The organism is Mesorhizobium sp. M0615 (assembly GCF_040320805.1).
Lineage (GTDB): Bacteria > Pseudomonadota > Alphaproteobacteria > Rhizobiales > Rhizobiaceae > Mesorhizobium.
The window spans coordinates 111702-167093 of the sequence record NZ_JAMYQI010000008.1 but is presented as its reverse complement, the minus strand read 5'-3'; the positions used below and the strand labels follow the sequence as shown (position 1 = coordinate 167093).

At 64.0% G+C, this 55392-nt stretch carries 56 protein-coding genes and 1 tRNA gene (1 of these 57 cut by a window edge); 31 read left to right on the top strand and 26 right to left on the bottom strand.

All coding sequences use genetic code 11. The features are described from left to right. A protein-coding gene (locus tag NKI46_RS16015) for an aspartate kinase (protein ID WP_023685777.1) crosses the window boundary here: on the bottom strand, positions 1-1217 show its 5' portion. 37 nt of this gene lie to the left of the window's left edge; only the first 1217 of its 1254 coding nucleotides appear in the window; its start codon is at positions 1215-1217; the stop codon falls past the left edge of the window. Positions 1218-1462: 245 nt separating this feature from the next. Here NKI46_RS16015 and NKI46_RS16010 point away from each other — a divergent pair, with 245 nt between their 5' ends. The 4 genes from NKI46_RS16010 to NKI46_RS15995 all read left to right on the top strand — a co-directional run bounded on the left by NKI46_RS16010 (position 1463) and on the right by NKI46_RS15995 (position 4790). After that, on the top strand, positions 1463-3304 hold the full coding sequence (locus tag NKI46_RS16010) for a CHASE3 domain-containing protein (RefSeq protein ID WP_352746902.1): 1842 nt from the start codon (positions 1463-1465) through the stop codon (positions 3302-3304). Beyond that, the gene (locus NKI46_RS16005; RefSeq protein WP_352443928.1) at positions 3301-3600 is read left to right on the top strand and encodes an antibiotic biosynthesis monooxygenase family protein; all 300 of its coding nucleotides are present in this window, start codon (positions 3301-3303) and stop codon (positions 3598-3600) included. Before NKI46_RS16010 ends, NKI46_RS16005 begins: the two co-directional genes overlap by 4 nt. 84 nt (positions 3601-3684) lie before the next feature. Next, positions 3685-4434, top strand: a complete 750-nt coding sequence (gene ubiG, locus NKI46_RS16000) for a bifunctional 2-polyprenyl-6-hydroxyphenol methylase/3-demethylubiquinol 3-O-methyltransferase UbiG (RefSeq protein WP_352746899.1) — start codon at positions 3685-3687, stop codon at positions 4432-4434. A 23-nt stretch (positions 4435-4457) separates the two neighbouring features. Next, positions 4458-4790, top strand: a complete 333-nt coding sequence (locus NKI46_RS15995; protein ID WP_023685781.1) for an MmcQ/YjbR family DNA-binding protein — start codon at positions 4458-4460, stop codon at positions 4788-4790. Positions 4791-4877: 87 nt separating this feature from the next. On the opposite strand, the gene NKI46_RS15990 is transcribed toward NKI46_RS15995, so the two are convergent. Next, entirely contained in the window at positions 4878-5768 is an 891-nt protein-coding gene (locus NKI46_RS15990; protein WP_352746896.1) for a DMT family transporter, read from the bottom strand. A 101-nt stretch (positions 5769-5869) separates the two neighbouring features. Here NKI46_RS15990 and NKI46_RS15985 point away from each other — a divergent pair, with 101 nt between their 5' ends. Next, complete coding sequence (locus NKI46_RS15985) at positions 5870-6355, top strand: MarR family winged helix-turn-helix transcriptional regulator (RefSeq protein ID WP_023701431.1); 486 nt, start codon at positions 5870-5872, stop codon at positions 6353-6355. 4 nt (positions 6356-6359) lie between these two features. Here the strand turns inward: NKI46_RS15985 and NKI46_RS15980 are convergent, their stop codons facing one another. From NKI46_RS15980 to NKI46_RS15965, 4 genes are all read right to left on the bottom strand, one after another. After that, a complete protein-coding gene (locus tag NKI46_RS15980; RefSeq protein WP_023672980.1) occupies positions 6360-6785 on the bottom strand; it encodes a DUF1178 family protein in 426 nt (141 codons plus the stop codon). Next, on the bottom strand, positions 6782-7648 hold the full coding sequence (locus NKI46_RS15975) for a carbon-nitrogen hydrolase family protein (RefSeq protein ID WP_023672981.1): 867 nt from the start codon (positions 7646-7648) through the stop codon (positions 6782-6784). The genes NKI46_RS15980 and NKI46_RS15975 overlap by 4 nt, the downstream gene beginning before the upstream one ends. An 86-nt stretch (positions 7649-7734) precedes the next feature. Further along, positions 7735-8016, bottom strand: coding sequence for a glutaredoxin 3 (gene grxC / locus NKI46_RS15970; protein WP_023672982.1), 282 nt, complete (start codon positions 8014-8016; stop codon positions 7735-7737). A gap of 22 nt (positions 8017-8038) precedes the next feature. Next, positions 8039-8824 (bottom strand): ComF family protein, encoded by a 786-nt coding sequence (locus tag NKI46_RS15965; RefSeq protein ID WP_196814971.1) that lies wholly within the window; start codon positions 8822-8824, stop codon positions 8039-8041. A 72-nt stretch (positions 8825-8896) separates the two neighbouring features. Between NKI46_RS15965 and NKI46_RS15960 the strand changes: the two genes are divergently transcribed. Continuing rightward, positions 8897-9769, top strand: coding sequence for a methyltransferase domain-containing protein (locus NKI46_RS15960; RefSeq protein WP_023733657.1), 873 nt, complete (start codon positions 8897-8899; stop codon positions 9767-9769). Positions 9770-9781: 12 nt separating this feature from the next. On the opposite strand, the gene NKI46_RS15955 is transcribed toward NKI46_RS15960, so the two are convergent. The 5 genes from NKI46_RS15955 to argJ form a co-directional block, all read right to left on the bottom strand. Further along, positions 9782-9964: a Flp family type IVb pilin gene (locus NKI46_RS15955; RefSeq protein WP_023672984.1), complete on the bottom strand. Its 183-nt coding sequence runs from the start codon at positions 9962-9964 to the stop codon at positions 9782-9784. A gap of 127 nt (positions 9965-10091) precedes the next feature. Then, positions 10092-10400 (bottom strand): hypothetical protein, encoded by a 309-nt coding sequence (locus tag NKI46_RS15950; RefSeq protein WP_023694000.1) that lies wholly within the window; start codon positions 10398-10400, stop codon positions 10092-10094. 97 nt (positions 10401-10497) lie between these two features. Then, positions 10498-10914, bottom strand: coding sequence for an 8-oxo-dGTP diphosphatase MutT (mutT, locus tag NKI46_RS15945; protein ID WP_023685791.1), 417 nt, complete (start codon positions 10912-10914; stop codon positions 10498-10500). Further along, positions 10911-11660 carry a GNAT family N-acetyltransferase gene (locus NKI46_RS15940; protein ID WP_023713717.1) on the bottom strand — a complete coding sequence of 250 codons (750 nt, stop codon included), beginning with the start codon at positions 11658-11660 and terminating at the stop codon, positions 10911-10913. Before NKI46_RS15940 ends, mutT begins: the two co-directional genes overlap by 4 nt. 29 nt (positions 11661-11689) lie before the next feature. Further along, positions 11690-12931: a bifunctional glutamate N-acetyltransferase/amino-acid acetyltransferase ArgJ gene (argJ, locus tag NKI46_RS15935; protein ID WP_023733658.1), complete on the bottom strand. Its 1242-nt coding sequence runs from the start codon at positions 12929-12931 to the stop codon at positions 11690-11692. A 169-nt stretch (positions 12932-13100) separates the two neighbouring features. Here argJ and NKI46_RS15930 point away from each other — a divergent pair, with 169 nt between their 5' ends. Next, a complete protein-coding gene (locus NKI46_RS15930) occupies positions 13101-14330 on the top strand; it encodes a caspase family protein (RefSeq protein WP_352746892.1) in 1230 nt (409 codons plus the stop codon). 139 nt (positions 14331-14469) lie between these two features. Further along, positions 14470-15057 (top strand): TetR/AcrR family transcriptional regulator, encoded by a 588-nt coding sequence (locus tag NKI46_RS15925; protein WP_023704295.1) that lies wholly within the window; start codon positions 14470-14472, stop codon positions 15055-15057. A 46-nt stretch (positions 15058-15103) separates the two neighbouring features. On the opposite strand, the gene NKI46_RS15920 is transcribed toward NKI46_RS15925, so the two are convergent. Beyond that, on the bottom strand, positions 15104-16024 hold the full coding sequence (locus NKI46_RS15920) for a peptidylprolyl isomerase (RefSeq protein ID WP_023686683.1): 921 nt from the start codon (positions 16022-16024) through the stop codon (positions 15104-15106). A 244-nt stretch (positions 16025-16268) separates the two neighbouring features. Here NKI46_RS15920 and secA point away from each other — a divergent pair, with 244 nt between their 5' ends. Beyond that, on the top strand, positions 16269-19001 hold the full coding sequence (gene secA, locus NKI46_RS15915) for a preprotein translocase subunit SecA (protein ID WP_023672992.1): 2733 nt from the start codon (positions 16269-16271) through the stop codon (positions 18999-19001). Positions 19002-19223: 222 nt separating this feature from the next. Here the strand turns inward: secA and NKI46_RS15910 are convergent, their stop codons facing one another. Then, positions 19224-21812 (bottom strand): helix-turn-helix transcriptional regulator, encoded by a 2589-nt coding sequence (locus NKI46_RS15910; protein ID WP_031253473.1) that lies wholly within the window; start codon positions 21810-21812, stop codon positions 19224-19226. A 244-nt stretch (positions 21813-22056) separates the two neighbouring features. On the opposite strand from NKI46_RS15910, the gene NKI46_RS15905 reads away from it, so the two are divergent. The 7 genes from NKI46_RS15905 to NKI46_RS15875 all read left to right on the top strand — a co-directional run bounded on the left by NKI46_RS15905 (position 22057) and on the right by NKI46_RS15875 (position 28161). After that, a complete protein-coding gene (locus NKI46_RS15905) occupies positions 22057-22329 on the top strand; it encodes a DUF4242 domain-containing protein (RefSeq protein ID WP_023673765.1) in 273 nt (90 codons plus the stop codon). Next, entirely contained in the window at positions 22307-22612 is a 306-nt protein-coding gene (locus NKI46_RS15900; protein ID WP_081725564.1) for a hypothetical protein, read from the top strand. The genes NKI46_RS15905 and NKI46_RS15900 overlap by 23 nt, the downstream gene beginning before the upstream one ends. 158 nt (positions 22613-22770) lie before the next feature. Next, complete coding sequence (locus NKI46_RS15895; RefSeq protein WP_023737466.1) at positions 22771-23271, top strand: hypothetical protein; 501 nt, start codon at positions 22771-22773, stop codon at positions 23269-23271. 264 nt (positions 23272-23535) lie between these two features. Further along, positions 23536-24939 (top strand): lipopolysaccharide biosynthesis protein, encoded by a 1404-nt coding sequence (locus tag NKI46_RS15890; RefSeq protein ID WP_352746889.1) that lies wholly within the window; start codon positions 23536-23538, stop codon positions 24937-24939. Then, positions 24939-26219 (top strand): GNAT family N-acetyltransferase, encoded by a 1281-nt coding sequence (locus NKI46_RS15885; RefSeq protein ID WP_352746886.1) that lies wholly within the window; start codon positions 24939-24941, stop codon positions 26217-26219. Before NKI46_RS15890 ends, NKI46_RS15885 begins: the two co-directional genes overlap by 1 nt. Before the next feature lie 75 nt (positions 26220-26294). Further along, positions 26295-27446: a YncE family protein gene (locus NKI46_RS15880; protein WP_352746883.1), complete on the top strand. Its 1152-nt coding sequence runs from the start codon at positions 26295-26297 to the stop codon at positions 27444-27446. 139 nt (positions 27447-27585) lie between these two features. Next, entirely contained in the window at positions 27586-28161 is a 576-nt protein-coding gene (locus NKI46_RS15875) for a cation efflux transmembrane domain-containing protein (protein ID WP_023673757.1), read from the top strand. A gap of 188 nt (positions 28162-28349) precedes the next feature. Here NKI46_RS15875 and NKI46_RS15870 read toward each other — a convergent pair. Further along, positions 28350-28434, bottom strand: a tRNA-Leu gene (locus tag NKI46_RS15870). Between the two features lie 206 nt (positions 28435-28640). Between NKI46_RS15870 and NKI46_RS15865 the strand changes: the two genes are divergently transcribed. Both NKI46_RS15865 and NKI46_RS15860 read left to right on the top strand, forming a co-directional pair. Then, positions 28641-29225 (top strand): YqaA family protein, encoded by a 585-nt coding sequence (locus NKI46_RS15865; protein WP_023685316.1) that lies wholly within the window; start codon positions 28641-28643, stop codon positions 29223-29225. 62 nt (positions 29226-29287) lie between these two features. Continuing rightward, a complete protein-coding gene (locus NKI46_RS15860) occupies positions 29288-29806 on the top strand; it encodes a disulfide bond formation protein B (protein ID WP_352746881.1) in 519 nt (172 codons plus the stop codon). Positions 29807-30071: 265 nt separating this feature from the next. Here the strand turns inward: NKI46_RS15860 and NKI46_RS15855 are convergent, their stop codons facing one another. Continuing rightward, the gene (locus tag NKI46_RS15855) at positions 30072-30629 is read right to left on the bottom strand and encodes an HNH endonuclease (protein WP_008874122.1); all 558 of its coding nucleotides are present in this window, start codon (positions 30627-30629) and stop codon (positions 30072-30074) included. Between the two features lie 128 nt (positions 30630-30757). Continuing rightward, positions 30758-31399 carry a DNA-3-methyladenine glycosylase family protein gene (locus NKI46_RS15850; protein ID WP_023685318.1) on the bottom strand — a complete coding sequence of 214 codons (642 nt, stop codon included), beginning with the start codon at positions 31397-31399 and terminating at the stop codon, positions 30758-30760. 74 nt (positions 31400-31473) lie between these two features. On the opposite strand from NKI46_RS15850, the gene gluQRS reads away from it, so the two are divergent. Further along, on the top strand, positions 31474-32349 hold the full coding sequence (gene gluQRS, locus NKI46_RS15845) for a tRNA glutamyl-Q(34) synthetase GluQRS (protein ID WP_352533932.1): 876 nt from the start codon (positions 31474-31476) through the stop codon (positions 32347-32349). On the opposite strand, the gene NKI46_RS15840 is transcribed toward gluQRS, so the two are convergent. Continuing rightward, positions 32350-32637: a hypothetical protein gene (locus tag NKI46_RS15840; RefSeq protein WP_023671677.1), complete on the bottom strand. Its 288-nt coding sequence runs from the start codon at positions 32635-32637 to the stop codon at positions 32350-32352. Positions 32638-32855: 218 nt separating this feature from the next. Between NKI46_RS15840 and NKI46_RS15835 the strand changes: the two genes are divergently transcribed. Further along, entirely contained in the window at positions 32856-33731 is an 876-nt protein-coding gene (locus tag NKI46_RS15835) for a DMT family transporter (protein ID WP_031195766.1), read from the top strand. On the opposite strand, the gene NKI46_RS15830 is transcribed toward NKI46_RS15835, so the two are convergent. Next, complete coding sequence (locus NKI46_RS15830; RefSeq protein WP_023671675.1) at positions 33728-34579, bottom strand: YihY/virulence factor BrkB family protein; 852 nt, start codon at positions 34577-34579, stop codon at positions 33728-33730. The genes NKI46_RS15835 and NKI46_RS15830 overlap by 4 nt on opposite strands. A gap of 60 nt (positions 34580-34639) precedes the next feature. Between NKI46_RS15830 and NKI46_RS15825 the strand changes: the two genes are divergently transcribed. From NKI46_RS15825 to NKI46_RS15795, 7 genes are all read left to right on the top strand, one after another. Continuing rightward, the gene (locus NKI46_RS15825) at positions 34640-35506 is read left to right on the top strand and encodes an SDR family oxidoreductase (protein WP_081732471.1); all 867 of its coding nucleotides are present in this window, start codon (positions 34640-34642) and stop codon (positions 35504-35506) included. Between the two features lie 24 nt (positions 35507-35530). Continuing rightward, the gene (locus tag NKI46_RS15820) at positions 35531-35722 is read left to right on the top strand and encodes a twin transmembrane helix small protein (protein WP_023671673.1); all 192 of its coding nucleotides are present in this window, start codon (positions 35531-35533) and stop codon (positions 35720-35722) included. A gap of 19 nt (positions 35723-35741) precedes the next feature. After that, positions 35742-36323, top strand: a complete 582-nt coding sequence (locus NKI46_RS15815; protein ID WP_352746878.1) for a cob(I)yrinic acid a,c-diamide adenosyltransferase — start codon at positions 35742-35744, stop codon at positions 36321-36323. A gap of 31 nt (positions 36324-36354) precedes the next feature. Beyond that, a complete protein-coding gene (locus NKI46_RS15810; RefSeq protein ID WP_023694012.1) occupies positions 36355-37155 on the top strand; it encodes a rhomboid family intramembrane serine protease in 801 nt (266 codons plus the stop codon). Between the two features lie 215 nt (positions 37156-37370). Continuing rightward, positions 37371-38120, top strand: a complete 750-nt coding sequence (locus NKI46_RS15805) for an electron transfer flavoprotein subunit beta/FixA family protein (protein ID WP_023694013.1) — start codon at positions 37371-37373, stop codon at positions 38118-38120. A 20-nt stretch (positions 38121-38140) separates the two neighbouring features. Further along, positions 38141-39070: an electron transfer flavoprotein subunit alpha/FixB family protein gene (locus tag NKI46_RS15800; protein ID WP_023685323.1), complete on the top strand. Its 930-nt coding sequence runs from the start codon at positions 38141-38143 to the stop codon at positions 39068-39070. A 120-nt stretch (positions 39071-39190) separates the two neighbouring features. After that, positions 39191-40069, top strand: coding sequence for a 3-hydroxybutyryl-CoA dehydrogenase (locus NKI46_RS15795; protein WP_023671668.1), 879 nt, complete (start codon positions 39191-39193; stop codon positions 40067-40069). 27 nt (positions 40070-40096) lie between these two features. Here NKI46_RS15795 and NKI46_RS15790 read toward each other — a convergent pair whose 3' ends face one another. The 3 genes from NKI46_RS15790 to NKI46_RS15780 all read right to left on the bottom strand — a co-directional run bounded on the left by NKI46_RS15790 (position 40097) and on the right by NKI46_RS15780 (position 43425). Further along, positions 40097-42031, bottom strand: a complete 1935-nt coding sequence (locus tag NKI46_RS15790; protein WP_050587141.1) for a PAS domain S-box protein — start codon at positions 42029-42031, stop codon at positions 40097-40099. 202 nt (positions 42032-42233) lie between these two features. Continuing rightward, entirely contained in the window at positions 42234-42872 is a 639-nt protein-coding gene (locus NKI46_RS15785) for an NrsF family protein (RefSeq protein WP_023671666.1), read from the bottom strand. Between the two features lies 1 nt (position 42873). Further along, on the bottom strand, positions 42874-43425 hold the full coding sequence (locus tag NKI46_RS15780) for a sigma-70 family RNA polymerase sigma factor (RefSeq protein ID WP_023671665.1): 552 nt from the start codon (positions 43423-43425) through the stop codon (positions 42874-42876). A 204-nt stretch (positions 43426-43629) separates the two neighbouring features. Between NKI46_RS15780 and NKI46_RS15775 the strand changes: the two genes are divergently transcribed. The 3 genes from NKI46_RS15775 to NKI46_RS15765 all read left to right on the top strand — a co-directional run bounded on the left by NKI46_RS15775 (position 43630) and on the right by NKI46_RS15765 (position 47442). Beyond that, positions 43630-44637 (top strand): iron ABC transporter substrate-binding protein, encoded by a 1008-nt coding sequence (locus tag NKI46_RS15775; RefSeq protein ID WP_023737455.1) that lies wholly within the window; start codon positions 43630-43632, stop codon positions 44635-44637. Positions 44638-44791: 154 nt separating this feature from the next. Then, positions 44792-46363 carry an ABC transporter permease gene (locus NKI46_RS15770; RefSeq protein WP_023737454.1) on the top strand — a complete coding sequence of 524 codons (1572 nt, stop codon included), beginning with the start codon at positions 44792-44794 and terminating at the stop codon, positions 46361-46363. After that, entirely contained in the window at positions 46360-47442 is a 1083-nt protein-coding gene (locus NKI46_RS15765) for an ABC transporter ATP-binding protein (RefSeq protein WP_023686694.1), read from the top strand. The genes NKI46_RS15770 and NKI46_RS15765 overlap by 4 nt, the downstream gene beginning before the upstream one ends. A gap of 35 nt (positions 47443-47477) precedes the next feature. Here the strand turns inward: NKI46_RS15765 and NKI46_RS15760 are convergent, their stop codons facing one another. From NKI46_RS15760 to ugpB, 4 genes are all read right to left on the bottom strand, one after another. Next, positions 47478-48539 (bottom strand): sn-glycerol-3-phosphate import ATP-binding protein UgpC, encoded by a 1062-nt coding sequence (locus NKI46_RS15760; RefSeq protein WP_023698703.1) that lies wholly within the window; start codon positions 48537-48539, stop codon positions 47478-47480. Between the two features lie 7 nt (positions 48540-48546). Next, positions 48547-49395 (bottom strand): sn-glycerol-3-phosphate ABC transporter permease UgpE, encoded by an 849-nt coding sequence (ugpE, locus tag NKI46_RS15755; protein WP_023698704.1) that lies wholly within the window; start codon positions 49393-49395, stop codon positions 48547-48549. A gap of 9 nt (positions 49396-49404) precedes the next feature. Beyond that, positions 49405-50289 (bottom strand): sn-glycerol-3-phosphate ABC transporter permease UgpA, encoded by an 885-nt coding sequence (gene ugpA, locus NKI46_RS15750; RefSeq protein WP_023685330.1) that lies wholly within the window; start codon positions 50287-50289, stop codon positions 49405-49407. 71 nt (positions 50290-50360) lie between these two features. Then, on the bottom strand, positions 50361-51671 hold the full coding sequence (gene ugpB / locus NKI46_RS15745) for a sn-glycerol-3-phosphate ABC transporter substrate-binding protein UgpB (RefSeq protein WP_023750544.1): 1311 nt from the start codon (positions 51669-51671) through the stop codon (positions 50361-50363). Between the two features lie 477 nt (positions 51672-52148). Between ugpB and NKI46_RS15740 the strand changes: the two genes are divergently transcribed. Continuing rightward, positions 52149-54596, top strand: a complete 2448-nt coding sequence (locus NKI46_RS15740) for a bifunctional diguanylate cyclase/phosphodiesterase (protein WP_352746873.1) — start codon at positions 52149-52151, stop codon at positions 54594-54596. A gap of 99 nt (positions 54597-54695) precedes the next feature. On the opposite strand, the gene tlpA is transcribed toward NKI46_RS15740, so the two are convergent. Beyond that, positions 54696-55388 (bottom strand): thiol:disulfide interchange protein TlpA, encoded by a 693-nt coding sequence (tlpA, locus tag NKI46_RS15735; RefSeq protein ID WP_023804537.1) that lies wholly within the window; start codon positions 55386-55388, stop codon positions 54696-54698. Positions 55389-55392: the final 4 nt, after the last annotated feature.

The window sequence follows — 55392 nt, the reverse complement described above, 5'->3', positions numbered from 1 at the left end:
CGAACCGCGAGTTCCGTGTAGGGACCGTCGATCAGTATCGAAATCTTGATCTCGGAGGTGGTGATGGCGCGGATGTTGATCGCCTTGTCGGCCAGCGCCTTGAAAGCGGTGGCGGCCACACCGGCATGGCTGCGCATGCCGATGCCGATGACCGAAACCTTCGACATGCCGGCTTCCGACTGCACCACGTCATAGCCGATCGAAGCCTTCAGACGCTCCAGCACGGCCAGCGCCTTGTCCACGTCGCCGGAGGGCACGGTGAAGGTCATGTCGGTGAACTTGCCGTCCTCTGAGATGTTCTGGACGATCATGTCGACATTGATGTTGGCCTCGGCCAGCGGGCCGAAAATGCCGGCGGCAACGCCCGGGCGGTCGCCGACGCGGCGCAGAGAAATCTGCGCTTCGTCCTTGGCGTAGGCAATTCCGGTGACGACCTGCTGTTCCACGATCTCTTCCTCGTCGCAAATGAGCGTTCCCGGAGGATTGAGCAAATCCCCCATTCCGGGCGCATCGGGATCGTCGAAGGACGACCGCACGAACGTACGCACCCTGTGCACCATGGCAAGCTCGACCGAGCGCACCTGCAAGACCTTGGCGCCGAGCGAGGCCATTTCGAGCATTTCCTCGAACGAAATCTTGTTGAGCCGCCGCGCCTTCGGCTCGATGCGCGGATCGGTGGTGTAGACGCCGTCGACATCGGTGTAGATGTCGCAGCGGTCGGCCTTGACCGCCGCGGCAATGGCCACCGCGCTTGTGTCGGAGCCGCCGCGGCCGAGCGTGGCGATGCGGTTGTCCGGGCCGATGCCCTGGAAGCCGGCGACGACAGCCACCTGGCCCTCGCCGAAGCGCTTGATCAGGAACGCGCCGTCAATGTCGAGGATGCGCGCCGCGCCATGCGCGTTGTCGGTCTTGATCGGGATCTGCCAGCCCTGCCAGGAGCGGGCATGGACGCCCATATTCTGCAGTGTGATCGCCAGCAGGCCGGCAGTCACCTGCTCGCCCGAGGCGACCACGGCGTCATACTCGCGCGCGTCGTGCATGGGCGAGGCTTCGCGCGTCCAGCCAACCAGTTCATTGGTCTTGCCCGCCATCGCCGAAACCACGACAGCGACCTCATGGCCGGCGTCGACCTCGCGTTTGACGTGACGCGCCACATTGCGGATGCGGGCGATGTCGGCGACGGAGGTTCCGCCGAATTTCATCACGATGCGCGCCATGGAAGCGAAATGCCTTTGACTGAAGCCGGCCCAGGACCGAAAGGGGAAGTAAGCGCTCGACAGAAGCCGGCCGCTGAATGCGCGCCTCCTTAGCCAAATGATCACGGTTTCGCAAGGCTGGCGGCGGATGCCGGCTTCAGGATCGAGGCATATTGCGTTCGGCCCCGCCGCCGCTTACCAAATGCTGCCCGCGGGAAACTCCTTTTGGTCCGGCATATCGAATGATTGTTCGCCTTCGACGCGCCATGCGGTGGCAATCGCTGCCGCTGTTCATCGGCTTCGCCGTGCTGGCGTTGATCGTCGGCACACGCGCCGTGCTGGTCGAGACCCAGAGAGCCAATCGTGAGGCCGCGCGCGAGGCGGTCGAGTATCAGGAATTGCTTTCCGGTTTGCTTGCGATGGCTCAGGAGGCCGAGACCAGCCAGCGCGGCTATCTCCTGACCGGCGAGAAATCCTACCTCCAGCCTTATCGGCAGGCGGTCGACGCCATTCCGGGCCAGCTTGCCCGCATCGACGGCATGACCGCCCCGGACGACGAACTCGTACAGCAGATCAACCACGTCAAGGACGCGCTTTCACAAAACCAGGCCGAATTGGCTGAGACGATTGCACTCTACGATCGCGGCGATGCGGCAAAAGCTCTGGAACTGGTCCGCAGCGGCCAGGGCAAGGCCGCCATGGACCAGATCCGGGCCAGCATGGACACGATCCGGCGCATTGGCGGCGCAGCCATCGCGGCGCGCGACGCCCACACCGACCGGGTCGAAAACTGGCTGCGCATCGGCTCGATAGCGGCGCTGCTGGCGATCTTCCTGCTTGGCGCCTACACGGTTCGCCTTTCGCGCCGCCGGTTCCGCGCAGTGGCGATCGCCCAGGAAGAGCTGATGCGCAAGAACATCGAGCTCGGCAACGAAATCCAGACGCGTGAAAAGGCCGAATCGCAGATCCGCCAGATGCAGAAGATGGAGGCTGTGGGCCAGCTGACCGGCGGTATCGCCCACGATTTCAACAACATGCTGGCGGTGATCATCAGCGCCATGAACCTTGCCCAGCGCAAGCTGGCGCGGGGCGAGCACGACATCATAAAATTCATCGAAGCGGCGACCGATGCGGCGACCCGGGCCGCAAACTTGACGTCACGGCTGCTTGCCTTCTCGCGCCAGCAGCCGCTCGCGCCTCAGGTTGTAGACGCCAATCGTCTGGTCACCGGCATGTCGGACCTGCTTCGGCGGGCGCTCGGCGAAACCATCCGCATAGAAACCGTGCTGGCTGGCGGCCTGTGGAAGACCCATGCCGATCCGAGCCAGCTCGAAAATGCCATTCTCAACCTGGCGGTCAATGCGCGCGACGCCATGGGCGAGGACGGCAAGATGACCATCGAGACCGCCAACAGCCACCTCGACGAGGGCTACGCCGCCACCCATGCCGAGGTCAAAGCCGGCCAGTATGTGATGATCGCGGTCAGCGACACCGGCCCCGGCATGCCGGCGGACGTCATGGAGCGGGCTTTCGAGCCATTTTTCACCACCAAGCCGGTCGACAAGGGCACCGGCCTCGGGCTGAGCCAAGTGTTCGGCTTCGTCAAACAGTCCGGCGGACACGTCAAGATCTACTCGGAACCCGGCCAAGGCACCACGATCAGGATCTACCTGCCGCGCTTCTTCGGCCCGGAAGAGGCCGCCATATCTTCGGAACGAGCCGGAAATCCTGCCGTGCCGGTCACCGAAACCATCCTTGTCGTGGAGGACGATCCACGCGTGCGGGCTTCCACCACGGATGCCATGCGCGAACTCGGCTACACCGTCATTCATGCCGCAAGCGGCCAGGAAGCGCTGGAAAAGCTGAGCGACAACCCTGGTGTGGCGCTCATGTTCACCGATATCGTCATGCCGGTGATGAATGGCCGCAAGCTCGCCGAGGAGGCGCTGGCGCGCATGCCGAAGCTGAAGGTGATCTTCACCACCGGCTTCACCAGGAACGCCGTCGTCCACAATGGCGTGCTCGATCATGACGTGCATTTCCTGGCCAAGCCCTTCACCATCGAGCAGCTGGCGGCGAAATTGCGCGACGTGCTGGACGCAAGATGACCGAGGCCCTGGAAATCGTCACCTTTCGCCTCAAACCTGGAGCGGAAGCGGGCTTTGCCGCCGCCAACAACCTGGTCGCCGACTGGCTGGCGCGGCAACCTGGTTTCGTAAACCGCTGCCTGGCGCGGCGGGACGATGGCGGATGGGTCGATGTGGTGCGCTGGCGAAGTCGCGAGCAGGCTCTCGCCGCCGCAGGCCGGATCATGGCCGAGATCGGCGATTGCGAAGCGATGCGGGCCATCGATCCCGCAAGTGTTGCGATGGAACATGCGGCGATTGTGATCTCGAGGCCATAGGTCGACTAGCCAGCAGTCGCAAAAACCGGCCTTGACTTTCTTGCCCCGGCACCCGACTTCCTAGCGTCCGAGGAGACCCGCCCCATGCCAGAGGCCCGACGATCGACAATCGATGCCGGAGAAGTGGAACGCTTTTCCGCGCTTGCCGCGGAATGGTGGAACCCGAACGGCAAATTCCGTCCGCTGCACAAATTCAACCCGGTCCGGCTTGCCTATATCCGGGACCAGGTGGCGGCGCGCTTCGGCCGCGATCCGCGCGCGGCGCGGCCGTTCGAAGGCCTGCGTTTCCTCGATATCGGCTGCGGCGGTGGGTTGTTGTGCGAGCCGATGGCAAGGCTTGGCGCCGAAGTGGTCGGCGCCGACGCCTCGGCAACCAACATCGAGGTGGCGAAGCTGCACGCGGCCGAAGGCGGCGTGACGGTGGATTATCGCGCTACGACCGCTGAGGATTTGGCCGATTCCGGCGAGAAATTCGACGTCGTCCTCAACATGGAAGTCGTCGAGCATGTTGCCGATGTGGACCTGTTCATCGGCAAGTGCGGCGAGATGGTCAAGCCCGGCGGCATCATGTTCGTGGCCACGATCAACCGCACGCTGAAGGCACTGGGCCTGGCCATCATCGGCGCCGAATATGTGCTGCGCTGGCTGCCGCGCGGCACCCACCAGTTCGGCAAGCTTGTGCGGCCCGAAGAGCTTGAAAAGGCGCTCGGCAGCGCCGCCATGACCATCATCGACCGTACCGGCGTGACCTACAATCCTATCGCCGACCGCTGGGCACGCTCCAAGGACATGGACGTCAACTATATGGTGCTGGCGGAAAAACGATCGGTCTGAACGAAGGGGCGGCCGTGGACACTATGAGGGCCCGAGAGCTGGCGCTCGATCTTCCCGAAACGGTCGAGCAATCGCATTTCGGCAAGGCTGACTTCCGCGTCCGCAACCGTATCTTCGTCTCTCTGCCCGAAGCCGACCGTGCTGTCGTCAAGCTCGACCGCGACCAGCAAGAGATGATGGCCGCGGCTGAGCCATCGGTTTTCAGGCCCGTGACAGGCGGCTGGGGCCAAAAGGGATGGACGTCGATCATGCTCGAAGCCTGCGACGAACAGACATTCCGCAGCGCAGTTCGGACGGCCTGGCGAAACGTCGCCCCCCCGGCGCTACGGAAGCGCCTCGACGCGAGCCAAATTTAAGCTTGAGCAGTTCGAGCAAAGTGTGAAGCGGTTTTCCCGGGAAAAGCGCATAGCGCTTTGCCTAGGGAATTGCGTAAACCAAAGACCCTATGCCTTCTGGCTCTGCGCCTTGGTGGTGATGATCACGCCGATGGTGATGATCACCGCGCCGGCCCAGGTCAGCAACTGGTAGTGCTCGCCGAGGAAGATGGTTCCGGCAAACAGGCCGACGGCCGCCGCCACATAGCCGATCTGGCTGAGATAGACCGGACCGCCCACGGCCTGCAGCCGGAAGAAGAAGGCAAACATCGCCGAGGCCGAGGCGACTTGCGCCACGACGACCAGCGGCACGGCGCCAAGCGGGGCGAAGGCACTGAGGCCGAACAGCACGAGAATGCCGACCAACAGCAGCGTTGCCGAGGCCAGGTGGCTGCCGACGGCCAGTTCGATCGGACCGGTGCCTTCGGGCCAGTCGACGGTGCGATAGATATTGCCGGCGGCAAGGCTGACGGGGATCAAAAGTCCGACCAGCACCCAGAAGAAATCGGCCGGCTGGCCGGCCTCGCCGCGCGTCACCGCCACCATGACGGCGCCGATGAAGCCGACGGCGATACCGATACTGCCGAGCATATTTGGCAGTCGAACGCCAAGCAGGATCGAAAACACCAGTGTGATGACCGGCGACAGCGTGAACATGATGCCGGTATAGCCGGCGCCGAGATGCGGGATAGCCGAAAACATCAGCAGATTGGGCACGGCGTAGGACACGGCGGCGGTGATGAAGAAATAGCGCAGTCTGTGCGGGGTCAGCCGCATGCGCTCGCCGTTGGCGAGCAACGCGCACAGCAGCACGCCCCCGGCGCCGAACGAGATGACGAAGGCCCAGACCATGGCCGAAACGCCGGCAGCCGTCGCCAGCTTGGCGAACGGCAGCGTCAGGCCGAGCAGGCCGCCGGTGACGACCAGCAGGCCAAGCGCCGATTCCAAGAGAAATTTCATCGGATGGTCCCGTCACTCACTTGCGGCACTGGGTCGAAACTGTATCTTGAGGTAGCATACCACAAAGATTCTTAACGTCAAGATACTTAGCGGTGAGACAGATGGATCGCGCGGCAAAGGCGGTGGAGCAATGGAAGCGGGAACGGCCGGACCTGGAGGTGTCGCCAATGCTGGTGCTTGGGCGGCTGAACGAAGCCTCGTCGCTAATCGCCCGCGAGCGCCTCGCCCCGCTGTTTGCCCGTTTCGGACTGCAGGCCGGCGAATTCGATGTGCTGGCGACGCTGCGCCGCTCCGGCCAGCCCTACGCGCTGACACCGACCGCTCTCTACGAGGCGACGATGGTGACCTCCGGCGCCATGACCAACCGGCTCGACCGGCTTGAGAAGGCCGGACTGATCCTGCGCGGCCCGCACCCCAACGACCGGCGCGGCATTGTCGTGCAACTGACCGAAAAAGGTCTCGCCTTGATCGATGAGGCCGTGACCGCCCACGTCGCCAACGAGCATGAAATCCTTGCCGGGCTCACCGGCACGGAGCGGGGAGCACTGGCTCAGTTGCTTGGCAAATTGATCGATAGCGCCAGCTGATCGCTCAGTTGCGCTCCTCTGGAAAACTCGGGATCGGCATGAAATCGATGCCATCCTCGGCCAAGCTCTTGGCTTCGTCCAACGTCGCCTCGCCATAGATGCCGCGCGCATCGCTCTCGCCGAAATGGATCTTGCGCGCTTCTTCGGCAAACTTGTCGCCGACATAGTCGGCATTCTCGCGCACCTTCTCGGCCATCGCCTTCAGCTGCGCCAGCGCCTGCTTCTGGGTTTCGCCCATGGCCAGCGCAATTGTTTCCTGCTTCCGCGCTGTGGAGACGGCTGGCGCCATCAGCGCCTTTTGCACCTTGTGCGAGCCGCAGCTCGGGCAATCGACGAAGCCGCGCTTCTTCTGCGTGTCGAAATCGTCATTGCTGCGAAACCAGCCCTCGAATTCGTGCTCGTGCTCGCAGATCAGGGCAAAGCGGATCACGAAGCCGCGCCCCTGAGCCGCGGCGCTTCCACTGCGCCGGCATTGACGGCAAAATCACGCGCGTTCTTGAGATTGGGGATTTTCTTACGCGCGGCCGACGACTGCGCCGTGTCGATCTCGGCGATGATCACCTCCGGATCGTCATGGTCGGCCTCGGCGAGAATTCGACCCCATGGGTCGACGATCAGCGAATGGCCATAGGTTTCGCGGCCATCCTCATGCAGGCCACCTTGTGCTGCAGCAACCACATAGGCGCCGTTCTCGATGGCACGGGCTCGCAGCAGCACATGCCAGTGCGCCTCGCCGGTCTGGCGGGTGAAGGCGGCAGGCACCGACAAGAGGTCGGCGCCGGCCATCGCCTCGGCGCGGAACAGCTGTGGAAAGCGTAGATCGTAGCAGACGGCAAAGCCGAGACTAGCGCCGTCGATCTCGGTGACGACGGCCTCGGTGCCCGGCTCATAGGCGGCGGATTCGCGCCAGCTCTCGCCATTGTCGAGGTCGACATCGAACATGTGGATCTTGTCGTAGGTGGCAAGGGTGGCGCCGTCCGGCCCAAACAGCAGCGCCCGGTTGGCGAGCTTGCCGTCGGTGCGCAGGATGGCGGTCGAGCCGATGTGCAGGAAGACGCCGAGTTCGCTGGCGAGCTTGCGCGCGGCCGCCACGACGATGTCCTTGTCTTCCAAGGTGAAGGAAGCAGCCCTGGCTTCCTTGTCGCGGATCAGCGCACCGGTCATTTCCGGGGTCTGGATGTAGGTTGCACCGAGGCCTGCCGCTTCGCGCACCAGCCGTTCGAGATCGACCGCGTTGCGCTCGGGGCTCTCGCCCGAACGCATCTGGATCGCCGCCGCCTTGAAAATACCCATCGTCACGTCCTCTTTGAGCAATTCCAGGAAAAGTATGTAACGGTTTTCCGTCCGGAATTGCGTAAAAACAAAGACATAGAGCGGCGCTACGAACCGCTCTTTGTCGTCGAGCCGTTGGCAAGCAGCCTATCCAGCTGCCCCCGTGCCTCCAACTCGTGGAGGTCGTCGGAGCCGCCGACATGCGTGTCGCCGATGAAAATCTGCGGAAAGGTCGAGCGGCCATGCGCCCGCGAAATCATTTCCTGGCGCAATTCCGGCGAAAACGAAGCGTCATGCTCGGTGTAGGCGACGCCCTTGCGGTCGAGCAGCCGCTTGGCCGCCGCGCAATAGCCGCACATCATACGGGTGTAAATCGTCACATCGAGCATCGGTCCGTGCCTTTCCTCGACCTTATATAGTCGCGGACTCGTCGGCCCGAAAGTCCCCCGGCAGGACACGCGCGAAGGTCAGCACATCGACCGCTCCGGCGCCGCCCTTCTTCAGCGCCCTGGCGACCGAGCGCACGGTGGCGCCGGTGGTGTAGACATCGTCGACCAGAAGCACGCGGCGCCCAGTGATCTCGATTTCGGCTTCCGCAGGCACACGGAAGGCGGCGCGGACATTGGCCTCGCGCTCCTGCCGCTCCAGCCCGACCTGCTGGCGCGTGAGCTTGACGCGCCGGACCGCCGAGGGCGAGAAAGGCAGCCCGCTAAGCTGCGCAACCGCCCTTGCCAACTCCGCCGACTGGTTGAACTGCCGGCGAAAGAAGCGCCGCCAGTGCAGCGGCACCGGTACGACGACATCGGCGTCTGCAATTAGCTCAGCGCCGGCGCGCAGCATCCAGCGCGCCATCCACGGCGCCAGATCGGTGCGATCCTGGTATTTCAGACCTTGCACCATCTGGCGGGCGACACCTGAATAGGCCACGGCCGCCCGCGCCCGCTCGAACGGCGGCGGATCGGCGATCGCCTCGGCCGACAGGAATCCCTCGCCCATATCGTGCGTGAATGGCGTGCCCATCACCGCGCACCATGGCCGCTCCAGCAGCCTGAGTTTCGGCCAGCAGGCACCGCACAAAACGCCGGGTTGCGAGACGTGCCTGCGACAGCCGGCACAGACCGGCGGGAACAGCATCCGCGCCGGCCAGTCCAACATGGCCAGTTTCAACATGGTTTGAGCGAGGCTCTTGATCTCCATCACCGGATCGGCCACGTGGTTTTGTCGTCCGCGCCAGGATATCACTAGACGGACAAACAGGGATGTCTACCGTTGCAGCCGATCATCGATACTGAACTTTGGCTGGTGCGCAAGCGCAGGGCGCTGGCCCACCCCGTAGCCGGCGCGGATTTTCTGATGCGGCGGGCGGCGGAAGACCTTGCCGACCGGCTCGGCGCGGTCGAGCGGAAATTCGGCAAGGCCGCGGTGCTGTTTTGCCAGACGCCGGACGCAACGGACGTGGTCGCTGCAAGCGGCAAGGCAGCGGAGATCGTGCGCGTCGAGGCAGATCCAGCGTTTCTGGACGGCCGGCCAGGGCTGATAGCACCGCTGGAAACAGTGCCGTTCCAGCCGGAAAGCCTCGACCTCGTCGTTTCACTTCTGTCGTTGCAGGCGATGAACGACATTCCCGGCATGCTGGTGCAGATCCGCCGCGCTCTGCGGCCCGACGGGCTTTTCCTCGGCGCCTTTGCCGGCGCCGGCACTCTTTCCGAATTGCGCGAAAGCCTGCTCGCCGCCGAGACCGAACTCTATGGCGGCGCCAGCCCGCGTGTCATCCCCTTCACCGATGTTCGCGACGCCGGCGCACTGCTGCAGCGCGCCGGACTGGCGCTGCCGGTGGCCGACGTCGAAACGGTGACCGTCCGCTACGATACCCTCTTCGACCTCATTGCCGATCTCAGGGCGATGGGCGAAACCAGCGCGCTGACTGATCGCAGCCGGCGACCGGGAGCGCGAAAGCTTTTTACCCGTGCCGCCGAAATCTATGCCGAACGCTTTTCGGACGCTGATGGCCGCATCAGGGCAAGCTTTTCCATCGTCTGGATGTCGGGCTGGGCGCCCGATGCCTCGCAGCAAAAGCCCTTGAAACCGGGTTCGGCGAAGGTCTCGCTGAAGACGATACTGGAAAACCCCGGCGGGCGGTGACGGCGCTCCGGATCAGTGCTCGGCGAAGGCGTTTGCGAGCCTGCTGTTGTTGTCGCTGAACAGAAACTGGATCGCATTGCTGGCCTTGCCGACACCCCCGACGATGGCAAGCGACAGCACCGCAACGATCAGGCCATATTCAATGGCCGTGGCGCCTGTTTCGTCCTGCAAAAATCGGCGCAGCAATGGCTTCATGATCGTCGATCCCTCTCATCCCCGACCATATCGCCCACCTGTTAAGAAAGGTTAACGGCACAAGCTTAACAGGCTGTGAAATGGGCCTGCGTTGAGGAAGTTCTCAAGCTGGTGTCGACCTTGTTGGTCAGCAGTCGCCGCTCCGTTGGCCGTCGGCGCGGATGATGCAGACTGAGCTCGGTGAGGGCTGCAGCACGCTTCTGCGCAGCGTATAGGTGGCCCGCGAGCCGATCGAACCCGTGCTCATCGGGTCGAGACCGCCTGCAAGAGCATCGCGGCTGGATGATCGCGTCTGGTTGTCCAGCACGGGGACCGCGATCAGCGCCAGCGCCACTGCGGCCGAGCCGAACAACAGCGTGACGCGCAATAAGCCGACGCCGGCGGCGCGAAAGCTGCGATCTGGCCGGATCGAGTCCCATTCCCTGTCGAGGCTCATGCAATCGCTCCCCGCGAACCCGCTTTGCCGCAATTTTTCACGACGAGATAAATCTTCCATTAACGCTGGCTAGATCAGACCGCGAAATGGCTTTGTATCACAACAGGTCGATGAGGAACTGGATCAGCGGCGCGTCGGCCGGCGGCATGGGATAGTCGCGCATCTGCTTTGGCCGCACCCATTTCAACGCCTGCCCTTCCCTGGGCTGCGCGATGCCGCGGAAGCGGCGGCAGACGAACAGGGGCATCAGGAGATGGAAATCATCATAGGAATGGCTGGCGAAGGTGAGCGGCGCCAGGCAAGGAATGTCAGTCTCGATGCCGATTTCTTCCTGCAGTTCGCGGATCAGGCATTGTTCCGGCGTCTCGCCTGGCTCTACCTTGCCGCCGGGAAATTCCCACAGGCCGGCAAGCTGTTTGCCCTCGGGCCGCTGCGCCAGAAGCACCCGCCCATCGGTATCGACCAGCGCGCACGCGGCGACCAGCAGCAGGCGTTTGCCGGTGATCTCGCTCATGCGCCCGGCGGCCGGCGATAGTGGTAGCGATAGACTTCGTCGAAGCCCAGCGAGCGATAGAGCGCCAGCGCCGGCGCATTGCCGGCCTCGACCTGCAGCCAGGCTTCGCGAGCGCCACGCAGCCTCGCCCACTTCAGCGCCGACAGGATCAGGTTGCGGCCATGGCCCTGATTGCGCGCCGACTTGGCGGTGGCGATCTCGAACAGACCGGCAAGATCGCCGTCATGGACGCAGATCAGCACCGCCAGAGGGTCGGCCCCTTCCTCCAGCGCAAACAGCCCGACTTCGGGTTGGATAGCGCCGATGATTTCCGAAAGACCGGGCCGCAGCGATGCATCCGAGCCGCTGACCTTGAGCGACGCGCCGAGAAAGCGGCTGATATCCTTCAGCGGAATCTGGTCCATGGCCGGCGCCAGTTGCGCGTCCGCCAGCGGCAGCCGCATCACCAGGGATTCGTCGAATGTGCTCCAGCCCTCATTGTCGAGATGCTTGGCCAGGTCCGGCCCCGACAGCGGCGAGATGCGGAAGGTCAGCGGCCTGCCATAGGCGTCGAAGCGCCGGCTGGCGCGGCCGATGCGCTCGGCAATGTGCTGGGTGTCGCCGGGATCGAGCGGGTTGACCGAGTTCAGCCGCTTGGCCGGATGGCCGGCTGTCAGCCGCACCACCCAGGTGCCGTCATAATGCACGGCCGCCGCCGGCCAGGCGCGAAAACCCGCCGCCTCGTAGCGGCGCACGATGGCCAGCATGCTTGCCGGATGCCTGGAAGCCAACTCCATCAGCTCCGGTAATCGCCATTGATGGCGACATATTCCTTGGTGAGGTCGCAGGTCCACACCGTCGCCTTGCCGCGGCCGATACCGATATCGGCGCGGATGCGAATGTCGTCGCGCTTCATATAGGCCGAGGTCGCTTCCTCGGAGTAGCCCGGGTCGCGTTCGCCCTCATGCGCCAGACGGTTGTCGCCGAACCAGATCGACAGCCGGTCGCGATCGGCCGGCTCGCCGGCCTTGCCGACGGCCATGACGACGCGGCCCCAATTGGCGTCCTCGCCGGCAACCGCCGTCTTGACCAGCGGCGAATTGGCGATGGACAGCGCGATGCGCTTGGCCGAGCGCGCCGATTTGGCGCCGGTAACGGTGACTTCGACCTGCTTGCGGGCGCCCTCGCCGTCGCGCACCACCTGCAGCGCCAGCGATTTGAGCACCTTGCCCAGCGCCCGGCGGAACGCGCCGAGACGCGCATCCTTGGGATCGCTGATGGCGGGCGCGCCGCGCTTGGCAGCGGCTCCGGTGGCGAACAACAGCAGCGTGTCGCTGGTCGAGGTGTCGCTGTCGACGGTGACGGCGTTGAAGGTCTTGGCGGTGCCGCGCGACAACAAGTCCTGCAGCACGGGGGCGGCGATCGGCGCATCGGTGGCGATGAAGGACAGCATAGTCGCCATATCGGGCGCGATCATGCCGGCGCCCTTGGAGATTCCATTGATGATGACGTCGGTGTCGCCGAGCTTGACCGTCGCTGTCGCCACTTTCGGATAGGTGTCGGTTGTCATGATGGCCTTTGCCGCCTCGGTCCACAGATCCGGCTTGCCGTCCTTGACCAGTCCGGCCAGCAAATGGCTGAATTTGGTGGTGTCGAGCGGCTCGCCGATTACCCCGGTAGAAGCGAGGAACACTTCGCCTGGCGTGCAGCCTGCGGCCTTGGCCGCGGCCTCGCCGGTCAGTTGGGTGGAGGCGCGGCCCTTCTTGCCGGTGAACGCGTTGGCGTTGCCGGAATTGACCACCAGCACTCGCGCCTTGCCGGCGCCAAGGTTCTCGCGGCAGAAGTCGACCGGCGCCGAGGGGCATTTCGACTTCGTGAACACGCCGGCAACCGCTGTGCCGGCATCGAAGACCATGGCCAAGAGGTCGGCACGGTTCTTGTACTTGATCCCGGCCTCTGCGGTGGCGATGCGCACGCCCTCAATGGCAGGCATTTTGGGATATTTCTTCGGCGCGAGCGGCGAAATCGTTGCGGACATTGGGGACCTCGGGCGACGGAAAAACGCTAGGCGAAGGCCGGTTTGCCCGATAGCACGGCCCGGCGCAAGGGCGTTTTCTTGGCCGCCGCTGTCGGCAAGCCACCAGGGATTAAGCTTGCATTTCAAATCCGTTGGCGTCACCGGGGCCTCTGGCGTTATGATATCGGCCATGGGCAGGCTGGTGATCTTGGCGGTGGCGTTTATGGGGCTTTTGCTCCTGAGCGCCGATGCGCAGCCGGAACGGCGCGTGGCGCTGGTCATCGGCAATGGCACCTATGCCGAAGCCGGCACGCTCACCAATCCGGTCAACGATGCCCTCGATATTGCCGGCAAGCTGCGCTCGATCGGCTTCGACGTCATCGAGGGCAACGATCTCGGCAAGCGCGAACTCGAGCGCAGGATCGGCGAATTTTCCGATGCGCTGGAAGGCGCCGGGGTCGGGCTGTTCTATTATGCCGGCCACGGCCTGCAGGTCGAAGGGCGCAACTACATCGTCCCGGTCGACGCCCGGCTCGACATGCCGGTCAAGCTGCAGCTCGAAGCCGTGCCGATCGACGAAGTCCTCGACATCATGGAGCAGCAGACCAAGGTCAGCCTGGTGTTCCTCGATGCCTGCCGCAACAATCCCTTTGCCCGCAGCCTGAGCCGCACCGCCACCACGCGCTCGGCAACGGCGCTTGCCGGTCTGGCCCAGTTCGATTCGACGCGTGGCTCCTTCATCGCCTTCTCGACGGCGCCAGGCGCTGTCGCCATGGACGGCACCGGGCGCAATTCGCCGTTCGCCGCCGCCCTGCTGCGACACATGGCCGAGCCCGGCCAGAGCATCAACGACATGATGATCGCGGTGCGCCGCGACGTGGTCTCCGAAACGCGCGAGGGACAGCGCCCATGGGAACAGGGTTCGCTGCTCGAACGGTTTGAGTTTGTGCCCGGCGGCGAAACGGTTGCACAGCCGAAGCCCGCCGTCCCCCCGGCGCCCGAAACAACGGTTGCGGCACTCGAACGGTCTGTAGGCGACGACAAGACCGCAATCGAGAAATTCCTGCGCGACGACTATCTTGCGCCCGATGCCGCGGCGATCGGCGAGACCGTCAAGCGGCTCTATGCGCCTTCCGCCACCATCTTCGGCACGCGCTATGACAGCGACGCCGTCGTCAAGCTCAAGACGGAATGGTTCGCGCAATTTGCATCCTGGTCGTTCAGTCTCGAGCCCGGCAGCCTCAATGTGACGCCGCAGGGCGAGAACCGCGCCGAAGCCGTGTTCGCGATGAGCTACGACTATATGTCGAAAGACAAATCGGCGGCGCGCATGACCGGCAAGGCACGAGTCGCGCTTGGGCTGGTGAAGAGCGACGGCCAGTGGCGGATCGACTCGGAAACCTCGCAAGTGATGAACTGAAAATCCCCGCGAAGGGCGAATGTGAGACCCGCTTCTACAAGCGCTGGAAACGGGCCGTTTCGTTTGCCTGCCAGCTCACCTATATTGTCGGCGAGATTGTTGGCCAGGATTGCCGGCGAGATTGTTGGCGAGGACAGACATGGGCGAGGATCCGGCGCGCAGATCGATCGGGGCGCGGCGCAACCCAGACAGCGCCGAGGCCATTCTCGAGGCCGCGGAGGCGGTGCTGGTCGAGGCCGGCTATGCCGGCTTCTCCATAGAGGCCGTGGCGCGGCGGGCGCGCGCCGGCAAACCCACGATCTATCGCTGGTGGCCGAGCAAGGCGGCCCTGCTGTTAGAGGTCTACAAGCGGCAAAAGCGTGTCGACGTCCCCGATACCGGCAGTCTCGAAGACGACCTCGTCGGTTTCCTGAGGAACCTCTTCGCGCATTGGCGCGACACATCCTCGGGCAGCGTATTCCGCTCGCTGATCGCCGAGGCCCAGTCGGACGAAGCGGCGGCCGCGGCCCTGACTGGCTATGCCGATGGGCGCGTGTCCCACACCGCTCGGATCATCGAGCGCGCCAAGGCGCGCGGCGAGGTTGCGGCCGATGTCGACGCAGCGCTGGTCGCCGACCTCATCGCTTCCTATGCCTGGAAACACCTTTTGACCAACCGGCTGGACGAAGATGAGGCGACAATCCGTGCCACTGTCCGCTATGTGATGTCAGGCATCTCCCGCAATTGAAAAGGGCGCCGAACGGCGCCCTTTGCATGTTTTTTCGGTGCCGGCCTTACTTGCCGGCTTCCATCGTGTCGACGGCCTTCTTCAGATTGGCGTCGGGGATTTCGACCTTGGCGGCGCCGCGCAGCTGCTTGACCAGTGCGAAATACTTGTCGCGGATCACCGCCTGCTTGGCCTGGTCCTTGACGTCGTCGAAGGCCGGCGGCTGTTTGGTGCGCTTGTCCTCGAGCTTGATGACATGCCAGCCGAATTGCGTTTGCACCGGCTCCTTGGTGTATTTGCCGATTTCGAGCGCAACTGCCGCCTTGTCGAATTCCGGCACCATCTGCCCCGGGCCGAACCAGCCGAGATCACCGCCATTGGTCTTGCCCGAGGGATCGCTGGTATGCTCGTTGGCGAGCTTCTGGAAGTCTGCACCGCCATCGAGCTGCTTGATGATCGCCTCGGCCTCTTCCTTCGTCTTCACGAGGATGTGACGGGCATGAATCTCATTGACCGGCGGCGTGCTGGCGATTTCCTGGTCGTAGCGGGCGCGCACCTCGGCATCGGTAACCTTGTCGACGACGCCCTTCTCGACCATCTCGCCATGCAGCGCGCGCTGCTGCAGGAACGCCATGCGGCGCTGGAATTCGGGATCCTTGTCGAGCCCGGTAGCGACCGCCTGGGCGGCCATGACGCGGATTTCGATGGCCGCCGAAAGGGCGGCGGCGCGGCGCTGCTCGGGTGGCAACTGCGAGAACTGCTGCGACAGCTCGCCCTCGGCAAGCCCAAGGTCCGCCTCGGTCAGCTTCTGGCCATTGACGGTAGCGATGACGGCGTTCGGATCGACGGGGGCTGCCGCCGGTGCTGCTGCGGCATCGGCCGGGGCGGGAGCGGCTTCCTGGGCCATCAGCGGAGACAGCGACAGGGCCGACAGGCCGAAAGCCAAGCCAAGGCTGGCGAGCGACGCACGGCGAAACAGTAAGGACATCAAGATTAACTCCAAGGGGGGATTGGTAGGGCTTGCAGATCAGCCGGATTGTGGCGGAATTTGGCGCTGCCCATAGGGCTAACGCGGCGTTGACATCAGTTGAGCCCCCTCTTATCTGTCCAACGACTTTGCGTCCAGAACCGTTTTCCGGGCGCTTTTTGTGTTTGTCCGCGTTTCACGCGGAATTGATGGGGCCGGCCGGCGCTCATCTCAAAATTGAGAATTCTATCGAAAGGACCATCGGATGGTCAGTCTCGGCGGTCTCGCCCGTAAGGTTTTCGGTTCCTCCAACGATCGTCGCGTAAAATCGACCCGGCCGCGTGTCGAGGCGATCAACGCCATGGAAAACGAGATGCGGGCGCTGTCCGACGCCGAGCTTCAGGCCCGCACGGAAAAATTCCGCCAGGATATCGCCAACGGCGCTACGCTCGATGACCTGCTGGTGCCGGCCTTCGCCACCGTCCGCGAGGCATCCCGCCGCGTGCTCGGCATGCGCCCCTTCGATGTGCAGCTGATCGGCGGCATGGTGCTGCACAATGGCGGCATCGCCGAAATGCGCACGGGCGAGGGCAAGACCCTGGTCGCCACCCTGCCCGTTTATCTCAACGCGCTTGCCGGCAAGGGCGTCCATGTCGTCACCGTCAACGACTATCTCGCCACCCGCGACTCCGAATGGATGGGCCGCGTCTACAAATTCCTCGGCCTTTCGGTCGGCGTCATCGTCCATGGCCTGTCCGACGAGGAACGCCGCGTCGCCTATGCGTCCGACGTTACCTATGCCACCAACAACGAGCTCGGCTTCGACTATCTGCGCGACAACATGAAGTATGAGCGCGCGCAGATGGTGCAGCGCGGCCACAATTACGCGATCGTCGACGAAGTCGATTCCATCCTGGTCGACGAGGCGCGCACGCCGCTGATCATTTCCGGTCCGCTCGAGGACCGTTCGGAAATGTACAACACCATCGACGCCTTCATGCTGCAGCTCGGCCCGGCCGACTACGAGATCGACGAGAAGCAGAAGACCTCGATCTTCACCGAGGAAGGCACCGAGAAGCTGGAAAACCTGCTGCGCGCGGCCGGCCTGCTCAAGGGCGAGTCGCTCTATGACGTCGAGAACGTCGCCATCGTCCACCACGTCAACAACGCGCTGAAGGCGCACCGGCTGTTCCAGAAGGACAAGGACTACATCGTCCGCAACGACGAGATCGTCATCATCGACGAATTCACCGGCCGCATGATGCCGGGACGCCGCTATTCGGAAGGCCTGCACCAGGCGCTCGAAGCCAAGGAGCATGTGGCGATCCAGCCGGAAAACCAGACGCTGGCCTCCGTCACCTTCCAGAACTATTTCCGCCTCTACAAGAAGCTGTCCGGCATGACCGGCACGGCGCTGACCGAGGCCGAGGAGTTCGGCAACATTTACGGCCTCGAAGTCACCGAGATCCCGACCAATCTGCCGGTCATCCGCAAGGACGAGGACGACGAGGTCTACCGGACGGTCGAGGAGAAGTACAAGGCGATCGTCAAGGAGATCAAGGAAGCGCGCGCCAAGGGCCAGCCGACGCTGGTCGGCACCACCTCCATTGAAAAATCCGAGCAACTGGCCGAGCGCCTGCGCAAGGAAGGGTTCAAGGATTTCGAAGTGCTGAACGCCCGCCATCACGAGCGCGAAGCGGCCATCGTCGCCCAGGCCGGCAAGCCCGGCGCCATCACCATCGCCACCAACATGGCGGGACGCGGCACCGACATCAAGCTCGGCGGCAACGCCGAGATGCGCATCGAGGACGAACTGGGCGACATGCCTGCTGGTCCCGAGCGCGAGGCGCGCGAAAAGGAAATCATTGCCGATGTCGAGCGCCTGAAGGAAAAGGCGCTGGCCGCCGGCGGCCTCTACGTGCTGGCCACCGAGCGCCATGAATCGCGCCGCATCGACAACCAGCTCCGCGGCCGCTCCGGCCGCCAGGGCGACCCCGGCCGTTCGAAATTCTTCCTGTCGCTGCAGGACGATCTGATGCGCATCTTCGGCTCCGAGCGCATGGACGGCATGCTGCAGAAGCTTGGCCTCAAGGAAGACGAGGCCATCATCCATCCGTGGATCAACAAGGCGCTGGAAAAGGCGCAGAAGAAGGTCGAAGCGCGCAACTTCGACATCCGCAAGAACCTGTTGAAATACGACGACGTCTCGAACGACCAGCGCAAGGTGGTGTTCGAGCAGCGCATCGAATTGATGGACGGCGAAGGCCTGTCCGAGACGATCGCCGAGATGCGCGAAGGCGTCATCGAGGAGATCGTCACCAAGAACATCCCCGAAAACGCCTATGCCGAGCAGTGGAACGTCGCCGGCCTCAAGGCCGAGGTCGCCGAATTCCTCAATCTCGACCTGCCGGTCGAGGACTGGGTCAAGGAAGAAGGCATTGCCGAGGACGACATCCGCGAGCGCCTGACCAAGGCCGCCGACGCCGCCGCCAAGGAGCGCGCCGAGCGCTTCGGCCCAGACGTGATGAGCTATGTCGAACGCTCGGTGGTGTTGCAGACGCTCGATCATCTGTGGCGCGAGCACATCGTCAACCTCGACCATCTGCGTTCGGTCGTCGGCTTCCGCGGCTACGCCCAGCGCGACCCGCTGCAGGAATACAAGAGCGAGGCGTTCGAGCTGTTCCAGGCGCTGCTCGGCAATCTGCGCCAGGCCGTCACCGCGCAATTGATGCGCGTCGAACTGGTCCGCCAGGCCGCCGAAGCACCGCCGCCCGAAGCGCCTGAAATGTTCGGCAGCCACATTGACGGCACCACGGGCGAGGACGATTTCGAGGGCGGCGAGACCGCACTTCTGGTCCGCCAGGAGAGCAACGCCATCGTCGCTCCCGAAGACCGCGATCCGAACAACCAGGCGACCTGGGGCAAGATCGGCCGCAACGAAGCCTGCCCCTGCGGCTCCGGCAAGAAATACAAGCACTGCCATGGCGCGTTTGCCTGATTTCGAAGGCTAGGTCGGCGGGACAGCACCCCCCTCTGGCGTGCCGGCCATCTCCCCCTCAAGGGGGGAGATCAGCAGCTTCGGCGCCGTAACTTCTTTCAATTTCGACAATTGGCGAAAGCTACAGCGACAGCCAATCTCCCCCCTTGAGGGGCAGATGTCCGGCAGGACAGAGGGGGGTTCGAAGGATCGCGACCTCTCGGTCCAACCCTCGTCAAAACCTCACAACAACCCCGAATCGCGCGCGGTCGCTGTCGCCTCGCCGCGCGACACCGCATCCAGCTTGCCCAGCACCGCCGAGACATGGTGATCGACCGTCTTTGGCGAAATCGTCAATTGCTCGGCGATCCGCTTGTTGGAGAGGCCGCGTTCGATCAGCTGCAGCACCTGCATCTGGCGCAAGGTGAGGCCGGCGAGGTTGGCGCGCGTCGAGCGGCGCGGGCCGCGGGCGATGCCGCCAACGCCGTTCTTGCGCATGATATCGCGCAGGCGCTGGGCTGCCGGCCTTGCCCCCAGGCCGTCGAAAATATCCAATGCCAGCCGCTGCCCCTCGTCGTCGCCGAGGATGAGCGCCAGTCCGCGCTCGTATGGCGCATTCAATTCGGCCCAGAGTGCCGAAGCCGAACGCCAGTCGCCGGTTAGAAGCAGCCGGTATGGTGTCGCCATGTCGGCGGTGTCGCCGGCCGGCATACCGGGAGAGAGCAATGTTCGCCACAGCGCCAGCTCCCCGACATGGGCACGCGAGCGCACCGGCGTTTCGGCGCGGGTGATCAGCGCCAGCGCCTCTTGCCTGTCGGCCAGGCCCAGCCATGCCTGCTCCGCCATCAGCGCCGCGTAAGAGCTCAGCATCTGCAGGTCGCCGCCGCTTCCGACCAGGCGCGCCATTTCGGCGAACAGCGGCTCGGCCGAGGGATCGCCGCGCCTCAGGCGCAGTTTCGCCAGTGCCAGCAGCGCCGGAAACCGGCCCACGGTGGTTGTCCGATCATTATCGATGACATCGCTTGCCGTCGCGGCGGCCTCATCCCATTGGCCCTGACGCAGTTGCACATCGGCCAGCATGCCCCTGAGATAGTCGCGCCAGGTGCCGAGGTCGTTCTCGGTGCAATAGTGGATGCCGCTCTCGAGCACCGGACGTGCCGCGTCGTAGCTCATCTGGGTGATCTCGAAACAGGCGCGGTTGGTGAAGGCGCGCGCGGCATGTTCCTGGAAATTGCCCTGGAGCGCAATTTCAAGGCTTTGGTCGAGGCGCAGGCGTCCGGCATCCGGATTGAGCCACTGCTCGACGCAGCCGACATTGTTGAGGGCATGCGAGGCGATGTCGGGACGGTTCATCCGCGCAGCCAGCGCCGCTGCCTTCTCGCCATAGAACAGCGTGTCCTCCACCCTCTCCGACAGCATCGCCAGATGCGAAAGGTTCGAATAGGCCATGGCGAGTTCGGGACCGGCGGGAGCCGCTTCCAGCATCGCCACAGCCTCGGCGCCGAAGGCGGCCGCCGCCTCGCGGTCATCGCCCATTTCGCTCAGCCGGGAGAGCCATCTCAGGCTGTCGCCCTCCTTCAGCCTGTTGCCGTCTGCCTGATGCAACCGGCGCGCCTGTCCCTGCGCTGCAAGCGCATCATCGATCTTGCCGATGAGATGGCACTCGAAGGCATGACTTTCGTAGAGCGCGGCGCGCTCGATCACCGGCAGGCTGTCGGCCTGCTGCAGGGCGATCTCGTAATAGCCGGCGGCATCGCGATGGGCGCCGACGCGCGACGCCTCGCGCGCGGCGATTGGCGCAAGTTCGCGCACCGCCGCCAGATTATGCGCCTCGACCGCATGATGCACCAGGCGGCCTGTGGAGACGTCGCCATTTTCGAGCAGTGCCGCCAGCGCACGCTGGTTGAATTGCCGCCTGTGCGACGTCGTCAGCATCATCTCGATGGCGCGCCGCGCGATGTCGTGCCGGAAGGCGTAGCCGTCGCCCAGATCGTCGAGCAGGCCGTTGGCGACACACTCGGCCAGCTGGCCGGCGCTGGCGACGCCGCACAGGCCCTGCAGAGCCCAGACGTCGGCGCGGCGCGGAAACACCGACACCGCGTCGAGCATTGCGCGGGCGCCTGGCGACAGCCGTTCAGCCCGCGCCAACACGGCGTCGCGCACGCTTGCCGGCAGCGCCGTTTCGTTTTCCGCCGACAGCAATTCGGTAACGAAGAAGGCATTGCCGGCGGTCGCCCGGTAGATGGCGTCGCCGTCGCGTCCGGCCGCATCGGCGAGCGACAGCACGGCCGCCTCGCTGAGCAGCGGCACGTCCATGCGCGCCACGCTGCCGGCCGGGATTTCGCCCAGGGCGCGGCGCACGCGCATCTGTCCTTCGCTGCGGTCGGTGCGCGCCGTGAGCAACAGCAGGATGTGGGTGTTGGCGATACGCCGGCCGAGGAAGCGCACGAAATCGAGTGTCGCATCGTCGGCCCAGTGCAGGTCTTCGATCACCAGCAGGCTCGGTCCCTTGGCCGCAAAAGCGTCGAGCGCATCGGAAAACAGCGGCAGTCTCTGCCCATGCCGGGCATCGATGGCGCGCGGCAGCGCCCATTGCGCCTCACGGGCCAGATCGTAGAGCGGCCCCAGCGGATCTGGGATCGACAGGTCCTCGCAAGCGCTGCGCAACATTGCCGCGCTTTGCCCGACACGGGCCGCGAATGCCTCAACAAGCGCCGTCTTGCCGGCGCCGGCCTCCCCGGCCAGCACGGCGATGCGGCCATGGCCGCGTATTGCATCGCCAAGCAGTGTCTCCAGCTGCTGCAGCTGCATCTGCCGTTCCAGAAGCATCATTGTCATCGTCTCACAGGATCGGAGTTTTCCCACCATGGCGGGCCGCTCACGATTAGCCCGTGAAGAAAGCGCCGCAATGTGACTTTGCACACATTGCCGTGCCTCTTTCCACAAAGAACGACGCCAATATAGGGAATCGTCCCGCCAAATATGGGGAATCGTTCCGATGCGCGGGCCGGGCCGGCGTGGTCAACGTCCAGCAGCGCTCCGATCGAGCGTGAACCAATGGAAAAGGAAACCTTCCATGCCTCGCTACCTGATTGAACGCACATTTCCGGACGGCCTCAACATTCCGATGACCGACATCGGCGCCAGCGCGGTGGGCGGCGTCGTCATGCGCAATGCCGAAAAGGGCGTCACCTGGATCCAGTCCTTCGTCACGCCCGACAAGAAGCACAGCTTCTGCATCTACGACGCGCCGACGCCCGAAGCGATCCGCAGCACCGCTCAGAAAAACTCGCTGCCGGTCGACAAGATCACGGAGGTGCGGGTTCTTGACCCTTACTTTTACCTCTGATCCTGCGTTCGGTCGCCACGATGATGAGCATCAAACTGTCCTTCGCGGCCATGGCGAACTGCCTGATGGCCTGCCGCTCGGTGGAATCGGGCCTGTCCTGGGAAAGACCGGCCGGCCAACCTCCGTGCTCGGCCGTCTATGGCGGTTCGCGTCGAAGCTGCCTGCGTATCTGTCTGAAAGGCGGCGCCTGCCGCCGGAAGGCGACTATCTGAGGCGCGACATCGGGCTCTCGGAGCGAGAGATCCCGCATGAGTATTGGCAATACTATTTTTGGGATCGTTGATTTTGCACGGTTTTTAAGGGCTGCGGCCAAAGCCCGGCAACGGAAGCCGCATCGCATGAACCGGGACGGACAAACCAAATCCTAAACCAACGCCGCAGCGTTTCGGGCAGCCTGATCGGCCGCCGTCGCCTCGAGCGTCAACAAACGAACGGAAGACCATGACCATAATTCTTTGGACGACACGCTTCGCGGCCTTCGCCGCCATCTCGATCGCGGCGGGTGCGGCGCAGGCACACGACGCCAACCCGCTGGCCGAAAAGGTGCGCGCCGCCAACAGCCGCTTCGAAAATGTGGCAACCGCCACTGCCGAAGGCTATGCCCCCATCCCTTGCGCCAGCGGCATCACCGGCGGCGCCATGGGCATCCACTATGTCAACGGCGCCTATCTCAAGGACGATGCCGTCGATGTCGCCAAGCCCGAAGCGGTGATGTACGAGCCGACGGCCGACGGCAGCCTGAAGCTGATAGCGGTCGAATACATCACCTCGAAGGGCCCGGCCTCGCTCGAAGGCCAGCTGTTCAACTTCAACAGCGCCCCCAACCGCTACGGCCTCGGCCCGTTCTACGAATTGCATGTCTGGGCCTGGAAACAGAACCCGACCGGCGCTTTCGCCGACATGAATCCGAACGTGTCCTGCGACGCGATGAAGGGGATGTGATCTTCCCCATGTGACACCTCTGGCATCGGACACCCGGTGCCTGGCCATCCCCCTTGGCGGGGGAGGGGCGAGCGAAACGCCGACCGGCTCCCCAGTCTTCCCCGGCGTTCGCTCGCCTTCTACTATGCCCCGGTATACGATGACGCACCTTGCACACGCGGCCGTCCTTGGCCCCTCGGCGCACCCGCACCTGCCCACCCTTTCTTAAGGTGTTTCGGATACATCGAAAGCTTGAAAAGAGGCGGAAAACGGAGAGACATCGGGGTGCGGTTTTCCGCGGCGACGACGGCCGGGCGGTTCTTGCCGCAGCGCTTGGCGCTGCGCATGGGGCCGCTGCTTGGCCGGATCGATGCGGTGCTGTTCACCGCCGACGAGCGCGGCGAAGCCGGGCGCATGTCGCTGATCGCCTTTGCCATCCGCATCGTCAGCGCCGTCATCGCCTTCATCAGCCAGGTGCTGATGGCGCGCTGGATGGGCTCGTTCGAATACGGAATCTTCGTCCTCGTCTGGGTGACGATGGTCATCGTCGGCAACCTCGCCTGCCTCGGCTTCCACACTTCGGTGATCCGCTTCATCCCCGAATACCGCGAACGCAACATGCTCGCCGAACTGCGCGGCATCGTGGTCGCCAGCCGCCTGTTCGTGCTGATTGCCTCGACCGCGATCGCCGGGCTTGGCGCACTGGGCGTCTGGCTGTGCGCGAACTGGATCGAGAGCTACTATGTTATGCCCTTCATCCTCGGCCTGTTCTGCCTGCCGATGATCGCCATGGGCGACCTGCTGCAAGGCCAGTCACGCGCCAATTCCTGGGCGTTGTTTGCGTTGTCGCCGACCTATCTGGTGCGGCCGGTGCTGATCCTGGCGCTGATGGCGCTGATGCTGGCGCTGGGCTATGCGCCCGACGCCAGGACAGCGATCTTCGCCTCGATCGCCGCCACCTACGCCACCACGCTCGGCCAGCTCATCGGCGTGACCACGCGCATGGGCAGGAATATCCCGGCCGGGCCGATGAAGGTGCATTTCGCCGAGTGGTTCATCGTCTCGCTGCCGATCTTCCTGGTCGAGAGCTTCTTCTTCCTGCTCACCAACGCCGACGTGCTGATGGTCGGCGCCTATCTCCAGCCCAATGACGTCGCCGTCTATTTCGCCACCGTCAAGACGCTGGCGCTGGTGCATTTCGTCTATTTCTCCGTCAAGGCCGGCGTTGCCCAGCGCTATGCGCAGTTCACCCATGGCGAACCGGAAAAGCTCGCCGCGTTCGCACGCGAGACCGTGTCGTGGACGTTCTGGCCGTCGCTGCTGATGGCGCTGCTGGTGCTGGCGCTCGGCGAGCCTATGCTGGTGCTGTTCGGCCCCGAATTCACCGCCGGCTATCCGCTGCTGTTCCTGCTGGTGTTCGGCGTCGTGGCGCGCGCCGCCGTCGGCCCTTGCGAAAGCCTTCTGACGATGAGCGGCAACCAGAACATCTGCGCCGCCGTCTATGCCATGACGCTCGCCTTCAACATCGGCCTCAACGTGGTGCTGATCCCGCTCTTCGGCCTGTGGGGCGCGGCGATCGCCACCAGCCTCGCCATGGTCTTCGAGGCCAGCGCCCTGTCCTTCACCGTCTGGCGCAAGCTCGGCATCGTCATGCTGATCTTCGTGCCCGCAGCAAAGGGAGCCGCCTGATGGCCGCCATCCCGCTGATCGAGGAAACCAGCGGCGGCCCGGCCGGCGCAATGGTGTCCGGCCTTGCCGGCCTGGCGCGCGACGCCGATCCGGCGCACCTTGAGATCCTCGCCAACAACCGGCCGCTGCGCAAGCTGGCGATCTATCCGGCTTCGGCCGGCTTCGAACTGGTCGAGGAACTCGACTATCTGTGCACCCGCACGATCGAGCCCAACGTTTTCTTCAACCCGCGCTTTCTGGCGCCGGCCATGCCCCGGCTGGAAGATCGCGAGGTCAAGCTGGCGGTGATCCGCGATGGCGACGAATACCGCAACCGGCTGCGCCTGCTGGTGCCGTTCTCGGTCGAACGGCCGGCCGTGCCGCTCGGCGTTCCGGTGATGCGCACCTGGTCGAGCCCGTTCGGCCCGATCGGCACACCGCTGGTCGACCACGACGACCCGATCGGCGTCGTCGAGGATTTCTTCGGCATGCTGTCGCGGCCGCATCTCAAGCTGCCGAAGGTCTTCGTGCTGCCCGACATGCGCCTCGACGGCCCATTGGCCAGCGTGCTGGCCACCGTTGCCGAGACGCGCGGCCTGACGATGGTCACCACCGGCAAGGCGGACCGGCCGGTGCTCGAAAGTACGCTCGACGGCGAGGCGTATCTGAAGGCATCGCTGCGCGCGCACCACTACCGCGAATTCCGCCGCCTGAAGCGGCGCCTGGGGGATCTCGGCAGGCTGGAACATGTCGTGGCGCGGGGACCGGACGAAATCCGCCACGCCATCGAAAGTTTTTTGACGCTGGAAGCCGCCGGCTGGAAGGGCCGCGAGCGCACCGCCATGGCCATCGACCGCTACCGCGCCGCCTTTGCCCGCGAAGCCGTGCACCGGCTGGCCGAGCACGACATGTGCCGCATCCATTCGCTGACGCTGGACGGCCGCACGATCGCCTGCCTGGTCGTCTTCGTCGAGGCCGGCGTCGCCTACACCTGGAAGACCGCCTATGACGAGACGCTGGCGACCTATTCGCCGGGCACGCTGTTGATGATCGAGGTGACCAGGCAGCATCTCGACGACCCCAACATTATGATGACCGATTCCTGCGCCGTGCCCGACCATCCGGTGATGAGCCGGCTGTGGAGCGATCGCAAGCCGATGGGCTCGCTGGTGATCGGGCTGACTCCGGATGCCGACCGCCTCGCCCGCCAGGCAGCCTCGCAGTTGCATCTCTACCGCGAGACCCGCAACATGGCCCGCCTGCTGCGCAACCGCGTGAAGAGTTTGCTGGGACGGCGATAGCCACTGGATCAACGGCAAGACACCAGCTATGGCTCCGGCGGCAATTTCGGCCGGCCTTCACGACAAGCCATCCTGATGATCAGAACCTTTTTGCGTCACGCCGGTCCCCGTGCGGCCTTTTCGCTGCTTGCACTGCTGCCTGTCCGCGCCTGGGCCGATAGCTGTCCCGAGGATTGCAGCGAGCCCGCGCCGTCCATCAACATCTACAGCCACACCGCCGCCGGCCATCTCAGCCCGGCCACGCTGGGTGCACTGCCGCGCGTATATGTGCCGAACCGCTCCTCCAACAGCATCTCGGTGATCGACACCGTGACCTTGAAGGAGGTCGACAGGTTCCCGGTCGGCAGCAAACCGCAGCACGTCGTGCCATCCTGGGACCTGAAGACGCTCTGGGTCGCCAACAATGGCACCGGCAAGAACGGCAGCCTGACGCCGATCGACCCGATGACCGGCAAGCCCGGCCCGCAGATCGCCGTGGACGATCCCTACAATTTGTATTTCATGCCGGGCGCGGCCATCGTCGTCGACGAAGCCCTGGAGCGGCTCGATTTCCGCGATCCTCACACCATGGCGCTGAAGTCGGCCCTGCCGACGCCCACTTGTCCCGGCATCAACCACGCCGATTTCTCCGTCGACGGCGCCTACGCGATCTTCACCTGCGAATACGGCAATGGCGGGTTGGCCAAGATCGACCTGAAGAACCAGAAGGTGCTTGGCCATCTCGACTTCTCGAAAATGGGCATGCCGCAGGACATCCGCCTCTCGCCCGACGGCAAGGTTTTTTACGTCGCCGACATGATGAATGACGGCGTGTTCCTCGTCGATGGCGACAGTTTCAAAGAGATCGGCTTCATCCCGACCGGCATCGGCGCCCATGGCTTCGTCGTCAGCCGCGACGGCAAGCGGCTCTATGTCTCGAACCGGGGCTCGCACAAGATGGAGCAGGGCAAGGCAAAGGGACCGGGCAGCGTGAGCGTGATCGACTTCGCCACCCGCGCGGTCGTAGCACTTTGGCCGATCCCCGGCGGCGGCAGCCCCGACATGGGCAACGTCAGCGCCGACGGCAAACAACTATGGCTGTCCGGCCGCTTCGACAGTGCCGCCTACATGATCGACACGACATCAGGCGCGGTGACCAAGTTTCGGGTTGGCTCAGAGCCGCACGGCCTGACGGTGTGGCCACAGCCGGGGCGGTATTCGCAAGGGCATACGGGGAATATGCGCTAAGTCCGTGTTCGAGGCGCGGCTCGAACGCAAAAGGTCGCAAGGGCAACCGCCCATCGGCCGGGACCCGGAACGAGCAGGGGCTTTCCTTGGAAACCGCGAAGCTGTAGCTCCACACACTGGTTTCGGATACTGCCAGAAGATGAACCTTCGCCGCATCGTCCTCATCGTCGCGCTTCTCAATCTTGCCTATTTCGGGATCGAGTTCGCTGTGGCGCTCGCCATTGGATCAGTGTCCCTGTTCGCCGACAGCATCGACTTTCTTGAAGATGCTTCCGTGAACCTCCTTATCCTGCTCGCACTTGGCTGGTCTGTGCGCTCCCGTGCGCGGGTGGGGATGGCATTGGCGCTCATCCTTCTCATGCCGGGTCTGGCAACGCTCTGGACGGCTTGGGAGAAGTTCAACGTGCCGGTGCCGCCGCAGCCCATCGCCTTGACCTTGGCGGGACTTGGCGCTCTCGCCGTCAACCTGTCCTGCGCCTACATGCTGGCCGCGCACCGGCATCGTGGCGGCAGCCTCACAAAGGCGGCCTTCCTGTCGGCCCGCAACGACGCCTTGGCCAACATCGCCATTATTGCCGCAGGGTTGGTCACGGCCTTGCTCTGGCATTCCGCGTGGCCCGATTTGGCGGTGGGATTGGGGATCGCGGTCATGAACGCCGACGCGGCCCGCGAAGTGTGGGAAGCTGCCCGTGAAGAACACCGTGCGGCGGCCTGAGAGCACGTAGAGCGGGGCTACCGGCCGCCGCTGATTGGCGCTATCGCTGTCATCCTCAGCAGCCGCGGTTGGCTCTGTGTTCGAGGCACTGTTCGAACCCGGAGGGTTCGCAAGGGCGACCGCCCGTCGGCCGGTCAGGCCGCCCCATCGGAGCCCATGAGCGAAGCGAACTGGCGTGAGATCAAAAATGGTGCCCCTAGCCGGAATCGAACCAGCACTCCTTGCGGAACTCGATTTTGAGTCGAGCGCGTCTACCAATTCCGCCATAGGGGCTCAGGCCCAAAGGCCTGGATGGGCGCGGACTATACGGTTGGAGGCCTGTTCGTCAACTGGCCAAATGCGCCGCCGTGCCCTGCTTGCGGCAAAAGCCCGCCTTTCTGTTTCATGACGCTCCTGCCATTGTGCGGCGCGGAAAATCTTTCTAGACAGACGCGCATCAAAGCGCGTTGCGTCTGGGCAACCTGCATCCAGGAGAGTCGATGCTTCGCGGACTTTACGACTGGACCTTGTCGCTGGCGGCCCGCAAATCCGCCGAATGGTGGCTGGCCTTCATCGCCTTCGTCGAAAGCTCGGTGTTTTTCATACCTGCCGACGTCTTGTACCTGCCCATGGCGTTGGCGCGGCCCGAACGCGCCTATCGCTACGCGCTGACCGCCACCGTTGCGTCCGTGCTGGGCGGCATTGCCGGCTGGCTGATCGGCTACTATGCCTACGACACGATAGCACGGCCGATGCTGGAGCACTTTGGCGGCCTTGACGCGTTCGAGAGGTGGCAGTCGGCCGGCACCGGGCTGATGCTGGTGCTGCTTGTCACATCGGGTGCCGCCCACTTGCCGCCGATCAAGGTGGTCACCATTCTGGCAGGCGCCCTCCACGTCAATCTTGTCGTCTTCATCGTCTCCGCCATCCTGGCGCGTGGCGCCCGTTTCCTGCTTCTTGCCTGGCTGCTGCGCCGCTATGGCGAGGAGATCAAGGAATTCATCGAGAAGCGTTTGGGATTGATCGTCGGCGCCGGCGCCGCCGCCCTGATTTTGCTCTATATCGTCGTCAAATACGCCTTCTGACCGCCCAAGGCGGGCGGTGGGTCAGGACTATGCCGGCGGACGGCGAATTCAACGGACGAAACATGACAGCCACGATGACAGCCGATACCGGACGCCAGCGGACGCGCACCGCTTTGTTTCTCGCCGTCGCCATGGCCGCCACGGTCGGCTCCGCGCTCGCCTTCCAGCACATAGGCGGCTACATCCCCTGCCATCTCTGCCTGGAGCAGCGCACGCCCTATTATATCGGCGCCCCGCTGATGCTGCTGGCGGTGATCGCCTCGATGTTCAGCGCACCCGCATGGCTGACGCGCGGCCTGCTTGCCGTCGGCGGCCTGCTGATGCTCTACGGGCTCTATCTCGGCGTCTATCATTCGGGCGTCGAATGGGCCTGGTGGCAGGGCCCGGCCGATTGCACGGCCGGCGCCGGCCCGATCGACACCGGCGGCAAGGGCGTGCTCGACGCGCTCGACAAATTCGTGCCGCCATCCTGCGACAAGGCAGCCCTTCGTATCCTCGGCCTGTCGCTGGCCGGGTGGAACGCCATCGCCAGCTTCATCCTCGCCGCCATCGCCTTCCGCGGCGCGCTGGCGCGCGACTAATCAAGTGCGAGGTCGCGCCATGCGGCCAGTCTCTAAATGTTGGCACCGCCCCTCATTGCCCTGCCGGGCATTTCTCCCCGTGTAGTGACGGGGAGAAAGACGCAGTCATCGATGGTTTCGCCAATCCCGAACGCTGAAAGAAGGGCGCCAGATTTGCAGCCAATTCCCTTCTCCCCGTCACAATACGGGGAGAAGGTGGCGCAGCCGGATGAGGGGCAGCACCTGACATCGGCGATTGCCCTGGCAAGGCCGATCGGGCCAATCCCTACGGTTCGAGTTCCACATCCCAGTAGAGATAATCCATCCAGCTTTCATGCAGATGGTTGGGCGGGAACAGCCGGCCATTGTTGTGCAGGTCGTGCACGGTCGGCTGGTAGGGCTTCTGCAGCGGCCACATCTTGGCGTGCGCCGGCATCATGCCGCCCTTCCTCAGATTGCAGGGTGAACAGGCGGCCACGACATTCTCCCACGTCGTCGCCCCGCCGCGATGGCGCGGGATGACGTGGTCGAAGGTCAGATCCTCGGGCGTGCCGCAATACTGGCACTGGAAGCGGTCGCGCAGGAACACGTTGAAGCGGGTGAATGCCGGGTGCCTCGACGGCTTCACATAGGCCTTAAGGCTGACGACGCTGGGCAGCTTCATCGAAAAGGTCGGCGAAGACACCGCATGCTCGTATTCGGCGACGATGTTGACCCGGTCGAGGAACACCGCCTTGATGGCGTCCTGCCAGGACCAGAGCGACAAGGGGTAATAGCTGAGCGGACGGTAATCCGCATTCAGCACCAGCGCAGGAAGCCCATCCGGAGATACGGCAACCGTCACCTTGTTGACCTCCTCGTTCTAGAACCGATCGGCGCGGATACTGTAAGCCCGACATGACAGGGATGTGAAGCGGATTGTCATCAGCCAAAAGCGGCAAAAATGCAGGATTTTCATGCTTTTTTACGGTTTCAGGCCGGAGGTGCCGCATCCCGGCCCCTGGTTTCGCGATAATAGGACCAGAAAAGCCGCGATGCGACGCCTCGCCACGGGCTCCATGATTCGGCCAGAGCGATCAGCGTTTTCTCCGGCGGACGCGGCTCTATGCCGAGCGCGTGGCCAACCGCGCTCTGCAGCGCGACGTCGCGCGCGGGAAAAATATCGGGGTGGCCGGCGGCAAACAGGAGATAGACTTCCGCCGTCCACGGGCCGATGCCCGGCACCGCGATCATAGCCGCGATCGCCTCTTCGGCGTCGAGCGAACAGAGGTGATGCAGGTCGAGCCCCTCAACCACGGCCTGCGCAACCGCGATCAGACCGCGCTGCTTCGGCCGCGACAGCCCAGCCTCACGAAACATGTCCTCGCCGGCGGCAAGGATCGCCTGCGGCGTTAGCGGATCGACCAGTTTCACCAGCCGGCCGAAAATGGCATCGGCGCTCGCACGGGATACTTGTTGCGAAACGATAATGGAGGCCAGGCTTCGAAAGCCGGGCTCCGACAGCCGCAGCGGCACCTCGCCGGCCATGCCGCGCACCTTTTCCAGGCGCGGATCGATTGCGCAAAGCGCATCCAGCCCGCGCGCAATATCGTCCAGTGTCGCGATGCGTTGCATGTTTTCTTGTTCCTGAACCGACCTCACGGTAGCAATTGGCAAAACCGCTGCACAACCCGATTGCCGCTTGTGAGATGACGCTCCTGACATTCCGCTTCGCGCCGAGCCCGAATGGCGAACTGCATCTCGGCCATGCCTATTCGGCACTGCTCAACCAGCAACTGGCGCGTGCGGCCGGCGGCCGCCTGCTGCTGCGCATCGAGGACATCGACACGATCCGCTGCACGCCTGAATTCGAGGCCGGCATCTTTCGCGACCTCGAATGGTTAGGTCTCGAATGGGAACAGCCGGTGCGGCGCCAGGCCGAGCATTTCTCCGACTATCAGGCCGTGCTCGACCGGCTGGTCCGCGAAGAACTCGTCTACCCTGCCTTTATGAGCCGTGGCGAGATCAGGGCCTTCATCGCCGACAGCGAAAAGCGCGGCCGCGGCTGGCCGCGCGACCCGGACGGCGTGCCGCTTTATCCCGCCGCCGACAAGGCGCTGCCGGTCAGCGAACGCAACCGCCGCATCGCCGAAAATGCGCCCTTCGCCTGGCGCCTCGACATTGATGCAGCGCTGGCGCGCGTCGGCACGGATTTGTCCTGGCGCGAATTCACCAACGAGACGCTTTCGGCGACGCAGCGTGTCGAGGCGCGTCCGCAGGACTGGGGCGACGTCATTCTGGCGCGCCGCGACATCCCGACCAGCTATCACCTGGCCGTCGTCGTCGACGACGCTCTGCAAGGCGTCAGCCATGTCGTGCGTGGCCGCGACCTCTATTCCGCGACCGGCATCCAGCGCCTGCTGCAGGAATTGCTCGGCCTCGGCCAGCCGCAGTATTTCCACCACCGTCTCATACTCGGTCCGGATGGGCGCAAACTGTCGAAGAGTTTTGCTGATACCGGCCTTGCCGCGCTGAGGCAGGCAGGCATGTCGCCGGACGAAGTCAGGCGGCTGGCCGGGCTATGACTAAAGCCGGGCCAGCCCCGCCTTGAGCAGCGCCAACGCGCCGATAAACGCGAAGGCGCCGCCCAGTCCCCAGGCAACCGCGAGCTTCAGATCTCTCAGGACGATGCCATGTTCGTTCGCGGCCATGACCGCGGCGAAAAAGCCGAGCGTGAACAGCAGCGTGTTGCCGGTCGACCCAAAACCGTCCTCCTGCATGATGGCGTCGAGCGCTGAGCCGAAGAAGAAGCCGAACACGGCCACACTGGCCACCGTCATCAACAGCCAGCTTGTATCGAGATGCAACAGCATGCGCGCTCCCTGTCGAAGCCAAAACGCCATGTCGCCGGATCGATCGACAGAAGTCGATTGCCCTGACGCCGCCCTTTGAATTCGGCCACCTCCTACATCAGGATGAGCTTATGTACCAATTGTTTCACTTTGCTTGCCGGATTGAACCGCATTAGAGCAATTGCCGTATTTGTCTCTTCACCGAATCGGACCTCTCCACCGGAAACGGCTTCCCCGAAATGCACAGTCTCAAGCGGTTCATCCCCGCCTCGTTTGTCGTCCTGTGGGCGACAGGTTTCATCGGCGCGCGCTACGCCATGCCCTGGGCGGAGCCCTTCACCTTTCTGGCAGCCCGCTTTGTCATCGCCGCCTTGCTGCTTGCCGGGCTGATGCTCGTGCTTGGCTCGAAGCGAGCCACAAGGGCAGAAGCGCTTCACGCCACGGTCGCCGGCATCCTCATGCATGGCATCTATCTCGGCGCCGTGTTCTGGGCGATCCACAGGGGCATGCCCGCCGGGCTTTCGGCGCTGATCGTCGGCCTGCAACCGCTGATCACCGCCGTGCTTGCCGGCCGGTTCCTCGGCGAGGACATCCTGCCGCGCCACTGGGCCGGCCTTGCCGTCGGCCTTGTGGGAGTGATCATCGTGCTGTGGCCGAAGCTCGGCGCTCTCGGCGGCGGCGTTACGCCCGAAACCCTGACGGCGTCGCTGGTCTCGGTGCTGGGCATGAGCGCCGGGACCATCTGGCAGAAGCGCTATGCCTCGGGTGGCGACCTGGTGGCGGCGACGATGTGGCAATATATCGGCGGCGGCTCGCTGATGATCCTGGCTTCGCTGGCACTGGAGACCCACACGGTGATCATCAACGGCGAACTGATCTTCGCCATGGCCTGGCTGGTCCTGGTGCTGTCGATCGGCGCCATCTTCCTGCTGATGGTGATGATCCGCGACGGCGAGATGTCGAAGGTCGCGTCGCTGTTCTACCTGGTGCCGGCCGTCACCGCTGTCATCGCCTGGGCGCTGTTCGGCGAACAGCTCAGCCTCGTGCAGATCGTCGGCATGGCAATCGCGACGCTCGGCGTCGGGCTGGCCACGGCTCGGCCAGCCAAAACCTAGCTGCCGACCCGTGCGCGCGCTTCGAGAAAGCGGCTGATCGCCGCATTGAGTTCGCCGCCGAGGATGAAGATCGCCGACAGCATATAGAGGAAAACCACGGCGATCATGATCGAGGCGAGGCCGGCATAGGTCGTCACATAGGACGAGAAATGGTCGAGGTAGGTCGCGAACATCGTCGAGCCGACAAGCCACGCAGCCAGAGTGAAGATGATGCCAGGCACCAGCGAGACAAAGCGGCGCTTGCCCGCCGGCAGCCAGTAGTGGACGGCAAACAAGCCACCAATGATGACGGTTGAGGCGATGACGTAGCGCCACAGCGTGATCGTGCCCGTATAGGGTTTGATCCACTCGAAATGAGCTTCCGCCAGCCGCGCCAGCAAAGGCGCAAAGACCAGGAGCACGCTGATCGCCAGGAAACCGGCCGTCGCGATCAGCACGAAGAAAATGCTCTGCACCCGGCGGTAGATGATGCCGCGCGTTTCGGCGACGCGGTAGGCGCGGTTGAGCGAGGTGCGCAGCGCCTCGATGCCGTTGGAGGCGAAATAGGCCGCCAGAAGCACGCCGTAGGTCAAAAGATCGGTGCGCCGCACGGTCAGCACGTTGAGCACCTCGCGCGCGATAGGCTTGGCGATCTGTTCGGGCCAGGTGTCGAAGACCAGGTGCACGGCAGTATCGGCGAACGCCTGCGCACCGAGGAAGCTCGCCAGCGTGGTGGCGAAGATCAGGAACGGGAACAGCGCCATGAGCGAAGTGATCGCCAGATGGCTGGCCATGGCCCAGCCGTCATCGGTGTTGAAATGGCCAAGCGCGTCATAGAGCACGCGGCGCAGCACGACGATATTCCGCATCAAGAGCCGCGTTCCCTTCGATTGTCTCGACGCCGCGAATATGGGAAGGGATTGTGGCAAATGGCAACCCTTGCTCAAACCACGATGCCGCCTGCCAAAGAGTTGCGCACCATCATCGTCACCGGCGCCTCGTCCGGGATAGGCGCCCACTGCGCCCGTGCGCTGAAGGCGGATGGCTGGCGCGTGTTTGCAACGGCGCGCAAGCCGGATGACATAGCCGCACTTGAAGCCGACGGCATCGAGGCCTTTTATCTCGACTACCGTGAGCCGGATTCCATCGCAGCACTTGCGGCATCGGTGCTGGAGCGGACAGGCGGACGCCTCGACGCCCTGTTCAACAACGGCGCCCATGCACAGCCCGGCGCCGTGGAAGACCTGCCGGTTGCGGCATTGCGCGAGCAGTTCGAGGCCAATTTCTTCGGCTGGCACGACCTCACCCGACGCATCGTACCGGTAATGCGTCGCCAGGGACATGGCCGCCTCGTTCATTGTTCCTCGATCCTTGGGCTAGCGCCGGTGCCTTTTCGCGGCGCCTACTCAGCCTCCAAGCACGCGCTCGAAGGCCTGATGCTGTGCATGCAGCAGGAACTCAGGGGCAGCGGCATCCATGTCTCGCTGATCGAACCGGGGCCGGTGACCTCGAAAATCGCCAGCAACGGGCTGTTCTGGTTCCTGAAAAACATCGACCACGAGAATTCCGTCCACCACGTCGCCTATGCCGCGCAGCTGGCGCGGCTTCGGGCCGGCGGCAGCTCATCACGGCTGAAAAAGGGGCCGGAGGTGGTCTATGCGGCCTTGCGCCATGCACTTCTGTCGCGGCGCCCGCGCCCGCACTATGTGGTAACAGTGCCGGCCAGGATTGGCGTGATGCTCAAGCGCATCCTGCCGGCATCGATGCTCTACCGCGTTCTGGCCGGACGCGCCTGATCGCAACAGAACTGGGAACAGATCATGGCAACCGTCATCAAAGTCCTCCTCGTCCTCGTCATGGTCGCCGTGGTGATCGTGCTTGTCCGCGGCCTCATCAACATGATGCGCGGCGGCTCCGGTGTGAGCTCGAACAAGCTGATGCAGGCACGCGTGCTGCTGCAGGCGCTGGCGTTGGCACTGATCCTGCTGGTGGTGTATTTCACCCGCAAGTGACGGCCGTTCGGGAGGCGACGTGGTCAAGCTCAACAAGATCTACACCCGCACCGGCGATGACGGCACCACTGGCCTCGGCACCGGTGAACGCAGGCTGAAATCCGACCTGCGCGTCGATGCCTACGGCACCGTCGATGAAGCCAATGCCTGCATCGGCATCGCCCGCCTGCACACAGCGGCAAGTTATCCCGCCATCGACGCCATGCTGTCCCGCATCCAGAACGATTTGTTCGACCTCGGCGCCGATCTCGCCGTGCCCGGCGACGGCAAGCCGCTGGGCTACGAGCCGCTGCGCATCATCGCCTCGCAGACCGAGCGCGTCGAAAAGGATATCGACCTTCTCAACAAGGATCTGCAGCCGCTCAAATCCTTCGTGCTCAGTGGCGGCACGCCGGCGGCGGCAGCACTTCATCTTGCCCGCACCGTGGCGCGACGGGCCGAGCGGATCATGGTGGCACTGGCACAGGACCCGGCCGAACATGTCAATCGCGAGGGGCTGAAATACATAAACCGCGTCTCCGACTTTCTGTTCGTCGCCGCCCGTGCGGTCAATGACAACGGAAATGCCGACGTGTTATGGGTGCCCGGCAAGAACCGCTGAATTTTCTCGAAGGCGGGAAAGGGCTTGGGGCATGTTCATCCCGCTTTACGACTCCAACAGGTTGCGCCACATCCGGCTGCAATATGTGACGATCGGCCTGATCGCGGCCAACGCGTTGGTCTTTCTCATCACCACGATCGGCGGCGAAAATTTCAACAATGCCGCCGTGCTCGGCCTCGGCTTTATTCCTTCCGTTGTCCACGATACGGCAGAACTCTCGCCCCAATTCGTCGTCATTCCGGAGAGCCTGAGTTACCTCACCTATGCCTTCCTGCATGCCGATATCTTTCATCTCGGCGGCAACATGCTGTTCCTGTGGGTGTTCGGCGATAATGTCGAGGACGCACTCGGCCACATCCGCTACCTCATCTTCTACCTGCTTTGCGCCATCGCCGGCGCCTTCTTGCAGGGGCTCGTCGCCTGGAGTTCGGAGGTTCCGCTGATCGGCGCCTCCGGCGCCATTGCCGGCGTCGTCGCCGCCTATCTGGTCCTCTACCCCCGGGTGAAAGTGTGGGTGCTGGTCTTTGCCCGGATTCCGCTGCGTATCCCGGCCTTCATCCCGCTGATCCTGTGGATCGGCTTCCAGGTGGTGATGTTTGCCGCCGGCGGCGAAAACCAGATATCCTGGGCCTGCCATATTGGCGGCATCATTGCCGGTGGCGTGCTGGTGCTCATCATGCGCAGCCGCGGCGTGCCGCTGCTCGCCGGTGGCGACGGTGAGCCGCAACCCGCCGATCAGCCAGCCGCTTCTACTGGGCCGGCGCCAGCCGGTCCCGCTCCCGTGCAACCTGAGACGCGTTGGGGCCGGGGTGGCGCTTCCGGTCACAAGTGAACCGATTTGGGTGGTTTGGCCGCTGCCGTGGCATATTGACGTGTTGCGTCGCCACAACTACGGAGAGCGCCACCGCTAGGCGGCAGAAGACAAGAATTCCGTCCGGCCAGAATTCCGTTTGGCCGGAATTCAGTCAGGAATGTCGGCTTTCGACAACTCTGCGGAGGCGCACGCTGCTATAGCGCGCCCGGATATCTCAGGAGAGGTGACAGACAATGAAGATCCTTGTGCCCGTGAAGCGGGTTGTGGATGCGAACGTCAAGGTTCGCGTCAAGGCCGATGGTTCGGCGGTGGAACTCGCCAACGTCAAGATGGCGATGAACCCGTTCGACGAGATCGCGGTGGAAGAGGCGCTCCGGCTGAAGGAAGCCGGCAAGGCCGAAGAGATCATCGTCGTTTCGGTCGGCCCGCAGCAGGCGCAGGAAACGCTCCGCACCGCGCTCGCCATGGGCGCCGACCGCGCCATCCTGGTCAAGACCGACGAGCAGACCGAGCCGCTCGGCGTCGCCAAGGTGCTGAAGGGCGTCGTTGACGCCGAACAGCCCGGTCTCGTGATCCTCGGCAAGCAGGCGATCGATGATGACTCGAACCAGACCGGCCAGATGCTGGCCGCCCTGCTCGGCTGGGCACAGGGCACTTTCGCCTCCAAGGTCGTGCTCGACGGCGACAAGGCCAAGGTGACGCGCGAAGTCGACGGCGGCCTGCAGACGGTGGAACTGAAGATGCCGGCGATCATCACCGCCGATCTTCGCCTCAACCAGCCGCGCTATGCCTCGCTGCCCAACATCATGAAGGCCAAGAAGAAGCCGCTCGACGAAAAGAGCCCGGCCGATTACGGCGCCGACGTCAGGCCGCGCCTGAAGGTGCTCAAGACCGAGGAGCCCAGCGGCCGCAAGGCAGGCGTGAAGGTCAACAGTGTCGCCGAACTGGTCGACAAGCTCAAGAACGAAGCCGGCGTGCTCTGAGACTGGAAGGAACAGATAAAATGACCATTCTCCTCATCGCAGAACACGACAACGCCAGCCTTTCCGACCAGACCGCGAAGGCGCTCTCGGCGGCGCTGCAGATCGGTTCGGACGTGCATGTGCTGGTCGCCGGCAAAGGCGCCAAGGGCGCGGCCGACGCCGCTGCCAAGCTCGAGGGCGTGAGCAAGGTGCTGCTGGCCGAGGCCGACGAACTGGCCGAGCGCCTCGCCGAACCGCTCGCCGCACTCGTTGTCTCGCTGGCCGGCGCCTACGACACCATAATCGCGCCGGCGACCTCGTCGGGCAAGAATGTCGCGCCGCGCGTGGCGGCCCTGCTCGATGTCGCGCAAGTCTCCGAGATCATCGAAGTGGTTTCACCAGACACGTTCAAACGGCCGATCTATGCCGGCAACGCCATCCAGACGGTGCAGTCGAGCGACGCCAAGAAGGTCATCACTGTGCGCACCGCCTCCTTCCAGGCTGCCCCGGAGGGCGGCTCGGCAGCTGTCGAGACGGTCAAGGCCGCGGCCAATCCCGGCCTCTCCACTTTCGTCGAGAACAAACTCTCGGAAACCGACCGTCCGGAGCTGACCTCGGCCAAGATCATCATTTCGGGCGGCCGCGCGCTCGGTTCCTCGGAAAAGTTCCAGGAAGTCATCCTGCCGGTCGCCGACAAGCTCGGTGCAGCCGTCGGCGCCTCGCGCGCTGCCGTCGACGCCGGCTACGCCCCGAATGACTGGCAGGTCGGCCAGACCGGCAAGGTCGTGGCGCCTGACCTCTATATTGCCGTCGGCATTTCCGGCGCCATCCAGCACCTTGCCGGCATGAAGGATTCGAAGGTCATCGTCGCCATCAACAAGGACGAAGAGGCGCCGATCTTCCAGGTTGCCGATTATGGCCTGGTCGGCGACCTGTTCGTCATCCTGCCGGAACTGCAAAAGGCGCTTTGACGCTTTCTGCCAAAGCGTATTAAATTGTGAAAGGGTGGGGTAGACGAAGCTGCCCCACCCTTTTAGTTTGCACTGCACAAAAAGCAGGCCGCAAAGGCCTTTTCGACGGGATCGCTGCAAATGGCCAAGATCGAGACGATCGGCATCATCGGCGCCGGCCAGATGGGCGGCGGCATCGCGCATGTATCAGCACTTTCGGGTTTCAAGGTGCTGATCTACGACGTCTCGCCCGACCGTATCGAGAAGGGCATTGCCACGGTCAGCGGCAACATGGCCCGCCAGGTCGGCTCCGGCAAGCTTGAGGAAAAGCTGCGTAACGAAGCGATGGCGCGCATTTCCGCAGCCCCCACCATGGCTGATCTCGCCGGTGCCGATCTGGTTATCGAGGCGGCGACCGAGGACGAGACGGTCAAGCGCAAGATTTACGCGCAGCTCTGTCCCCAGCTCAACCCGGAAGCCATTCTGGCGACCAACACCTCGTCGATTTCGATCACCCGGCTTGCCGCGCAGACCGACCGTCCTGAGCGTTTCATCGGCATACATTTCATGAACCCCGTGCCGCTGATGAAGCTGGTCGAACTGGTGCGCGGCATCGCTACCGAGGATCAGACCTTCGAGGCGGCCAAGGCCTATGTGAAACAGCTCGACAAGACCATCACCGTCTCTGAAGATTTTCCGGCCTTCATCGTCAACCGCATTCTGTTGCCGATGATCAACGAGGCGATCTACACGCTCTATGAGGGGGTCGGCTCGGTCGATGCCATCGACACCGCCATGCGGCTCGGCGCCAACCATCCGATGGGACCGCTGCAGCTCGCCGATTTCATCGGCCTCGACACCTGCCTGTCGATTATGCAGGTGCTGCATGACGGCCTGTCGGATTCGAAATATCGCCCCTGCCCGCTGCTGGTGAAATATGTCGAGGCCGGCTGGCTCGGCCGCAAGACCGGGCGCGGCTTCTACGACTATCGCGGCGAGCATCCGGTTCCGACGCGCTAACCACCAGAACGAAAGTTCCGTGCTCCCTCAGGACGCCGCTGCAAGCGGCGGCTCTGCTTGGCCTCTTGACCCGGTATCGTCAGGCGCCACGGAAACACAGCCGCGGCCGGCGGCCTTGGCCGCATAGCAGGCAGCATCGGCCCGGGCGATGATCTCGTCGACTTCACCGCTGTTGCTGTGGATTGGCGCCAGCCCGATGCTGGCATCGATCGCATGCGGCCGGCCGTCCCAGCTGAACTGCAGGCCGCGGATGGCGTCGATGACAGAGCGTGCAGCAATCCTGGCGCCGGCGCTCGGCCCGGCTTTCAGGATGACCGCGAATTCGTCGCCGCCGAGGCGGGCCACGATATCCTCCGGCCCAAGCGCACCGCGAATGGCCTCGGCAACCCGCTTCAGCAAGGCGTCGCCGGCGGCGTGCCCGCCAGTGTCGTTGACCAGCTTGAAATGGTCCAGATCGATGAACATGAAATGATGTTCGCCCGCCGACCTGGCTGTGCCGGCCTTGCGGCTCCGGTCGACCAGTTCCTCCATGGTGCGGATAAAGCTCGAACGGTTGGCAAGGCCGGTCAGCGCATCATGCGCGGCGGCATAGGCGAGCTGGCGCTGCAAGGCGCGCGCATCGGTGAAGTCCTGGAAGACGATGACAAGACCGCAGAACTCCTGGCGGTCGTTCATGATCGGCGACACCACCTGGCGGATGCTGCAGCGTGTGTCGTCGCGACGGATGAGGACGGCGCGACTGTTCTGGTCGGCAGGGCTGGCGCTGCCGAGCGCCGGCCGCGTCATGCCGATCCTTTGCCCGGTTTCTTCGTCCACCGCCCAGTAGACATGGCCAAGCGTCTTGCCGAGCGCCTCCGCGCCAACAACGCCGGTGAGCTTTTCGGCGACCGGGTTCATGAAGGTGATGCGGTTGGCGGCATCGGTGCAGATGACGGCGTCGCCGATCGACTGCAGCGTCACCCTCAGCCGCTCCTTCTCGTCGGCCAGCATTGCCGCCGATACGATGAGGCTTTCCTCGGTTTGCTTGCGCTGGGTGATATCGGTCAGGCTGCCGATGGCCCTGACCAGCCGTCCGTCCTTGTCGCGTTCGAGCGTCTTGCCGCGGTCGAGGATCCAGACCCAGTGGCCATCCTTGTGGCGCATCCGGAACTCGGCTTCGAAGAACGGTGTCCTGCCCTCCAGATGGGCACGATCGGCTTCGGCGACGTTTTCGCGATCGTCGGGGTGGATCATCGCCAGCCAGCGGTCGGGGTCGCCGTCCAGTTCGCCATCGGCATAGCCCAGCATCTTCACCCAGGTGGCGGAGTAGGTGGTGCCGCCCTTCCGCATATCAAGATCCCAGACGCCTTGTCCGGCGCTGGCCAGGGCAAAATTCCAGCGCGTTTCGGCTTCGGCTATGCGCGCCTCGGATTGCTTGCGCGCATCGATATCCTCGATCTGGGAGACCAGGTAGAGCGGGCTCCCGCTCTTCTCGTCGCGAATGACGGAACCGGCAAGATGGGCCCATACCGGCGTGCCGTCCTTCCTGAGGTAGCGCTTTTCGAAGTGGAAGGCGTTGACGGTGCCCGCCCGCATGCCGTCCATCGTCTCACGGCCGATCTGCACATCGTCGGGATGGGTGATCTGAAAGAAGGTCAGCGCCTCGATCTCCTGCTTGCTATAGCCGAGCATGGCGGCGAAGGCCGGGTTGGTTTCATGGATGCGGCCGTCGAGGCCGACAATGGCGATGCCGATCGCCGAATCCTCCATGGCGCGGCGGAAACGCTGCTCGCTTTCGGCGATCTGCCGGCGGTCGTCCAGTATCCGGTAAATGAACAGGGCGGCGAGAATCAGCGCAACGGCGGCGACCGGCACCGATATCTGCAGGCAGAGTTTCAGCACTTCGGCGCTGACATCGAGCCGCGACAGCAGGAGCGCGACCACGGCAGCGCAAAGCCCTCCGGCCGCAAGCACCAAAGCCACGTGACTGTCAGCCCGCAGGCTTTTTCGCTCTCGTCGCATCACTGTGCATGCCACCCCATGCGCAACACATTTCTGCAAAAAACACTGGATGATCGATTTTAAGGAAAGGTTGTGCCGGAGCCACCGGCAACACGGTGAACCCGCAAACAATTGCCGGCATGATTAAGGATCGGTGATTATTGGGCGATCTTGAACCGCCCGGTCACCAGCGCACGAAGAACCGTCCCCCGAGCGCGCCCAGACCGGCGAGGACGGCGATGGCGAGCGTGTACCAGGTGGCGACGAAAAGCGGCGAATCGTCGAAGCAGTGCGCGGCGTAGAAGGTTGCCGCCAGGCCGCCGGCGAGCAGTCCCGCGACCGCCCCGGCCAACACCGGCCGCGTCGGCGCGCCATAGCGCAGCATCCACAGGAAGACGGCAAGCGGGCCGATTCCGATCAGCGGGATGAAGCCCATGCAGATCATCATGTTGGAGCCGACCATGCGCGTGCTCCACATCGGCTCCGGCACCATGAACAGTTCGAGAGCCACCGCCACGGCCACCAGCAGCGGCGCCGCCAGCATCCAGGCCGCGGCTCTTGCCGTCGAAGCGCCCGGCGTCGACAACGCCCGGACCAGGCCAAAGGCGGTGACGGCGAGCACGATGGTGAACACGAACTTCGCCAGGAACCGCATCGTGTGCATGGCGGTCATGATGTCGGGACGCGGGCCGATGGTGAGAAAGAAGACCAGAGCCGCGATCACCGCCGCGGCTGCCGCCGCCATCAACCAGGCCGAGCGCAGCGGCATCGCCTTGCTGCTTGTGTCGGCGTCGAGTGCCTTGATGAGATCCTCCGTCCTCATGTCACTGCCGCCCGAAGCGCCCCTGCCCAAATCGCTTGGCGATCGCGGCAAGCCCGCGATGCAGCGACACCCGCACCGCCGTCTCGCTGACGCCGAGCCTGGCCGCCGTCTCGCCGATGGAGCGGCCGTCGACCGAGATCGAAGAAACGACGGAACGCTGCGCAGCCGGCAGTCCGTCCAGCGCCCGGTTGATGTCGCGTTCGCTGACGGTCTCGGTTTCCGGCTCGGCAAAGGTCTCGGCGATCTCGTCGATCTCGATTTCGATGCGCCGTCCGCGCCGCCGGAAAGCATCGATCAGCTTGAAGCGGGCTATCGCATAGATCCATGGCAACACCGGCGCGTCCTGGCGCCAGGTATGCCGTTTCACATGAATGGCCAGCAAGGTTTCCTGCACGACATCCTCGGGATCGACCCCGCCCTGTACGATCTTGCGCCTCGCAAAGCCGCGAACCAGCGCGGCGATCCGGTGCAAAAAGTCGGCGTAGGCCCTTTCATCTCCCGCGATCGCGGCCCGCATCAGCCGGGAAAGCTCGGCCTCATCCTTGCCGCTCACAAGAGTTCACTCCCCGATCTTCGCGCCTCGGCACCGATTTGTTACGTGTCCGGCGAAATGATGTCCAAGCCAAAGTGCCGCAAAATCACGAAAGTTTGCGGGAGCGGCGACCGATTGAAGCAGCCGAGCAATGTTGACTACTGCTGTCAGGTATCGATAGGTGCAGCCTGCGAAACCAGAACCACCGAGATTGAGGATGACGCCATGAGATACACGCTCTCCACCCTAGCGGGGGCCACAGCGCTGGCCGTGAGCATGATCGCCGGGCCGGCGATGGCCGCGGATGCCGGGATCATCGTCTACAACGCCCAGCATGAGAGCCTGGCCAAGGAATGGGTCGAAGGTTTCACCAAGGAAACCGGCATCAAGGTCACGCTGCGCAATGGCGGCGACAGCGATTTCTCCAACCAGATCGTCGCCGAGGGCGCTTCTTCGCCGGCCGACGTGTTCCTGACCGAGAACTCGCCGGCCATGACTCTGGTCGAAGCGGCGGGCCTTTTCGCGCCGGTCGACGCCGACACGCTGGCGCAAGTCCCGGCCGAATTCCAGCCGAGCACCGGCAAATGGGTGGGTGTCGCGGCGCGCAGCACCGTCTTTGCCTACAACAAGACCAAGCTCACGGCCGAAAAGCTGCCCAAATCGATGCTCGATCTCGCCGATCCCGCCTGGAAAGGCCGCTGGGCAGCCTCGCCTTCCGGCGCCGATTTTCAGGCCATCGTCAGCGCGCTGCTCGAGCTCAAGGGCGAAGCCGCAACCGCCGACTGGCTGAAGGCCATGAAGGAGAATTTCACCGCCTACAAGGGCAACGGCACGGTGATGAAGGCGGTCAATGCCGGCGAGATCGAAGGCGGAATCATCTACCACTATTACTATTTCGGCGATCAGGCAAAGACCGGCGAAAACAGCAAGAACGTCGAACTGCATTATTTCAAGAACCAGGATCCCGGCGCTTTCGTCTCGATCTCCGGCGGCGGCGTGCTCGCCTCGAGCAACCACCCGAAGGAAGCCCAGGCGTTCCTCAAATGGGTGACCGGCAAAGGCGGCCAGGACGTGCTGAAGACCGGCACGTCCTTCGAATACGCTATCGGCAAGGACGCGCAGTCCAATCCCAAGCTGGTGCCGCTGGCCGACCTGCAGGCGCCGAAGGTCGATCCGGCGACACTGAACTCCAAAAAGGTGACCGACCTGATGACGGCAGCCGGCTTGCTTTAGTCCGCGTTCGTCCTAAAAGGGCAACGTTTGCGCTCCTGCGAGGCTTTCCGCAGGAGCGCTCTGTTTTCGGGATGGCTTCGTCCATGACGACATATTGCGTTTCCGGCCGCGCCTGCGGCGCCCCCGCCCCGGCGGCAGTGGCGCGGTCGAGCTGATGCAAACTGCCGTCGATCTCGCACGTTCAGGCCAGACAGTCGGGCGGTCCCGCCGGAAGCCCATGTCCTGGATCGCGCTTGCCGCCATAATTGTCTCGCTGCTGTCGCTGCTGCCGCTGGCGTTCATCATCTGGATCGGTGTGCAGATCGGCTGGGACACTGCTTCGGCCCTGGTCTTCCGGCCGCGCGTCGGCGAACTTCTGGTCAACACCGTGCTTCTGGTGGCGCTCACCGTGCCGATCGCCACCGTGCTGTCGGTGACGCTGGCATGGCTGACCGAGCGCAGCGACCTGCCCGGCGCCCGCCTGTGGGCTTGGCTGTCGGTGGCGCCGCTCGCCATCCCCGCCTTCGTGCATTCCTACGCCTGGATCACCATGGTGCCGACCTTGCACGGCCTGTGGGCCGGCGTGCTGGTCTCGGTTCTCGCCTATTTCCCGTTCCTCTATCTGCCGCTGGCGGCGGCTCTGCGCCGGCTCGATCCTGCTTTGGAGGACGCAGCCGCAGCACTCGGCCTTGGACCATGGCGGGTGTTTTGGCGTGTCGTGCTGCCGCAGCTGAGACTGGCCATTTGCGGCGGCGCGCTGCTGGTCGGCCTGCATCTGCTGGCCGAATACGGCCTCTACGTCTTCATCCGCTTCGACACTTTCACCACGGCGATCGTCGACCAGTTCCAGTCGACCTTCAACGGTCCCGCCGCCAACATGCTGGCCGGCGTCCTGGTGACTTGCTGCTTCGTGCTGCTCGCGCTGGAGGTGCTGGTGCGCGGCGAGGAACGCTATGCCCGCGTAGGCTCGGGTGCCGCGCGCCGCCAGCAGCGCACCAGGCTCGGTCGCGCCACCCTGCCCTGCCTGGCTCTGCCTGCCATCGCCACGCTTCTCGCCATCGGCGTGCCCTTCGTCACCATCGGCCGCTGGCTGGTCGCCGGCGGCGCCGATGTCTGGCGTTTGGACGAGATCGGCCTGGCGCTTGGCCAGACACTGTTCCTGGCGCTGGCCGGCGCCTTGCTTGCGACCATCGCCGCCATGCCGATGGCCTGGATCTCGATCCGCGCGCCGGGACCGCTGCAGCGGCTGCTCGAAGGCTGCAACTACATAGTCGGTTCGCTGCCCGGCGTGGTCATCGCGCTGGCCTTGGTCACCATTACCGTGCGCATCGCCATGCCGCTCTACCAGACGCTGTTCACAATCCTGGTCGCCTATGCCCTGATGTTCCTGCCGCGCGCCTTGATCAGCCTCAGAGCCTCGATCGCACAGGCGCCGGTCGAGCTCGAACGCGCCGCCGCCAGCCTTGGCCGGCCGCCGCTGAAGGCGCTTTGGTCGACAACGATTCGCCTGTCGGCGCCGGGGGCTGCGGCCGGCATGGCGCTGGTCGCGCTCGGCATCATGAACGAGCTGACCGCCACCCAGATGCTGGCGCCCAACGGCACGCGCACGCTGGCCATGGCGTTCTGGTCCTATAGCGGCGAGATCGACTATGCCTCCGCCGCCCCTTACGCCTTCATCATGGTGGCGATGTCGCTGCCGCTGACTTGGCTGCTCTATGTCCAGTCGAAACGGATGGCCGGGCGATGAGCTTTCTCGAAATCAGTGGCCTCACCAAGCACTACGGCCCGGTCGCAGCCCTTGCCGGCATCGAGCTCAGCGCCGCAAGCGGCAGTCGCACCGCGATCGTCGGCCCGTCCGGCTGCGGCAAGACGACGTTGCTGCGGCTGATCGCCGGCTTCGAGGCGCCCGACCAGGGCCGCGTCGTGCTCGACGGCGAGGTGCTGGCCAATGGCGGCCATGCGGTGCCGGCGCACCGCCGCGGCATCGGCCTGGTGGCGCAGGACGGCGCCCTGTTCCCGCATCTCAGCATCGGCGACAATATCGGCTTTGGCATGGCCCGCGGCGAGGACCAGCGCGCCGAGCGCATCGCCGAGCTCGCCTATACCGTCGGGCTGGACAAGGCGATCCTCAAGCGCCGCCCGCACCAGCTCTCCGGCGGCCAGCAGCAGCGCGTGGCGCTGGCCCGCGCCATGGCGATGAAGCCCAGGCTGATGTTGCTCGACGAACCGTTCTCGGCGCTCGACACCGGTCTGCGCGCCTCGATGCGCAAGGCCGTCGCCGAACTACTCGAAGCCGCCGGCATCACCACCATCCTGGTCACCCACGACCAGGCCGAGGCGCTGTCCTTCGCCAGCCAGGTGGCGGTCATGCGCGACGGAAAGTTCTCTCAGATCGGCACACCGCGAGAACTCTATCTGCAGCCGAAAGACCGCATGGTTGCCGAGTTTCTTGGCGACGCCATCATCTTGCCGGCAAAGATTTCAGGCGGCTTCGCCACCTCCTCGCTTGGTCGCATAGCCGTCGACTCGAAGGAGCGGCGCGACATCGCCCGCATCATGCTGCGACCGGAGCAGGTGCAGGTAAAGCGCACGTCGCGCGAAGGCATGTCGGGTCCTGCGGGCACGATATTCGCCGAGGTGACGGACTCGGAATTCGCAGGCTCGATGTGCACCATTGCCGTGCGGCTGTTGAACAACCCCGATCCGCCGGACGCCGCGGCGATCGGCAGCACACCGCTGACCTTACGCAAGCCGGGAATCGACGCACCTGCCGTCGGCGAGATCGTGCGTCTGACAGTTTCCGGCAAGGCGCATGTCTTCGCCTGAACTGCCGATGCGTCGGTTTGGCGCGAGCGGCTGCGTCAATCGACTCGTTTCCCAGCATTGTCGAACCAATGCAGCTTCTCGGCCCTCGCCACGACGCGCAGTTGATCGCCGGGTTTGGCCGTGGCGCGGCCGGCCACACGCACGACGATGCGGTTGCCGCCGGCGGCACAGTGAAGAAAGCTTTCGGCTCCCACAGGTTCGACCGCCTCGACCGCCGCAGGCAGAATAAGCGCGCCGGATGATGCCTCGGCACTGAAGGTGACGTCGGCATCCTCAGGGCGGAAGCCAAGCGTGGCGGCGTTCGTAGGCGCGAAGTCAACCGTCTTGCCGTCGGTCAGCGCCGGACCAGCCGGTCCTTGCGAAAGAGGCAGAAGGTTCATCGGCGGCGCTCCGATGAAGGAGGCGACGAAGGTCGATGCCGGCTTCTCGTAGATGTCGAGCGGCGCGCCCGTCTGCTCGACCAACCCGCCATTCATGACGACGAGAATATCGGCCAGCGTCATCGCCTCAAGCTGGTCGTGGGTGACGTAGACCGAGGTGACACCGAGCGAGCGCTGCAAATTCTTTATTTCGACCCGCATCTGGCCGCGCAGTTTGGCGTCGAGGTTGGAAAGCGGTTCGTCGAACAGGAAGACTTTTGGATTGCGCACGATTGCGCGACCCATGGCCACGCGCTGGCGCTGGCCGCCGGAAAGCTCGCGCGGGCGCCGGTCGAGCAGCGCCGTGAGCTCCAGCACCTTGGCGGTCGAGCGAACCCTGCTGTCGATCTCGTCCTTGGGAGTACCCCGGTTGCGCAACCCGTAGGCCATGTTGTCGTAGACCTTCATATGTGGATAGAGCGCATAGTTCTGGAACACCATGGCGATGTCGCGCTCGGTCGGACCGATCGTGTTGACGATCTTGCCGTCGATGGCGACGGTGCCGGAAGAAATGGTCTCAAGCCCGGCGATCATCCGCAGCAGCGTGGACTTGCCGCAGCCGGACGGCCCAACCAGCACGCAAAGCTCCTTGTCGGGAATGGCGATGGAGACACCCCTCACCGCCTCGACGCCGCTGGGATAGACCTTCTTCACATCCTTCAGATCGACGGTCGCCATCGGCTTCTCACTTTTCGGAATCGACAAGTCCGCGCACGAACCAGCGTTGCATCAGCACCACGATCAGGATCGGCGGCAGTATGGCCAGCATCGCGGTGACCATGACCAGATGCCATTGGGTATCGGCATCGGCGAAGGAGACCATCTTTCTAAGTGCGATGACGATGGTGTTCATGTCGTTGCTGTTGGTGACGAGCAGCGGCCACAGGTACTGCGTCCAGCCATAGATGAAGAGGATGACGAACAGTGCTGCGATGTTGGTGCGCGACAGCGGCAGCAGGATGTCGAAAAAGAAGCGCCATGGTCCGGCGCCGTCGACACGCGCCGCTTCCACCAACTCACCTGGGATGGTCATGAAGAACTGGCGAAACAGAAGCGTGGCGGTGGCCGAGGCGATCAGCGGAATGATCAGGCCGGCATAGGTGTCGATCATGCCGAGATCGACCATCACCTTGTAGGTCGGCAGGATGCGCACCTCGACGGGAAGCATCAGTGTGATGAAGATCAGCCAGAAGAAGACCATCCGAAGCGGAAAACGGAAGAACACGATCGCATAGGCCGAAAGGATCGAGATGAAAATCTTCCCCACCGCGATGCCGAGCGCCATGATCGTGGTGTTGAGCAGCAATCGGCCGACACTGACGCCGCCGATGCGGCCGACACCGCCGAACAGCGCCTCGCTGTAATTGTTCCAGACCTGGTCGCCGGGCAAAAGAGGCAATGGCGGCTTGAGGATGGTCTGCAGCGTCTGCGTGGAGGCAACGAAGGTGTAGTAGATCGGGAAAGCGACGATCAGGATGCCCAGGATGAGCACGGCGTGGGCGATGAGGGCGCGAAGCGGGGACTGACCAATCATCGCTCGCGCTCAACCGTAGTGGACTTTGCGTTCCACATAGCGGAACTGGATGGCCGTGAGTGAGATGACGATGACCATCAGGATGACCGACTGCGCGGCCGAATCGCCAAGGATCAAATTGACGAAACCGTCATTGTAGACCTTGTAGACCAGCGTCTCGGTGGCCTTGCCCGGCCCGCCGCCGGTGACGGCATGGACGATACCGAAAGTGTCGAACAGCGCATAGACCGTGTTGACGACCAGCAGGAAGAAGGTCGTCGGCGCGAGCAGCGGGAAGACGATGGTCCAGAAGCGCTTCGTCTCCCCGGCGCCGTCCATGGCCGCCGCCTCTATCAACGTCTTCGGCACCGCCTGCAGCCCGGCGACGAAGAACAGGAAATTGTAGCTGATCTGCTTCCAGGCAGCCGCAGACACCAGCAGGATCATGGCTTGGTTGCCGTTAAGCAAAGGATCCCAGGCAATGCCGAGACCTCTCAAGGCGTAGGCCAGCGAACCGATCGAGGGGTTGAACAGAAACAGCCACAACATGCCGGCAATCGCCGGCGCCACCGCATACGGCCAGATCAGCAGCGTGCGATAAAGGCCTTTGCCGCGCACCACCTTCTCGGCCATGACGGCAAGCAACAGGGCCACACCCATGGCGACCATCGCGGTCGCCAGAGAGAACACCAGCGTAACTTTGATCGAGTTGAGGTAGGCCGGGTCGGCCAGCACCTTGCGAAAATTGGCGAGCCCGACGAACTTGCTCTTCAGCCCGAACGGGTCTTCCCTAAGCATCGACTGGTAGAGCGCCTGCCCCGTCGGCCAGTAGAAAAAGATCAGCGTAATGGCGAGTTGCGGCGCCACCAGCAGGTAAGGCAGGGTCTTGTTGGGAAAGACGACGCGTGGAGACAGTGTGGTTCCCTCGCTGTTCAGGAAGTCGTCCACGCGGGTCCGCGTGGACGAGGTTCAACTGACAAATCGCTTCAATTTCCGATCGCTTCCTGAATCGCCTTGTTGCCGCGTGCGACCGCGTTGTCGAGCGCCTGCTGCGCAGTCTGCTGGCCGGCCAGCATCTTCTCGAACTCCTCGTTCTCGATGTCGCGCACCTGCGGCAGGTTGACGAGGCGCACGCCCTTCGAGTTCTCGGTCGGCGCCTTGCCCAGCATCTGCAGGATCGGCGTCTCACGGCCCGGATTCTTGTCATAGAAGCCGGACTTCTTGGTCGCCTCATAGGCAGCGAGCGTCACCGGCAGATAACCCGACTTCTGGTGCAGATACTCCTGCACTTCGGTCTTGGACAGGTAGGAGAAGAACGCCGCGACGCCCTTGTATTCCTCGTCCGATTTGTTGCCGAACACCCACAGGCTGGCGCCGCCCGGCGTGGTGTTCTGGGGCGCGCCCTTGGCGTCACTATCATAGGGAAGCTGGCCGATGCCGTAGTTCATGCCCGACTTGACGATGTCACCGAGACCCCCCGACGATTCGGTGAAGATGCCGCATTCTCCGGCAAGGAAGATCTGCTTGGCTTCGGATGTACGGCCGCCATATTTGAAGGTGCCGTCCTTGGCCAGATCGGCGAGCGCCTGGAAATGATTGACGAAGATCGGCGCATTGATCTTGAGCTCGACGTCGGTTCCGGCAAGTCCGTTCTGGTTGGTGCCATAGGAAACGTCGTTCCAGGCCGCGAAGGCCTCAAGGTGGATCCAGGTCAACCAGGTCGAGGTATAGCCGCAGGAAGCGGCGCCGCTCGCGTTGATCTTCTTGGCGGCTTCCCACACCTCGTTCCAGGTCTTTGGCGGGTTGTTCACATCAAGCCCGGCCTTCTGGAAAATATCCTTGTTGTAGTAGAGGATGGGCGACGAGGAATTATAGGGGAAGGACAGCATGGTCCCGTCCGGCTTCGAATAGTAACCGACGATGCCGGGCAAATACTGGCTCTTGTCGAAGGTCACGCCGGCGCTGGTTAGCACATCGGCCACCGGTTTGATCGCACCTTCGGCTGCCATCATGACGCCGGTACCCACGTCGAACACCTGGATGATGTCGGGCGCTTGCCCCGCACGATAGGCAGCGATGCCGGCATTCAGCGTTTCGGGATAGGTGCCCTTGAAAACAGGGAGAATTTCATAGTCGCTCTGGCTGGCATTGAAATCCTTGGCGATCTTGTCGACCACCTCGGCATTCGCGCCGGTCATGGCATGCCACCAACTGATCTGGGTGGCGGCGAAGGCGGAGGTGGTGGAAAGCAGGGTCAAGGTGGCGGCAACACCGGCCGCAAAGCCGAACAACTTCATGTTTCATCTCCCGTTTGTCATTGGCGAAAGGGGCACTCCCGCAAAGGCAATATGTGTCGCTGATGACAATCGGACAACGGATTTGTTGCTGTTTCGTGAATTTCATACCCGGCTAACTTCGCGCCCCCTCGCTCTGCAACGAGGACAGAGACAAATGCCAAGCCGGCTCAGCGATACATGGGCGCGGTGGGCCTGCAAGGATCGCCGACCGCCCAGCGATGCGTGAAGGGCCCGCGTGACAGCGCCACGCACCTGCACCGTGCGGCCGCCATACCGGCGCTCGGCCAGATCGAGATCGGCCGAGCGGCATCGCGCCAGGCGCTGCTGTAACCGTGCGTCTGGAATGAGACAGGATCGCCGCAAGGTACAACCCGAAAAACCCGCTGTAGTTGTAGTTCGCATAACCGATTCTTCGTCAAGCGCGGCATACTAATCAAGTGGACGGCTTGATTGCTGTGGGAGAGCAGGTGGGGCGAGATGCTGACGGTCTATAATTGTATCGTGCATGAGCACGATCTGAGACTGGTCGCACTGGCAGCGCTCATTTGCGGTATTTCTTCCTTCTCGGCGGTCAACCTGCTTCGCCATGTCGACCGCTCGAGCGAGCGCAACCGCTATACCTGGCTGATGATAGCAGCCACTTCCACCGGCTTCGGTATCTGGGCGACGCACTTCATCGCAATGCTTGCCTTTTCTCCCGGAATCCCCAACGCCTACAATACGGAAATGTCGGCGCTTTCGCTCGCCGGTTCCGTCGCCCTGACCGCTGCGGGCATGTGGATCGCCACCTTGCGCCGGGGCATCGACTACCCTCTGGTCGGCGGCGCGGTCCTCGGCGCTGGTATCGCCGCCATGCACTATATCGGCATGGCCGCCTTCGAGGTCGAAGGGCGCATCGTCTGGAACCCGCTGCTGGTCGGCGTCTCGGTGCTGACAGGCGTCACCCTCGCCGCGCTGGCGCTGCTGGTCGTGTTGCGACGGCCGTCCATGCAGGCCACAATCGCCGCCGCCATCCTGTTGACGCTGGCGATCTGCAGCCTGCACTTCATCGCCATGGGCGCGGTGTCGATCTTCCCGGACTCCTCCATCGAGATATCGCAGTTCACGGTCGAACCGGTGTCGCAGGCCTTCGCCGCCGCTGCAGTCAGCATGGCTATCCTGGTGCTTTCAGCCGCAGCATTGTGGATCGACCTTCGCTTCCGGCGTCACAAGCTCGAGGCCGAGCGCATGCACGGCCTCGCCAACGCCGCCGTCGAGGGGCTGATCGTCTGCGACGGCGCCCGCATCGTCAGCGCCAATGACAGCATCGCGGCACTCACCGGCATTGCGCCGGAAGTGCTGAACGCGATGCTGCTTGGCGACCTCTTCGGCGAACGCACGGCGGCCGGCATGTCCGACTGCAGCGGACTGGCACAGGAAGCCGAACTCAGAGCCCATGACGGCGCCACCATCCCCGTCGAACTTATCGCCAGGAGCATCGACTATTGCGGCAAGCGGCACAGCGTTGTCGCCGTGCGCGACATCCGCGAACGCAGGAAGGCCGAGCAGGAGATCCTGCGCCTCGCCCATTTCGACCCGCTGACCGGGCTCCCCAACCGCCGCAGTTTCTCCGGCCGGCTCGAGGCCGAAATTGCCGCAATGGACCGCGGCGGCAAGGGCGGGCATCTTGCGCTGCTGCTGCTAGACCTCGACCGCTTCAAGGAAGTGAACGACCTGTTCGGGCACGGCGCCGGCGATGCCATGCTGCAGAAGGTGGCGCTATGCGCCTCCGCCGTGCTCCGCCACGGACAGATGCTGGCGCGTCTCGGCGGCGACGAGTTCGCCATCATCGCTCCGAACCTTCCCGATCCGCAGGCGGCCGGCCGCATCGCCGAGGCGGTGCTGGCGGCCATGCGCGAGGAAAACCGGCTGTCGGTCGGTGGCGGGCTGGTGTCGGCCAGCATCGGCATTGCACTTTATCCGCTCGACGCCGATGAGCCGACACTCCTGGTCAGCCACGCCGACACCGCGCTCTACCGCGCCAAGGCCGAGGGCAAGGACACCTACCGTTACTTCGAGGCCTCGATGGGCGCCGAGGCGCGAGACCGGCGCGTGATGGAGCACGAACTGCGCCAGGCGATGGCGCGCGATGAGTTTCGCCTCGTCTACCAGCCACAAAAGGAGATCAGCAGCGGGCGGATGGTTGGGTTCGAAGCGCTGATCCGCTGGCATCATCCGCAGCGCGGCGACGTGTCGCCGGCGACCTTCATCCCGGTGGCCGAAGACAGCGGCGTCATCATCCAGATCGGCGAATGGGTGCTGGCGACGGCCTGCGCCGAGGCAGCGCGCTGGAAGAACCCTCTCACCGTCGCGGTCAATGTCTCGGCGGTGCAGCTCCACAATCCGAATTTCAGCCGCAAGGTGCATGAAGTCCTGCTCGGCTCCGGCCTGACGCCCGGCAGGCTCGAACTCGAGATCACCGAAACGGCGCTGGTCAAGGACATGCCGCGCGCGCTGGCGACCTTGCGCCAGGTGAAGGCGCTTGGCGTGCGTGTGGCGATGGACGATTTCGGCACCGGCTACTCCTCGCTGTCCAATCTCCGCGCCTTCCCCTTCGACAAGATCAAGATCGACGGCTCATTCATCAAATCAGTCGACAGCAACGGCCAGGTGGCAGCCATCGTGCGCGCCGTTCTGGGGCTTGGCCGCGGTCTCGGCCTGCCGGTTCTGGCCGAGGGCGTCGAGACGCTGGGCGAGCTGAAATTCCTCGACGCCGAGGCCTGCGAGATCGGCCAGGGCTACTATCTAGGCCGGCCGAGCCCGATCGAGGCGTTCAGCGAACTGACCGGCGTCGCGGCGCCGGCGGCACACGACGACGCCAGCGTCAAACAACGCGGCGGCAGCATCTTGATGCTGCCGCCGGCGGCGGCCCTGCGCTCAGCCTAGAGCAATTTCAGGAAAAGTGTGAAACGGTTTTCCGTCCGAAATTGCGTCGAAACAAAAAAGTTAGCGCGGGTAGCCGTTTCGATGAAACGGTGAACCGCTCTAAGGGGCGAGTGCGGCCTCGACCAGGCGCTTGGCATCCGGTCCCGACCATTCTGCCGGTCCGTTCATATGCGCGATCAGGCAGCCTTCGCCGTCGATCAGCATGGTGACGGGGAGGCCTAGCGCCAAGCCACGCGTCTTGACGTCGTTGAACAGCGCCAGCGTCGAATCGCGGTAGTAGCCGAGCGACCCGATGCCGATATCGGCGAGGAACTTCTTCGGCTTCACATCGTCGCCGGCATCGACATTGACCGCGACCACTTCGAAGGCATCGCTGCCCTTTTCCTTCTGCAAGGCGTCGAGAGCCGGCATTTCGGCGCGGCAGGGCGCGCACCACGTCGCCCACAGGTTGAGCAGCACGGTCTTGCCGGCATGATCGGCGATCGTCATCGGCTTGCCGTCGGGACCGTTGAAGGCGAGACTTTTCAGCGATTGCGGCGGATCGGCGGGCAGCAATGCCGCCACCTGGCCGGTGGCCGCGGCGGCAACCTTTTTGGCGCGGTCGCTCTTGGCGGCGCAGGCGACGTCGTCCTTGCTGTTGCCCGCGCCGGCCGCAGGTGCGCTGCCGGTGGCTGCGTTGTTGCCAGACCCGCTCTCGCTGACATATACCGCGACCACGCCGGCCAGCACGCCCGCCAGCAAAGCGGCGAGGATCAGGCGCGGGGCCGGGAAGTATCTGCTACCGTCTGCCATTTTC

What these genes read in the sequence shown, in the direction of transcription:
- NKI46_RS16010 (WP_352746902.1), top strand. Translation starts at nt 1,463, where the DNA reads ATGCGGTGGCAATCGCTGCCGCTGTTCATCGGCTTCGCCGTGCTGGCG.
- NKI46_RS16005 (WP_352443928.1), top strand. Translation starts at nt 3,301, where the DNA reads ATGACCGAGGCCCTGGAAATCGTCACCTTTCGCCTCAAACCTGGAGCG.
- ubiG (WP_352746899.1), top strand. Translation starts at nt 3,685, where the DNA reads ATGCCAGAGGCCCGACGATCGACAATCGATGCCGGAGAAGTGGAACGC.
- NKI46_RS15995 (WP_023685781.1), top strand. Translation starts at nt 4,458, where the DNA reads ATGAGGGCCCGAGAGCTGGCGCTCGATCTTCCCGAAACGGTCGAGCAA.
- NKI46_RS15990 (WP_352746896.1), bottom strand. Translation starts at nt 5,768, where the DNA reads ATGAAATTTCTCTTGGAATCGGCGCTTGGCCTGCTGGTCGTCACCGGC.
- NKI46_RS15985 (WP_023701431.1), top strand. Translation starts at nt 5,870, where the DNA reads ATGGATCGCGCGGCAAAGGCGGTGGAGCAATGGAAGCGGGAACGGCCG.
- NKI46_RS15975 (WP_023672981.1), bottom strand. Translation starts at nt 7,648, where the DNA reads ATGGGTATTTTCAAGGCGGCGGCGATCCAGATGCGTTCGGGCGAGAGC.
- grxC (WP_023672982.1), bottom strand. Translation starts at nt 8,016, where the DNA reads ATGCTCGATGTGACGATTTACACCCGTATGATGTGCGGCTATTGCGCG.
- NKI46_RS15965 (WP_196814971.1), bottom strand. Translation starts at nt 8,824, where the DNA reads ATGGAGATCAAGAGCCTCGCTCAAACCATGTTGAAACTGGCCATGTTG.
- NKI46_RS15955 (WP_023672984.1), bottom strand. Translation starts at nt 9,964, where the DNA reads ATGAAGCCATTGCTGCGCCGATTTTTGCAGGACGAAACAGGCGCCACG.
- NKI46_RS15950 (WP_023694000.1), bottom strand. Translation starts at nt 10,400, where the DNA reads ATGAGCCTCGACAGGGAATGGGACTCGATCCGGCCAGATCGCAGCTTT.
- mutT (WP_023685791.1), bottom strand. Translation starts at nt 10,914, where the DNA reads ATGAGCGAGATCACCGGCAAACGCCTGCTGCTGGTCGCCGCGTGCGCG.
- NKI46_RS15940 (WP_023713717.1), bottom strand. Translation starts at nt 11,660, where the DNA reads ATGCTGGCCATCGTGCGCCGCTACGAGGCGGCGGGTTTTCGCGCCTGG.
- argJ (WP_023733658.1), bottom strand. Translation starts at nt 12,931, where the DNA reads ATGTCCGCAACGATTTCGCCGCTCGCGCCGAAGAAATATCCCAAAATG.
- NKI46_RS15930 (WP_352746892.1), top strand. Translation starts at nt 13,101, where the DNA reads ATGGGCAGGCTGGTGATCTTGGCGGTGGCGTTTATGGGGCTTTTGCTC.
- NKI46_RS15925 (WP_023704295.1), top strand. Translation starts at nt 14,470, where the DNA reads ATGGGCGAGGATCCGGCGCGCAGATCGATCGGGGCGCGGCGCAACCCA.
- NKI46_RS15920 (WP_023686683.1), bottom strand. Translation starts at nt 16,024, where the DNA reads ATGTCCTTACTGTTTCGCCGTGCGTCGCTCGCCAGCCTTGGCTTGGCT.
- secA (WP_023672992.1), top strand. Translation starts at nt 16,269, where the DNA reads ATGGTCAGTCTCGGCGGTCTCGCCCGTAAGGTTTTCGGTTCCTCCAAC.
- NKI46_RS15910 (WP_031253473.1), bottom strand. Translation starts at nt 21,812, where the DNA reads ATGATGCTTCTGGAACGGCAGATGCAGCTGCAGCAGCTGGAGACACTG.
- NKI46_RS15905 (WP_023673765.1), top strand. Translation starts at nt 22,057, where the DNA reads ATGCCTCGCTACCTGATTGAACGCACATTTCCGGACGGCCTCAACATT.
- NKI46_RS15895 (WP_023737466.1), top strand. Translation starts at nt 22,771, where the DNA reads ATGACCATAATTCTTTGGACGACACGCTTCGCGGCCTTCGCCGCCATC.
- NKI46_RS15885 (WP_352746886.1), top strand. Translation starts at nt 24,939, where the DNA reads ATGGCCGCCATCCCGCTGATCGAGGAAACCAGCGGCGGCCCGGCCGGC.
- NKI46_RS15880 (WP_352746883.1), top strand. Translation starts at nt 26,295, where the DNA reads ATGATCAGAACCTTTTTGCGTCACGCCGGTCCCCGTGCGGCCTTTTCG.
- NKI46_RS15875 (WP_023673757.1), top strand. Translation starts at nt 27,586, where the DNA reads ATGAACCTTCGCCGCATCGTCCTCATCGTCGCGCTTCTCAATCTTGCC.
- NKI46_RS15865 (WP_023685316.1), top strand. Translation starts at nt 28,641, where the DNA reads ATGCTTCGCGGACTTTACGACTGGACCTTGTCGCTGGCGGCCCGCAAA.
- NKI46_RS15860 (WP_352746881.1), top strand. Translation starts at nt 29,288, where the DNA reads ATGACAGCCACGATGACAGCCGATACCGGACGCCAGCGGACGCGCACC.
- NKI46_RS15850 (WP_023685318.1), bottom strand. Translation starts at nt 31,399, where the DNA reads ATGCAACGCATCGCGACACTGGACGATATTGCGCGCGGGCTGGATGCG.
- gluQRS (WP_352533932.1), top strand. Translation starts at nt 31,474, where the DNA reads ATGACGCTCCTGACATTCCGCTTCGCGCCGAGCCCGAATGGCGAACTG.
- NKI46_RS15840 (WP_023671677.1), bottom strand. Translation starts at nt 32,637, where the DNA reads ATGCTGTTGCATCTCGATACAAGCTGGCTGTTGATGACGGTGGCCAGT.
- NKI46_RS15835 (WP_031195766.1), top strand. Translation starts at nt 32,856, where the DNA reads ATGCACAGTCTCAAGCGGTTCATCCCCGCCTCGTTTGTCGTCCTGTGG.
- NKI46_RS15830 (WP_023671675.1), bottom strand. Translation starts at nt 34,579, where the DNA reads ATGCGGAATATCGTCGTGCTGCGCCGCGTGCTCTATGACGCGCTTGGC.
- NKI46_RS15825 (WP_081732471.1), top strand. Translation starts at nt 34,640, where the DNA reads ATGGCAACCCTTGCTCAAACCACGATGCCGCCTGCCAAAGAGTTGCGC.
- NKI46_RS15820 (WP_023671673.1), top strand. Translation starts at nt 35,531, where the DNA reads ATGGCAACCGTCATCAAAGTCCTCCTCGTCCTCGTCATGGTCGCCGTG.
- NKI46_RS15810 (WP_023694012.1), top strand. Translation starts at nt 36,355, where the DNA reads ATGTTCATCCCGCTTTACGACTCCAACAGGTTGCGCCACATCCGGCTG.
- NKI46_RS15805 (WP_023694013.1), top strand. Translation starts at nt 37,371, where the DNA reads ATGAAGATCCTTGTGCCCGTGAAGCGGGTTGTGGATGCGAACGTCAAG.
- NKI46_RS15800 (WP_023685323.1), top strand. Translation starts at nt 38,141, where the DNA reads ATGACCATTCTCCTCATCGCAGAACACGACAACGCCAGCCTTTCCGAC.
- NKI46_RS15795 (WP_023671668.1), top strand. Translation starts at nt 39,191, where the DNA reads ATGGCCAAGATCGAGACGATCGGCATCATCGGCGCCGGCCAGATGGGC.
- NKI46_RS15785 (WP_023671666.1), bottom strand. Translation starts at nt 42,872, where the DNA reads ATGAGGACGGAGGATCTCATCAAGGCACTCGACGCCGACACAAGCAGC.
- NKI46_RS15775 (WP_023737455.1), top strand. Translation starts at nt 43,630, where the DNA reads ATGAGATACACGCTCTCCACCCTAGCGGGGGCCACAGCGCTGGCCGTG.
- NKI46_RS15770 (WP_023737454.1), top strand. Translation starts at nt 44,792, where the DNA reads ATGCAAACTGCCGTCGATCTCGCACGTTCAGGCCAGACAGTCGGGCGG.
- NKI46_RS15765 (WP_023686694.1), top strand. Translation starts at nt 46,360, where the DNA reads ATGAGCTTTCTCGAAATCAGTGGCCTCACCAAGCACTACGGCCCGGTC.
- NKI46_RS15760 (WP_023698703.1), bottom strand. Translation starts at nt 48,539, where the DNA reads ATGGCGACCGTCGATCTGAAGGATGTGAAGAAGGTCTATCCCAGCGGC.
- ugpE (WP_023698704.1), bottom strand. Translation starts at nt 49,395, where the DNA reads ATGATTGGTCAGTCCCCGCTTCGCGCCCTCATCGCCCACGCCGTGCTC.
- ugpB (WP_023750544.1), bottom strand. Translation starts at nt 51,671, where the DNA reads ATGAAGTTGTTCGGCTTTGCGGCCGGTGTTGCCGCCACCTTGACCCTG.
- NKI46_RS15740 (WP_352746873.1), top strand. Translation starts at nt 52,149, where the DNA reads ATGCTGACGGTCTATAATTGTATCGTGCATGAGCACGATCTGAGACTG.
- tlpA (WP_023804537.1), bottom strand. Translation starts at nt 55,388, where the DNA reads ATGGCAGACGGTAGCAGATACTTCCCGGCCCCGCGCCTGATCCTCGCC.